This is a genomic window from Bartonella sp. AP4SXKL, from assembly GCF_042195845.1.
Lineage (GTDB): Bacteria > Pseudomonadota > Alphaproteobacteria > Rhizobiales > Rhizobiaceae > Bartonella.
Genome location: NZ_JBHIPA010000007.1, coordinates 1 through 57,671 on the forward strand (window position 1 = coordinate 1; position 57,671 = coordinate 57,671).

Consider the following 57,671-nt stretch of genomic DNA (forward strand, 5'->3'; position numbering starts at 1 on the left):
ATAATATCACCCTATCAGAAAGCTATGATACCTCTAACGCAAAAGAAAAGCATGAAAAGTCTTTTGCTGGTGTGACAGGCTCTGTCAATGTGGGCATTCTTGGTACAGTAAAAGATGTAAAGGATGCAGTCAAACGTTTTGGTCATGGGGATACAAAACACAAAATCGGCAATGGTCTTATTGCTGGTCTAAAAGGCTATGATCTCTATAGCAAAGGCAAAGGTCTTTATAATGAGATGAAGGGTGGAAACCTTAAACAGTCTATTCGTGATATTGCTGATGTTTCTGCTAGCGTAACCGTGGGCTTTAAGACAGAGAAGGCAGAAGCCTCTGTTCAGACTTCTACCGCGGTAACAGGTACAATAGAAGCAGGACGCGCTGTTAATATGCAAGCCCACAAAGGCAGCATCCATGGTGTTGGAGCCGATATTATCGCTGGTACAAACCCGATGCAAAGCAATGATGAACAGAGCGGGAATATCACCATGGGAGCAGGTAAAGATATCATCTTTGAAAGTGCGCAAAACACGCAAAGCACACAAAACCACACGCAAAGCGCTTCAATGAATGTTGGGTATAGTTATGGTACCGGTGGTACAGGGTGGATGGGGAATGCTTCTTTTGGTAAAGGCAAGGGTTCCAGTGAGGAGGTTCACCAGAAGAACAGCCATATTATTGGCACCGGCACAGTTCACACAACGAGTGGTGCAAACACCACATTGGCAGGCGCCGTGGTTTCTGGAGAGCGTGTAGAAATGGAAGTAGGGGGTGATTTTGCCATTACCAGCCGCAGTGATACGGGACACAGTTCCAGCAAGCAAAACTCTGTTTCCATTGGTTATAATAGCCGAGAAAAGGAAGGTACAGCCACAACCAATATTTCATTGAACAAGGATAAATCCTCTAGTGATTATCATAGTGTTGTGGAGCAATCAGGCATCAAAGCGGGTGATGGTGGTTTTAAGATCAACGTTAAAGATAAAACAACGCTGACCGGAGGTATTATTGAAAGCACCGCGCCGGCAGAAAAAAACAGCCTGACCACAGGAAGCATTAGTACCAATGATATCAGCAACAGTGCGCATGCGCAAGCTAGCAGCCAAGGTTTAAGCATTTCGGCGGGTGGTCCGATGTATCAGGGCAAATATGGTGTCGGGAAAAACATTGCTAAAAATGTCTTAGATCATTCAAAAGCTAAAGATTCAGAGGAAGGATATACCAAATCTGCTATCAGCAATGGCACTATCGTCATTACTGATGAAGCAGGGCAGAAGGCATTAACAGGGCAAGATGTTGAGCAAGCCATAGCCTCCCTTAATCGTGATACTGCCACCGCCCATAAAGGTGTACAACAGCTCGATGCAGGCAAGCTGGAACAAATCGTCCATGAAAACCGTGAAATGGCAACCCAACTTTTAGAAGAAGGATTTAAATACAGTGATGACTCCTATAAAACCATGTTTATCAAAGAGCACCCCATCGCCGTGGTCGACCGTGATGAAAAGGGCAATATAATCTATAAAAAAGATGAAAATGGACAGTATATCAAAGACGCTCGTGGACAACCAATACCTCACGCACATTATTTAACGGATGAAGAAAAGCAGCATTTACAAGAGGGTGCTGATGGCAAGGTGCATGTGTCCTTTAATGGCATCTTTACTCCACCAGAGGAAGCCGCTGTTTATGCGGTTCAACATGCGGAGAATAAAAATGAACCGCTTTATTTTGTTGTGTTCCCAGAAGCCGATTCTGCTATCTCAGAACTTCTAGTCGCGGGCTATCAGAAGTTTATGGAAAATAACTTTTGGGGTCTGACTAATTCCACACAAGAAGCAAAAGACTTGATGTATAGCTATGGTCTTACAGGATTAGAACTTTATGGACATAGTCGCGGGACAATGACATTGGGAAATATGCTGAATTCTTTCAAACAAGAAGGTGTTCACGGTATAGCCGACAACACGAATATCAATTTCTATGGACCAGCCTTTAATGTTTTAGTTGCATCCGGTCTGTTAGGTTATGTGAGTGATGGCAAACAAACCACTGTTGGCTTTGATGGGCATAGATATGACTTTGTAAGCAGAATTATTGGCGGCAATGGCTATACTTATGAGACAATACCTGCTGGTAGTAACGTTTTGACAGAATGGTGGAGAGTGATCATGAATCCCATAAGTCCCCATACTTGTCTTGGAGATGCGAGCGATAAGTGTACATGGCGCTATGGCACATCTCATCGTGAACAAAATAAGAAAAAAATCTTGCTATTAGTTTTCAGGAAGATATTGTTAATTGTGATGACAACGATGCTGTTAAGCAGCGTATAGGATTGATCAATGGTTATTTGAAGTCAGTAGTGAAAGAAGGTTGGGTGGATATTACTGAAGGGAAGAGCCTTTTTGATGATTGTATAATAGAAAAATCTAATAGTGGTTTTGTAGATTATTGTTTACAAATTAAAGTAAATAACCTCTTTTTTATTTACATGAGAGAAGTAAAGGGTTTCGTTGGTTTTTTTGTTTTAAAGTCCTTACAGAAGTTCGCAGGCATAGAAGCAAAAATGGAATAATTTTTTTATTGAATGAGCCAGCAAATAATTTACATATTCATCCACAGAGAAAAATATTAAGCTCCTTACAAACTTTATCGAGCATAAAGGGCAATAAAGTAATTTATTCGACGCATTCCCCTTATCTTATTAACGACGATAATTTGGATAATTTGTTTACCGTACGTAATGAAGCAAATGATTTTGAAGCGCCTCGAATTGTTTGTGAAAGATTTCTGGAATTAACTATATCTCCTGAAGAAACTGTGAGGGCTGTTGAGCCTATTGTTCAAAAAACATGGATTACACACCTTGGAACAGGAGCTGATTGGATTATAAAAAAATTTAATGGAGTTGCTGCTAATGCAAAGAAAGTAAATCACATTGCTGATTGCGTGAAACATATTATTGGTGGATAATTTTCTCAGTTTATGCCGTAAAGCTTATACCCTTACGCGTTTTATTTAAATGCTAACACCCTTTGGTAAAATTTTACGGAAACTTCGCATTGATCACTCCGAACGCCTCTTAGATATGGCTAAGAAATTAGACATATCTGTAGGATTTTTATCTTCTGTCGAGATTAGCAAAAAATCTGTTCCTGTAGGACTGGAGGAAAAGATCATAGAGCTTTATGGTTTAGATCAAGAGGCAGCAGAAATTTTGAGAAGAGAATCGGATGCTTGTTGTAAAAGTTTCACTATAAAGTCTTCTGATACATTTAGATGTGAAGCTGTTGGTATGTTTGCTAGACTGATAAACATTATTTCACAAGAAAAGATTTAGAACTATTAAAAAATTGTTAGAGAAAGCTGGCAAAAAGAATACGCTTTGTAAAGGAAATAGTGAAAACCCTATTCCCCTAACTTTATTAAGGCATCCCTCGCAGCAAAAAAGATATGAATTTCAAAAACTTAATAGGAATATAAAGCTATATGGTGGGCGATGAGAGACTCGAACTCCCGACATCCTCGGTGTAAACGAGGCGCTCTACCAGCTGAGCTAATCGCCCAATGCAATGATCAGCAATTGAATGGAGACTATTTAAGGAAGAATTTTTCTAAACGCAAGAATAAAGATGGGATTTGATAATTTTTTTTAAAAATGCATAATCCTTCTTGACATGAACGCATGAACCCCTTACACGACCGCTTGTACCAAATTAAATTGGTTCGAAAAAAATGCGCGGGTGTAGCTCAGTTGGTTAGAGTGCTGGCCTGTCACGCCGGAGGTCGCGGGTTCGAGCCCCGTCACTCGCGCCATTTCGTGATTCCTTATGAAATTTCCTTTTTAAAATATCCATATGCTATGAGTAATGTGGTGGAGTGTTTGATCGGGGAATAAATATGTTTTTTCTTTCTTTTTATATGGTTTATAAGAATAGGGCTTGCGTCTTTCTTTGCTCTGCGTTACCTATGCCGATAAGAAAAGTATCGCTCTGTATGCCTTAGAAGCAGTATGAATAGAGTTAATAGAGCGATTGTTAAATTTGTCTGTTTGGTCTCGCAATATTGAATCATTGTGTTAAACTCAGGCATTTCGTTACGATGGAAGAGGGTTATGGCTTATTTATTGAGCTCTTATTTGCCAGTCTTGATTTTCATTATTGTGTCAGCGGTTATTGCTGGAGTTTTGTTGATTACACCTTACATTGTAGCATATCGTTCCCCCGATCCTGAAAAATTATCGGCTTATGAATGTGGGTTTAATTCATTTAGTGATGCACGCATGAAGTTTGATATTCGTTTCTATTTGGTATCAATTTTATTTATTATTTTTGATCTTGAAGTTGCATTTCTTTTTCCTTGGGCTGTTTCATTCGAATCAATAGGTATGTTTGGCTTTTGGTCGATGATTGTGTTTTTAGCGATTTTGACTATTGGATTTATATATGAATGGAAAAAAGGAGCCCTTGAATGGAATTAAGATCTAATAATTCAACGATTGAGGCTCCAAAACCAAAAGGAATCATTGATCCAAATACTGGTGGGCTGATAGGATCTGACAATAAGTTTTTTCGTGATATCAATGCTGAATTATCAGATAAGGGTTTTTTAGTTACCTCGGCAGATGCTTTGATTACTTGGGCACGTACCGGTTCTTTAATGTGGATGAGTTTTGGTTTGGCTTGTTGTGCTATCGAAATGATGCAATGCTCAATGCCTCATTATGATAATGAGCGTTTTGGATATGCACCACGAGCTTCACCCCGCCAGTCAGATGTGATGGTGGTGGCAGGTACTCTGACAAATAAGATGGCTCCTGCTTTAAGAAAAGTGTACGATCAGATGCCAGAGCCACGTTATGTGATTTCTATGGGATCATGTGCAAACGGTGGGGGATATTATCATTATTCCTATTCAGTAGTGCGGGGATGTGATCGTATCGTGCCTGTCGATATATATGTCCCAGGGTGTCCACCTACAGCAGAGGCATTATTATACGGCATATTGTTGCTACAGAAAAAAATCCGTCGTACCGGATCCATAGAGCGATAGAGAGTTTTTTTGTCATGGTGGATGAAACATTGGTTGAGCTTGCTGCTTATTTGGAAAACAAATTAAAAAATAAGCTTGAAGAGACTGTTCTTGCTTTTGGTGAATTGACCATTGTGGCACGTCTTGATGCAATTATCGATGTCTTAATGTTTGTTCGTGATGATTCTCGCTGTCAATTTATTAATCTTACAGACATTAGTGGTGTGGATTATCCTTCTCGCGATAAGCGCTTTGATGTTTCTTACCAATTGTTATCTCCTCGTGAGAATTTACGCTTACGTGTAAAGGTTCGTACTGATGAAAATACTCCTGTTGCTTCAGCTTGTACGGTTTATCCTGGTGCAGAGTGGTATGAACGAGAAACGTATGATATGTATGGGATTTTATTTTCAGGACATCCGGATTTGAGACGGATTTTAACAGATTATGGGTTTGAAGGATATCCTTTACGCAAAGACTTTCCTGTGACAGGATTTGTTGAATGCCGTTATGATAATGAAGCAAAGAGGGTGATTTATGAGCCTGTTGTTTTGCGCCAAGAGATGCGTAATTTTGATTTTCTTTCTCCTTGGGAAGGAGGACAGTATACTTTGCCATGTGATGGGAAAGCAGATGAAAAAAAATAATATTGGTTTTGATAAGGCATTATATTAGGGTACTGTATTTCTTAAATAATTAAATATTTTTTAGCGTGATAGATTTTTTTGATATTTGATATGAAGTTTTTTAAAAAGCAAGGGGTTGATTGTGGCTGAGGTCAATGTTCGAAACTTTAATATCAATTTTGGTCCGCAGCATCCTGCCGCGCATGGGGTTTTGCGCATGGTTCTGGAGCTGGACGGTGAAGTTGTTGAGCGTGTAGATCCACATATTGGGTTGTTGCATCGCGGTACTGAAAAATTAATGGAAACAAAGACTTATCTCCAAGCTGGTCCTTATCTAGATCGTTTGGATTATGTTGCTCCTATGAATCAGGAACATGCTTTTGTTCTTGCTATTGAAAAGTTATTAGATATAAAAGTTCCTAAAAGAGGGCAATTAATACGTGTTTTGTTTTCTGAAATTGGGCGTATTCTTAATCATTTGCTTAATGTAACGACACAGGCAATGGATGTTGGTGCTTTAACACCACCGCTTTGGGGATTTGAGCAACGTGAAAGATTGATGATTTTTTATGAGCGTGCCTGTGGTGCTCGTCTTCATGCAAATTATTTTCGTCCTGGTGGCGTGCATCAAGATTTACCAGAATCTTTAGTTGAGGATATTGGTGATTTTATTGATCCATTTCTTGTTTCTCTCGGAAAACTTGACGCGCTTGTGACCCCAAATCGGATTTTTAAGCAGCGTAATGTGGATATTGGCGTTGTAAGTATTGATGAAGCTTGGGCACGCGGTTTTTCTGGGGTTATGATTCGTGGAGCTGGTGTTCCATGGGATTTGCGTAAAAGTCAGCCTTATGAATGTTACGATGAAATGGAATTCGATATTCCTATAGGTAAAAATAGCGATTGTTATGATCGCTATCTTATTCGTATGGAAGAAATGCGTCAATCAGCGAAAATTATGCGCCAATGTGTGGAACGTTTACTGAGTACTGAAAAAAATGGACCAGTTTCGAGCTTGGATCGCAAAATTGTACCACCGACGCGGAGTGAAATGAAAAGCTCGATGGAAGCACTGATTCATCACTTTAAACTCTATACGGAAGGTTTTCATACACCTCCTGGAGAAGTATATGTTGCTGTGGAAGCTCCGAAGGGTGAGTTTGGTGTTTATCTTGTTTCTGATGGAACCAATAAGCCTTATCGTGTCAAGTTGCGTGCTCCTGGGTTTGCTCATCTCCAAGCTATGGATTTTTTAACCAGAGGTCATATGTTAGCAGATGCTACAGCTATTTTGGGTTCGATTGATATTGTTTTTGGGGAGGTTGATCGCTAATGTCCGTACGCCGTCTTGCAGATGATGTTTATCAGCCCGCTGAGTTTTCTTTTACAAAAGAAAATCAGATATGGGTAAAAAATACCATAAAAAAATATCCTGCAGGGCGTCAGCAGTCTGCTGTAATTCCATTATTAATGCGTGCTCAAGAGCAAGATGGTTGGGTGACACGTGCTGCGATTGAGCATATTGCTCAGATTCTTTCCATGGCTTATATCCGTGTCTTAGAAGTTGCTACTTTTTATACTCAGTTTCAGCTTAAGCCTGTTGGAACAAAAGCGCATATTCAAGTTTGTGGTACAACGCCTTGTATGTTACGTGGTTCTGATGAATTGATTAAAGTTTGTCAGAAAAAAATTCATCATGAACCTTTTGCGACCAATCAGGATGGAACCTTATCATGGGAAGAGGTGGAGTGTCTTGGTGCTTGTGTGAATGCTCCGATGGTTATGATTTTTAAAGATACTTATGAAGATCTTACAGCTGAACGCCTTGAAGAAATTATTGATGCATTTGAAGCAGGTAAGGGTTCTGAGATAGAGGTTGGTCCGCAAAATAGTCGTAAATCGTCGGAACCGATTAGTGGTTTAACTTCTCTTATTGATGATGAGAAAGAAAAAAAGATCTCTCAAGTCTTCACCAAAAAAGGATAAGGAAAGAATGGGGAACATAATTAAGTATTTTTCTTGAGAAAATATTTTATTATTCTACCCATGATGGCAACATTTAACGAAAAGTAAGAAATCTTGAAAAGATATTTAAAAATTGCATTTGAGGAAAAGCGGAAAATGCTATGGGTGATAGAAAAAAAGGTGGGGTATGCTAGCTGATAAAGATCGTATCTTCACCAATATTTATGGTTTAAAAGACAAATCATTAAAGGCTGCGATGTTGCGTGGGCATTGGAATGGTCTGAAAGAAATGATTGACAAAGGTCGTGATTGGATCATTGATGAAGTGAAGGCATCGGGTTTACGCGGTCGTGGTGGTGCTGGTTTTCCTACTGGAATGAAGTGGTCCTTTATGCCAAAGCAGAATGATGGACGTCCTCATTATTTGGTTGTCAATGCCGATGAATCTGAACCTGGAACTTGTAAAGACCGTGATATTTTACGTCATGACCCCCACACTTTGATTGAAGGATGTGCAATCGCTACTTTTGCTATGGGAGCCAATGTTGCTTTTATTTATATTCGTGGTGAATATATTCGTGAACGTGAAGCGCTTCAAGCTGCCGTTGATGAATGCTATGATGCGGGTTTACTTGGCAAAAAAACGAAATATGGGCATGCTTGTGATATTGTTATTCATCATGGAGCGGGTGCTTATATTTGTGGTGAAGAAACAGCTCTTCTTGAAAGTCTTGAGGGAAAAAAGGGACAACCTCGGCTTAAACCACCATTTCCTGCCAATATGGGGATTTATGGCTGTCCAACAACAGTAAATAATGTAGAGTCTATTGCCGTTGTTCCAACGATTTTGCGGCGGGGTGCTTCGTGGTTTTCATCAATCGGACGAGCAAATAATGTTGGAACGAAATTATTTATGGTTTCAGGGCATGTTAATGCACCTTGTACATTTGAAGACGCTCTTGGTGTTTCATTCCGTGAATTAATTGAAAAACATACGGGTGGTGTTCGTGGTGGATGGAATAATCTTTTAGCAGTTATTCCAGGGGGGGCTTCTTGTCCAGTCGTTCGTGGTGAGGATATGATCGATGCGATCATGGATTTTGATGGGATGCGAGATGTCGGGTCTTCTTTTGGCACAGGGGGAATGATTGTTATGGATAAATCAACCGATATTATCAAGGCAATTTGGCGTATAGCTGCTTTTTTCAAGCACGAGAGTTGTGGTCAGTGTACACCGTGTCGTGAGGGGACGGGATGGATGATGCGTCTTTTAGGGCGTATGGTTGAGGGAAGAGCGCAAAAACGCGAGATTGATCTTTTGTTTGAAGTGTCTAAACAGGTTGAAGGACACACTATTTGTGCGCTTGGTGATGCTGCCGCATGGCCTGTACAGGGGTTGATACGTAATTTTCGTCCAGAAATCGAGCGTAGAATTGATGAATACACGCGAAATGTAGTCCAAAGCAAAAATATTGCTTTAGAAGCGGTTTAATAAAGGATTTTGTTTTAAGAGCGACCGAATGCAAATTTTAAGTGGGTTATCCGCAGGTTGGATGGGTGATGATAAATATCAAAGTTGATGGCAAAGAGATTGAAGTTCCTGATTACTACACGTTGCTTCAGGCTGCTGAGGCGGCTGGGGCAGAAATTCCACGTTTTTGTTTTCATGAATCTTTGTCAATTGCTGGAAATTGTCGTATGTGTTTAGTTGAGGTTAAGGGTGGTCCACCAAAACCTCAGGCTTCTTGTGCTATGGGGGTTCGTGATTTACGATTAGGGCCTAACGGTGAGGCACCTGAGATTTTTACCAATACACCGATGGTAAAAAAAGCACGTGAAGGTGTTATGGAATTTCTTCTCATTAATCATCCTTTGGATTGTCCAGTGTGTGATCAAGGGGGAGAGTGTGATCTTCAAGATCAAGCAATGCTTTATGGACGAGATTGTTCTCGTTATACAGAAAATAAACGTGCTGTAGAAGATAAATATATTGGACCTCTTGTCAAAACTGTTATGACACGGTGTATTCATTGTACACGGTGTGTTCGTTTTACAACGGAAGTTGCAGGTATTTCTGAGCTTGGTTTGATCGGTCGTGGTGAAGATGCTGAAATTACGACGTATCTTGAAAAAGCTATGACATCTGAATTACAGGGAAATGTTATTGATCTTTGTCCAGTGGGAGCTCTAACTTCAAAACCTTATGCGTTTCATGCCCGTCCGTGGGAATTGGTAAAAACGGAATCGATTGATGTGATGGATGCGCTTGGTAGTGCTATCCGTATTGATAGCCGCGGCCGTGAAGTTATGCGGATTATGCCGCGTACGAATGAAGATGTAAATGAGGAATGGATCTCTGATAAAACGCGTTTTATTTGGGATGGATTACGGACTCAGCGGCTTGATAAGCCATATGTACGCAAAGATGGAAAGCTTCAACCTGTCAGTTGGACAGAAGCTTTTGCAAAAATTAAAATGGTAATCTCTAAAATTTTTCCAGAAAAAATTGGAGCCATTGCGGGGGATCTTGCTTCTGTTGAAGAAATGTATGCCCTTAAAGCATTATTGAGTTCTTTGGGCTCAACGCTTTTTGATTGTCGTCAAAGAGGGGGGGCTTTATCGCCAGAGTTTGGGCGCTCGAGTTATATTTTTAATCCTACAATTGTAGGTATTGAACAGGCTGATGCACTGCTTATTGTGGGATCTAATCCACGTCATGAAGCAGCTGTTTTAAATGCGCGTATTTTAAAGCGCCAACGGATGGGCAATTTTCCTATTGCATTAATTGGAGAGAAAGTCGATTTACGTTATCCTTATTCTTACCTTGGATCTGGGAGTGATACATTAACGACACTTATTCGTGGAGAGGATGTTTTTTTTAATGTCTTAAAAGAAGCGAAGAGGCCCCTTATTCTTATCGGAGAGGGAGCGGTTTCAGGAAGTGAAGGTTTATCTGTTTTAAAAAGTCTTGCTAAATTAGCTGATAATATAGGTGCTCTTAGTGAGACATGGAATGGGTTTGGGGTTCTTCATAATGCAGCTTCGATTGTTGGAGGGTTGGACATAGGCTTTACTTCTAAGCTTGGGGTTGCAAATATACTTAAAACCTGTGAAGTTCTATTTTTGCTTGGTGCTGATGAAGTAGAATTAGCCAATACAAAAGCTTTTACAGTTTATATTGGGAGCCATGGTGATAATGGTGCACATGCTGCTGACGTTATTTTGCCTGCATCTGCTTACACTGAAAAATCAGGGCTTTATGTGAATACAGAAGGACGTGTTCAAATGACAAATCGGGCTGGTTTTGCTCCAGGTGAAGCAAAAGAAGATTGGGCTATTTTGCGTGCTTTATCGGATATTTTAGGACAAAAGCTCCCTTTTGATTCTCTTTCTCAATTAAGGCAATGCTTGTTTAATGATTATCCACACCTTTGTGCTGTTGATGATATAGTGCCTTCTGATATAAGTGGTCTTAAGGCGCTTGGTTCAAAAATGGTTTCTCTCGAGAGTCAAGCATTTACTTCTATGGTTAAAGATTTTTATTTAACAAATCCGATAGCACGTGCTTCTGCTGTTATGGCTGAATGTTCATCTCTTGCAAAAAACCGTGCTACACAAACAGTAAAGTAAGGCAAAGGAAAAGGAATAATGATGTATGATTTCTTTATGACTTGGCTGTTGCCATTACTCATTATAATCGGAAAAACACTTCTTCTTTTGGTCGTTCTTTTGGTCTTAGTTGCTTATCTTCTTTATGCAGATAGAAAAATTTGGGCAGCGGTACAATTGCGTCGTGGACCAAACGTTGTTGGACCATGGGGTTTGTTACAGTCTTTTGCAGATTTAATTAAATTTGTTGTTAAGGAGCCTATTATCCCTGCAGGTGCAAATAAGGGTGTTTTTCTTTTGGCTCCTTTTGTTTCAGCGACACTTGCTTTATCAACTTGGGCTGTTATTCCTGTCAATGAGGGTTGGGAGATTGCAAAGATTAATGTTGGCTTGCTTTATATTTTAGCCATTTCATCTCTTGAAGTTTATGGTGTTATTATGGGGGGATGGGCATCAAATTCAAAATATCCTTTCTTAGGAGCTCTTCGTTCGGCGGCACAAATGGTTTCTTATGAAGTTTCCATTGGTTTTGTGCTTGTGACTGTCATTTTAATAAGTGGTTCGTTAGATCTCACAACAATTGTTTTTAAACAAACGCACGGGCTTGGTACAACTCTTGGTCTTCCTTTTAACAGTTTTCTCGATTGGAATTGGTTGGTCCTTTTTCCAATGTTTATTATATTTTTTATTTCTGCGCTTGCAGAGACAAATCGTCCTCCATTCGATTTGGTGGAAGCAGAATCCGAACTTGTTGCTGGTCATATGGTAGAATATTCTTCAACGCCTTACATGCTCTTCTTTCTAGGTGAATATGTTGCGATTGTTTTAATGTGCGCATTAACAACCATTCTATTTTTAGGCGGTTGGCTGCCTCCCTTAGATGTTTGGTGGCTTAATTGGGTTCCTGGTATCATTTGGTTTGTTTTAAAAGTCTGTTTTGTATTTTTTTGGTTTGCTATGGTTAAAGCATTTGTTCCACGTTATCGCTATGATCAGCTCATGCGGCTTGGTTGGAAGGTTTTTCTTCCTCTCTCACTAGCAATGGTTGTGATAACTGCTGCTTTTTTAAAGTTTACGGATTTCGTTTAAGAGGAGATTTTACGATGTCAGGTTTTATTCAGGCGGCAAAGTCACTTCTTCTATTGGAATTTGTGAGTGCTTTTTTCTTAGCTATGCGTCAATTTTTTTCACCAAAACCCACGATTAATTATCCTTATGAAAAAGGTTTTGTATCTCAGCGTTTTCGTGGTGAGCATGCATTGCGTCGCTATCCAAATGGTGAAGAACGGTGTATTGCTTGTAAATTATGTGAAGCGATTTGTCCTGCTCAAGCGATTACAATTGAAGCTGGGCCACGGCGCAATGATGGTACACGTAGAACTGTCCGTTATGATATAGACATGGTTAAATGTATCTACTGTGGTTTTTGTCAAGAAGCCTGTCCGGTTGAGGCTATTGTCGAAGGTCCAAATTTTGAGTTTGCGACGGAAACACGTGAAGAACTTTATTATGATAAAGAAAAACTTTTATTGAATGGAGATCGCTGGGAGCGAGAAATTGCTCGAAATATATTGATGGATGCGCCTTATCGTTAAGTGTATCGTTAAATGAGGTGTCGGATATTTTTCCGATAAATTGTAATCTGGTATGAAGTTTATACCAATTGTTTGAATAATTAAGGAGAAGCCTATGCTAACAGATCTAGCGGCGGCATTTTTCTATTTGTTTGCTTTTATTATGCTAACAAGTGCAGTTATTGTTATTACAGCACGCAATCCAGTGCATTCTGTTTTGTTTTTAATCCTCGCATTTTTTAATGCAGCAGCTTTGTTTTTACTTGCAGGAGCAGAGTTTTTAGGGCTTATTCTGCTTGTTGTGTATGTTGGAGCTGTCGCTGTTTTATTTTTATTTGTCGTTATGATGCTTGACGTTGATTTTGCTGAGTTAAAGAGTGGAACTCTTCGGTATGCTCCTATTGGAGCTCTTATTGGTGTTATTATCGCTGTAGAATTGATTGTTGTTTTTATGAGTAGCTATTTTTCTCCAGTCTTGAGAGCGCATGTTACGCAACCAATGCCAGATTTAGCGCAGCGAACAAATACACAAGCATTAGGTGATATTCTCTATACGGATTATGTTTTCTATTTTCAAATTGCTGGAATGATTTTATTGGTTGCAATGATTGGAGCTATTGTTTTAACACTTCGTCATAAATTAGGAGTAAAGCGGCAATCTATTGCGGAGCAAGTTTCTAGAACGGTAGAAAGTGCCATTGAAATCAAACAAGTTGAATCAGGCAAAGGTATGTAAGGGGGGCTATGCAGATGTATATTGATATTACACATTATCTCACTGTTTCTGCTTTGATGTTTACAATTGGTATTGCTGGAATTTTTCTCAACAGAAAAAATGTGATTATTATCTTGATGTCCATTGAGCTTATATTGCTTTCAGTTAATCTCAATTTTGTTGCATTTTCAGCATTTCTTCATGATCTCGTTGGTCAGGTATTCGCTTTATTTGTCTTAACCGTAGCAGCTGCTGAAGCTGCCATTGGTTTAGCAATTCTGGTCGTTTTTTTCCGTAATCGTGGTTCCATTGCGGTTGAAGATGTTAATGTAATGAAAGGCTAACCAGTGATGTATTATACGATTGTCTTTCTTCCGCTTTTGGGTTTTTTAATTGCTGCACTAGGTGGAAAAACGATAGGAGATCGTGCGAGTGAATTGATAACATGTAGCTTTATGGTTGTTGTTGCCATATTATCGTGGATAGCATTTTTCAGTACTGCACTTGGTCATATTCCAGCGATTGATGTATTGGTATTACATTGGATGACTGTTGGTGACTTAAGCTTTAATTGGGCTTTACATGTTGATGCATTAACAGCTGTCATGCTTATTGTTGTGAATAGTGTTTCGGCATTAGTGCATATTTATTCAATTGGTTATATGCACCATGACCCTTCAAGGTCTCGTTTTTTTTCTTATCTTTCTTTGTTTACATTTATGATGCTTATGTTGGTCACATCCAATAATTTGATTCAGATGTTTTTTGGATGGGAAGGTGTCGGACTTGCTTCTTATTTACTCATTGGTTTTTGGTTTCAGCGCGATTCTGCTAATAAGGCCGCAATGAAAGCTTTTGTAGTTAACCGTGTTGGAGACTTTGGTTTTCTCTTAGGAATCTTTAGTATTTTTGTTTTGTTCCAATCGGTTGATTTTGCCTCTATTTTTGCAAAAGCTGCCGACAAGAGCTTTATACAAAATATGACATTTTTAGATTGGCAATTTGATGGGCAGACGGCAATTACCATTACATGTCTTTTATTATTTATTGGTGCGATGGGAAAATCCGCACAATTTCTTTTACATACTTGGCTGCCTGATGCAATGGAAGGGCCAACCCCTGTATCAGCGCTTATTCATGCCGCTACAATGGTAACGGCTGGTGTTTTTATGATTGCGCGTATGTCGCCAATTTTTGAACTTTCTTCAACTGCTTTGACCGTGATTATTATTGTTGGTGCAACAACAGCGTTTTTTGCAGCAACTGTGGGGTTGGTACAGAATGATATTAAGCGTGTTATTGCTTATTCTACATGCTCTCAACTTGGTTATATGTTTGTGGCATTAGGTGTTGGAGCTTATGGCGCTGCTGTCTTTCATCTTTTTACGCATGCTTTTTTTAAAGCCTTATTGTTTCTTGGTGCAGGTTCTGTGATTCATGCTGTATCTGATGAACAAGATATGCGAAAAATGGGTGGGTTACGCAAACATATAAAGGTCACCTATTGGATGATGATGGTCGGGACCATTGCCTTGACCGGAGTTGGAATTCCAGGAACACTTTTCGGGACTGCAGGTTTTTTCTCAAAAGATGCGATTATAGAGTCTGCTTTTGCATCTCATAATATTGCTTCAGGATATGCTTTTTATCTTCTTGTTTTTGCTGCCTTTTTAACAAGTTTCTATTCATGGCGACTTATCTTTATGACATTCCATGGTAAACCACGGGCAACAGTTGATGTGATGCATCATGTTCATGAATCGCCTCCAGTTATGTTGATTCCACTCTTTCTTTTATCTATTGGAGCAATATTTTCTGGTGTCGTTTTCCAACCTTACTTTTTTGGTGACTTGTATAATGCTTTTTGGAAGGGAGCATTGTTTACAAGCAGCCATAATCATATTCTTCATGATGCTCACCATGTTTTTAATTGGGTAAAATGGTCGCCTTTTATAGCAATGATTCTTGGGTTTATGTTGGCTTATTTATTTTATATTGTGGCTCCCTCTCTTCCCAAGAAAATGGCGCGTATTATGCCAGGAGTGTATCACTTTCTTTACCAAAAGTGGTATTTCGATCAATTATATAACTTTTTATTTGTTCGTCCTACCTTTAGAATTGGTTCTTTTCTTTGGAAAGTGGGAGACGGTAAGATTATTGATGCTCTAGGTCCCAATGGTATTGCAGCGCGTGTTGTTGATATTACAAATAGAGTTGTTCGAATGCAAACAGGCTATCTTTACCACTATGCATTTGCAATGCTTATCGGCGTTGCATTGCTCATTACATGGATGATGATCGGGGGCGTAAACTAATGACCGATTGGCCTATTCTTTCTACGGTTACATTTTTGCCGCTTGTTGGTGTTCTTCTGATTTTGTTTATCAAAGATGATAGTGAAGTAGCACGCCATAATATACGTAATGTCGCATTTTTTACGACTCTATTTGTTTTTATTATTTCTTTAATTATTTGGATAGGATTTGATTCTAGCAACCAAAATTTTCAAATGGTTGAAAAATCCAGTTGGTTAGGGGGTGGTATTAGCTATCATATGGGGGTCGATGGTATTTCTATTCTTTTTGTTGTTCTCTCGGCTTTTCTTTTGCCTTTCTGTATTTTAGCAAGTTGGGAGAATGTTAAAGAGAGATTAAAAGCCTATATGATTGCGTTTCTTCTTCTAGAAGTTGCGATTATTGGTGTTTTTTGTGCTCTTGATGCAATGCTATTCTATGTTTTTTTTGAAGGCAGCCTCATTCCAATGTTTATCATTATAGGTGTATGGGGAGGAGCACGTCGTGTTTATGCAAGTATAAAGTTTTTCTTATATACTTTACTTGGTTCAGTGCTTATGCTGGTTGCTCTTATGGTTATGTATTGGGAGGCTGGGACACTTGATATACCAACTTTACTCAATTATCAGTTTCCTGCTCATATGCAAATATGGCTATGGCTTGCATTTTTTGCTTCTTTCGCAGTTAAAATGCCAATGTGGCCAGTTCATACATGGCTCCCTGATGCTCACGTAGAAGCACCGACAGCGGGTTCTGTTATTTTAGCTGGTGTCTTACTTAAATTAGGTGGGTATGGTTTTCTTCGTTTTTCTTTACCTATGTTTCCTATCGCTTCAGCAGATTTTGCGCCTTTTGTTTTCACATTATCGCTTATCGCTATTATTTATACATCACTGGTTGCACTTGTTCAAAGTGACATCAAAAAACTTATTGCTTATTCTTCAATAGCGCATATGGGGTATGTGACAATGGGTATTTTTGCTGCGAATGAACAGGGGATACAAGGGGCTATTTATCAGATGTTATCCCATGGAATTGTTTCAGCAGCATTGTTTCTTTGTGTTGGGGTTATCTATGATCGCTTGCATACACGTGAAATTTCAGCGTTTGGTGGTTTAGTGAATAATATGCCTAAATATGCTGTTGTTTTCTTAATTTTCACTATGGCAAATGTTGGTTTGCCTGGAAGCTCAGGATTTTTGGGTGAATTTTTAACCTTAATAGGTGTTTTTCAAGTAAATAAATTGGTTGTTGTTTTAGCAACAACAGGTGTTATCTTATCGGCAGCCTATGCCCTTTATCTTTATCGGCGTGTGGTTTTTGGTTCCTTGGATAAAGAGAATTTAAAAGTATTAATAGATCTTTCTTTAAGAGAAAAATTCCTCCTTTATCCAATGGTTATTCTTACAATATTCTTTGGTATCTATCCAACGCCTATTCTTAAGGCAACGGCGTTTTCCGTAGAAACCCTCATCAATAAACTGCACTAGATAAGGGAAGAATGCACATGCAAACTGAAATAATAGCGCAATTAGTCTTAATTCTTCCAGAGCTTTTAATTGCATTAGGAGCTGTCGTGCTGCTTATGATTGGTGTTTATTCCAATACACGTGCTTCTTTAACAGTGACAGGTTTAGCTATGGCACTTCTTGTGGCAACCATTATTATTCTTATAGTTTTTCCGAAAAATGGTTCATTTCAAACCAATGCGCTCGTTATCGATTCCTTTAGTCGTTATATGAAAATTTTAATGCTTATTGGTGCACTCTTTTCTCTTATCATGTCTGTTGGTTTTGCCAATGCACAAAAGTTTAATATATTTGAGTTTCCAGTACTTGTTCTTTTAGCAACCCTTGGAATGATGTTTATGATTTCAGCGGGTAATATGCTGTCGCTTTATATGGGGTTAGAGCTGCAATCTTTAGCTTTATATGTTTTAGCAGCGATTAATCGTAATAATGTAAAATCTTCTGAAGCCGGTATAAAATACTTTGTTTTAGGAGCATTATCTTCAGGGTTGCTTCTTTATGGTATTTCTTTGCTTTATGGTTTTACCGGTCAAATTGGTTTTCACGAAATTGCTCTTGCTTTAAAGGGCAAAAATGTACAATTGGGGGTCATTTTTGGAATTGTCTTTATTTTAGCTGGTTTAGCTTTCAAAATTTCTGCTGTTCCGTTTCATATGTGGACACCTGATGTTTATGAAGGAGCGCCCACACCGATTACAGCATTTTTTGCTGGTGCCCCTAAAGTTGCTGCAATGGCTTTAATCATCCGTATTATTGTGGTGACCTTTATTCCCCTAGGGCGTGTTGATAACGTGATGCCTGCATGGCAACAAATTTTGGTGTTCATGGCGATTGCATCAATGATACTGGGTGCTTTTGCTGCAATCGGTCAGAATAATATTAAGCGCTTAATGGCTTATTCGTCGATCAGTCATATGGGTTATGCACTTGTTGGTTTATCTTCTGGAGATATGCTTGGGATAAAAAGCGTTATCCTTTATATGACTATTTATCTTGGAATGACGCTTGGTTCATTTGCCTTTATTCTTGGAATGCGCTCTCAGAATGGAAATGTTGAAAATATTTATGATCTTTCAGGGTTAGCAAAGACGAATCCGTTTATGGCTGTTGTGATGACAATACAGCTTTTTTCTTTAGCAAGCATACCTCCTATGGCTGGTTTTTTTGGAAAGTGGTATACATTTTCTGCTGCTGTCCACGCTGGACTTACGCCACTTGCTGTCGTTGGGATGATAGCGTCTGTCGTTGGGGCTTTTTACTATTTGAGAGTCATTAAAATTATGTGGTTTGATGATGCAAAAGCGCATTTTGTTGCTTTATCGAAAGAGCTTCAATTTTGTCTTGGTCTTTCTGTATTCTTTATTTTATTTTACGCGCTTTTTGGAGTTTGGTTCGCTGAGCTAGCAGAAAAAGCAGCAACAGCATTGTTTTAATGAATATGGTTTATACTTTATCAGATTTTGCACAAAAACAGGGATACACTGTTGAAGCGTACGATAGTGTTGATTCAACAAATCTTATTGCGCAACGAAAAGCGCAAACTGGTCATCAAGGTAATCTTTGGATTGTTGCACAAGAACAATCACAGGGAAGAGCAAGAAGAGGGAGGACTTGGTCTAGTCCAAAAGGGAACCTTTATTCTAGTCTTTTATTAATTGATGATATTGTTCATCAAACTGCGGCTCAACTTGGTTTTGTTGCTGGAGTAAGTGTGGCAGAGGCAATAAAACAATTGATAAAAGAGGAAAAGCAGACAAACAATATTGTGAGCTTAAAATGGCCAAACGATATTTTGCTCAGAGGAGAAAAAAGCTCTGGAGTTTTGCTTGAGATTTTAAAATTGTCATCACAACAATATGCCTTGGTTATTGGTATTGGAATAAATGTGAAATATAATTATGAAGATGCGCCCTATTCCACTTCAAGCTTAAAGAATATCGGGTTGCGTATTGATGCAGAACAATTATTTACGGTTTTGACGGAGTGTTTTTCTAAAAATTACCTTCTTTGGAAACAACCAAAAGGATGTGAAATAATCCGAAAAAAATGGCTTTTATATTCCGCTCATCTTGGGAAACATGTCAAAGTGGTGAATGATGAAAAAGTCATTGAGGGTATTTTTGATGGTCTTGATAGTGATTTTAACTGCATCATAAAGCGAAAAGACGGTCAGACAGCCATTATAACAGCTGGGGATGTTCATTTTGGTTTGGCTGATTCTGTTAATGCAGGCCGTTATTGAAAAATTATTTTATCATCAGATACCTTAATGATTTGGGAGATGTTTATGGTTGCAGCCAATAGATGTGAATTTGTTTTTTTACCTCTGGGAGGTGTAGGTGAAATAGGGATGAATTTAGCTGCTTACGGATTTGGTCCCCAATATCTTCGTGAATGGCTGCTGGTTGATATGGGGATTAGTTTTGCTGGTTCTGAATTACCAGGTGTCGATCTTGTTTTGCCTGATATTCGTTTTCTAGAAAGTGAAAAACACAATATACGGGGTCTTGTTTTAACACATGCACATGAAGATCATTATGGGGCCGTTCTTGATTTATGTCCAAAGTTACAAGTGCCGATTTACTGTACGCCTTTTACGGCAGGATTATTGGAAACTAAAAAACAATTAGATTTTGAATCTCAAAAAATTTTACTCAATATTTTTCAAGCTGGTGATTGTTTTCAGGTAGGTTCCTTTGCTGTAGAGGCTATAGCCGTTAACCATTCAATACCAGAATCTGTATCTTTAGCAATTACAACCTCTTTGGGGACTGTGATTCATACTGGTGATTGGAAAATTGATCATACCCCTTCACTCGGGGCTGTAACCGATGAAAAAAGATTTCGTGTTTTAGGCAAAAAAGGTATTTTAGCATTACTTTGTGATTCTACAAATGCATGTCGGGATGGTATATCTCCTTCAGAACAGCAAGTTCAAGCCAGTCTTTCAGAGATTATTTCTAAAGCTGAAGGGCGCGTTGCGATAGCAACTTTTTCTTCTAATATTGGTCGGATACGTTCTATTGCTCTTGCAGCTGAAGCTGCTGGACGTAAGGTGCTTGTCATTGGGCGTTCCCTTAAGCGAAGTATTATGGTTGCACAAGAGCTTGGTTATATGAATGGTTTAGCACCATTTGTAACGGAAGATGATTATGGCTACATCTCGCGAAAAGATCTTGTTTTAATTGTCACAGGGAGCCAAGGTGAGCCATGTGCTGCTTTGGCTAAACTGTCACGTGATGGAATGAAAAATATTGCACTTTCCACTGGTGATACCGTTATTTATTCATCACGAAGTATTCCAGGAAACGAAAAAGCGATTATTGAGGTACAAAATCGTTTCATTGATTTGGGTATTAAAATTATTACGAATGAAGATGCACTTGTTCATGTTTCAGGTCATCCCCGTCGTTCAGAACTTTTACAGATGTATGATTGGATAAAGCCACAAATACTTGTCCCTGTACATGGGGAAGCAATGCATCTTAAGGCTCAGGCAACTTTAGCACGTCAAGCGGGTATTAAAACTGTTATGGATATCAGAAATGGCCATATGTTACGTCTTGCACCAGAGCCTGTAGAAGTTATTGATCAAGTTCCTGTTGGCCGCATCTATAAGGATGGTTGCCTAATTGGAGATGAAGATGAATTAGGGATTCGTGAACGCCGCAAACTAAGTTATGCTGGTCATGTTACTATTTCTCTCCATATAAATAGTAAGCATGAATTATTAGGGGATATAGGTCTAACAACATTCGGGTTACCTGAAAGTAATGGAAAGGGGGAAAGTTTAAAAGATATTCTTTTAGATATCGTAGAAAATACAGTTTATAATATCCCACGCATGAAACAGAAAAATAATGAACTTATTCGAGAGGCAACACGACGTGCAGTAAGAGCGGCTGTTCATGAAATTTGGCAAAAAAAACCTATCTGTACAGTTTTTTTACATCGGTCAAAATAAAAGAACTTTCCTATTACGTTATTTAAAAAGAGAAGAGCATTTTTATTTTATTGCTAAATAAGAAAAATAGAGAATAAAGCACAATAAATTTTTAAATGATAAGATCGTTATATTTGCAAGTATTCAGAATGCGGCTATAGATGAATAGAGGGTGTGATAAATTGTTCCGATATGATAGATCTGATTAGGAGTTAATTATTTCAATGCGTCTTTCTCAATATTTCCTTCCACTTTTAAAAGAGAATCCTAAAGAAGCAGAAATTGTTTCTCATCGCTTCATGTTGCGCGCTGGAATGATTCGACAACAAACATCAGGGATTTATTCTTGGCTTCCTTTGGGAAAAAAAGTGCTTGATAAAGTTTGTAAAATTATTCGTGAAGAGCAAGAACGTGCGGGTGCAATAGAAATATTGATGCCTACGATTCAGTCTGCTGATCTTTGGCGTGAAAGCGGTCGTTATGATGATTATGGTTTGGAAATGCTCCGCATTAAAGATCGTCAAAAGCGTGATTTACTTTATGGTCCAACCAATGAAGAGATGGTAACAGATATTTTTCGCTCTTATGTTCGTTCTTATAAAGATCTTCCGCTTAATTTATATCATATTCAATGGAAATTTCGTGATGAAATTCGTCCACGTTTTGGTGTGATGCGAGCACGAGAATTTTTAATGAAAGATGCTTATTCTTTTGATCTTGATTATGAAGGCTCTGAAACATCTTATAATCGTATGTTTGTTGCTTATTTACGCACTTTTTCTCGCCTTGGCTTAAAAGCAATTCCTATGCGTGCAGATACAGGTCCAATAGGGGGGGAACTCAGTCATGAATTTATCATTTTGGCTGAAACAGGAGAGAGTGCTATCTTCTGTGATAAACAATTTCTTGAACTTACCGTTCCTGATAGTTCAATCGATTTTAGTGATAAAGCTGTTTTAGATGATATTGTTAAGCAATGGACATTTTTTTATGCAGCAACGGAAGAAATGCATAATGAAGAGGAGTGGGCTAAAGTTTCTGATCATAATCGTCTTTCAGCGCGTGGTATTGAAGTAGGGCATATTTTCCACTTTGGTACTAAATATTCTGCTCCAATGGGAGCAAAAGTTATGGGACAAGATGGAAAAGAGTATGTGGTCTCTATGGGATCTTATGGTATTGGGCCTTCGCGTCTTGTTGCGGCCGCTATTGAGGCTTCTCATGATGAAAATGGTATTATTTGGCCAAAGTCGATGGCACCGTTTGATTTTGGGATTATCAATATGAAGCCCGATGATGAAAAATGCACACAGGCATGTGAGTTTCTCTATCAGGGATTAAAGAAGGTTGGTTTTGATCCGTTATTAGATGATAGAAATGAACGCCCTGGATCAAAATTTGCAACAATGGATTTGATTGGTTTGCCAACACAAATCATTGTTGGTCCTAACAGTATTGCACAAAATGAAGTTGAAATTAAAGATCGAAAAACAGGAATAAAAAAATCTCTAAAGGTTGAAGATGTGCTCAGCCAACTTTCTATAATTTAATAGGAAATATTATGAAGAGGCTGAAAAACAAATGCTTTTCATCTTATGAGTGGATGATCGCTTTTCGTTATATGATTCCCAATAAAAAACATGTCGTTGCATCTGTTATTTCAATTATTTCTCTTATTGGGATTATGTTGGGCGTATTTGCTCTGGTTGTTGTTATGGCGGTGATGAATGGCTTTCGTACAGAACTTCTCAATCGTATTCTTGGTATGAATGGGCATCTTATTATTCAAACAGTTGATTCTGGTTTTTCTGATTATAAGACTCTTATTTCTTCTTTAGAAACTACAAATGGTGTGAAGTTTGCTTTACCTGTTATTGAAGGTCAAGCGCTTGTTCAAGGTGAAGTTCAAGGTGGCTCTGGCGCGTTAGTTCGTGGTATGCGCAAACAAGATCTAGAAAAGCTTAAAACAGTCTCTCAAAACATTAAATTAGGGTCGATTTCTCGGTTTGATCAAGAAGAAGGTGTTGCAATTGGAAGTGGCTTAGCAGAAAAATTAGGACTGACAGTTGGAAGAGATATTCGTATTATTACTCCAGATGGTGATGAGACTCCTTTTGGCGTTACCCCACGTGTGAAAGCTTATAAAGTCGTTGCTATTTTTGAAGTTGGTATGTCTGAATATGATTCAATATTTATCTTTATGCCTCTCCATGAAGCACAAATGTTTTTTAATTTGGGAGATAAGGTTCAGTCTTTGGAATTATTTCTAAATGATCCTGATGCTGTTGATCAAATAAAACCTGTTGTAGAAAAAGCAGTTGAACAACAGGTCTATTTAATTGATTGGCGTACACGCAATCAGGCTTTTTTTTCAGCCTTACAGATTGAACGAAATGTTATGTTTTTCATTCTTTCTCTGATCGTTCTTGTTGCTGCTTTAAATATTATTTCAGGGCTGATTATGCTTGTAAAAGATAAAAGTCATGATATTGCAATTTTACGCACGATGGGGGCTCAACAGAGTGCGATTTTGCGTATATTTATCATTACAGGAATGATGATTGGTTTTATTGGAACTATATTGGGTTTAGTTTTAGGTGTTATCGCGACCGCGAATATTAATCATATCCAAGATTTTATATCTTGGTTATTTAATGTCGACGTTTTTAATCCTCAACTTTATTTTTTAACAAAATTGCCTGCACAAATTGAGTGGAAACAGACCATCTTGGTTGCTATGATGGCTTTATTCTTGTCGTTTCTTGCTGCTCTCATTCCGGCATGGCGTGCTGCTAAGCTAGATCCCGTACAAGCTTTGAGGTATGAATAATGACAGCTATTTTAGAGCTTGTAGAGATTGAAAGACACTTTTTCGAGAGTCATAAGCCACTCATTGTTTTAGATAAAGCGAATTTTATTCTTAATCGTGGAGAGCTTGTCGCACTTGTTGCACCATCTGGTGCTGGAAAATCAACACTTCTTCATATTGCTGGATTATTAGAAAAACCAACAGCTGGTGATGTGATGTTACGGGGTGTTTCTTGTGCAAAGCGCTCTGATAGTGAGCGAACAGCTATAAGACGAAATGATATTGGTTTTGTTTATCAATTTCATCATTTACTTCCAGAGTTTACGGCGTTAGAAAATGTCATGATACCCCAAATGATAGCAGGATTAAAAAAATCTATAGCAGAAGATCGTGCGCGCAAATTATTGACGTATCTGCGTGTTTCTCATCGTGCGAACCATCGTCCCTCAGAGTTATCGGGAGGAGAACAACAACGTGTTGCTATTGCACGTGCAGTAGCAAATGGCCCTTCGGTTCTTTTGGCTGATGAACCTACAGGAAATCTTGATCCAGTAACTTCAGCTTATGTCTTTCAAGCTTTATCTATCCTTGTTCGTCAGTCTGGTCTTTCTGCTCTTATTGCAACACATAATTACGCTTTGGCTAAGCAAATGCATCGTCGAATTACACTTAAAGAACAAAAGATTATAGAACTTCCTTAAAGCAAGGTAAAAATTTTATACGACTAATTGAATAGTTTATATTACTTTATTCAAGGAGATTTTTTATGACAGTTTTTGTCGTTGACAAAAATCAATTAGATGCTCGTCGTCGTCGATTGATTTTTCGTGCATGGCATCGCGGTATTCGTGAAATGGATCTCATTTTTGGACATTATGTCGATGCTCATATTACTGGGATGAATGATAGAACGCTCTCTGAGCTTGAGTATATTATGTCTTTTGATGATCGTGATTTACTCACATGGATTACTGGAGAAATTTTGCCCCCCTCTGAAGTTGATAGTCCACTTTTCCGTGATATTGCCAATTATCGTACTTGCTTAAGTTATTAATCCCGATGCCTATATTTAAAAAAATTGTTATTCCCAAAAATAATTCTGTTCGTATGATTTTAGATAGCGTTACTGATGGATTTGAAGCCTTTGCGCTTGCTAAATTAAGTTCAGAAATTGCACAAGGTAAACCGCTCATCTATGTTGTCCGTGACGGAACAAAAATTGCGCATTTACAACAAGTTTTAAATTTTATTGAACCCAATTTACCCGTACTTCAATTTCCTGCATGGGATTGTTTGCCTTATGATCGCGTATCACCAGGAATTGCTGTTATGGCACGTCGACTATCAACATTGGCACACATAGCAAATTTACGGAAAGATCCATATTCTGCAATTATATTAACAACAGCAAATGCAATTATGCAAAAGTTGCCTCCTCGTGAAATGATAGAAGCTCAGCTTATTCACGCACGTGTTGGCCAGCGCAATAACATGGGAAATCTTATTCAATTTCTAGAAACCAATGGTTTTGAACGCGTTACGGTTGTCCGTGATGTTGGTGAGTTTGCTGTAAGAGGAGGAATACTTGATATCTTTTCTCCGATGGATGTTGAACCTTTACGCCTTGATTTTTTTGGAGATACCCTAGAAAGTATCCGCGTATTTGATCCAGAAAGTCAAAGGACAACAGGCCAAAAAACTGAACTTTTATTACAGGCAATGAGTGAGGTTGTTCTTACACCAGAACGCATCAGTCGTTTTAAAAGCAATTATACCCGTACATTTGGTGTGTCACAAAAAAATAACATGCTTTATGAAGCAATTTCTCAAGGTCGGCGTTTTGCCGGTATGGAACATTGGCTTCCATTTTTTTATGAAAACCTTGATAGCTTTTTTGATCATTGTGGCAACTTACCGATAGTTTTTGAGCATCTCATAGAAGAAGTCTTCATTGAGCGCTATCGTCTTATTGAAGACTATTATAATGCGCGCAAAGAGCGCGAAAGTGATGAAAAAAATTCTACTTCTTATCATCCAATAGATCCTAGTCTTTTTTATTTAACGCCAGAGCGTGTTTTGGAAGGTGCGCAACAATCTTCACAGCGTATTGATTTTTCTCCTTTTAATGTTCCACAAAGTTTGGAACAAACTGTTATTCACACCAATGTTAAACAAGGATATGATTTTGTAAAAGAGCGTAATGCGCAGGAAAAAAATGTTTTTTCAAGTGTTATTGATCATATCGCATCTTTACGCACTGCTGGTAAAAAAGTGCTTTTAGCGTGTTGGAGTGAAGGATCTCTCAATCGTTTGTTACAAGTTCTCGATGAGCATGGATTGAAAAAAATAGATGTTGCAAAATCTTTGCAAACTGTCAAAGCAACACCTCGGGATCGCATATTAGCAGCTGTTATCATGATAGAACATGGTTTTGTGGCTGAAGATTTGGCTATTATAGCAGAGCAAGATATCCTTGGCGATCGTTTTATAAGATCGCCAAAGCGGCGTAAGAATAATACAAATTTTATTTCTGAAATTTCTGCTTTAAATTCTGGTGATATTATTGTGCATATCGACCACGGTATTGGCCAATTTGTTGGTCTTAAAACCATCAGAACCACTGGAATTTTACGAGACTGCCTTGAAATTAGATATGCTGGAGGTGATTTACTCTTTTTACCTGTTGAAAATATTGAGCTTCTCTCACGTTATGGCTCAGAAGGAACAGAGGTAACTTTAGATAAATTAGGAGGTGTTGCTTGGCAAGCACGTAAAGCTCGGCTTAAAAAACATTTATTGGAAATGGCAGGGCAATTAATCCGTATAGCTGCAGAGCGTATGACTCGTGCTGCGCCTGCTTTACTTCCACCAATTGGACCATTTGATGAGTTTGTTGCTTGCTTTCCCTATGAAGAAACGGAAGATCAAATGAATGCAATTGATGCTGTTTTGGACGATCTAGCCTCAGGCAAGCCGATGGATCGCTTGATATGCGGTGATGTTGGTTTTGGAAAAACTGAAGTAGCCATTCGAAGTGCTTTTGTTGCAGCATTAAATGGATATCAGGTTGCTGTTGTTGTACCGACAACTTTGCTTTCACGTCAACATTACAAAACATTTATTTCGCGTTTTCAAGGATTACCGGTTAAAATTGGACATGCTTCGAGGCTTGTAAAAGCGAAAGAACTTGCACGAGTAAAAAAAGGTGTTTCAGATGGTACAATCGATATTGTCATTGGAACCCATGCATTATTAAGTGGTGCAGTTAATTTTTTACGGTTAGGTCTTCTTATCATTGATGAGGAACAGCATTTTGGTGTCAAACACAAAGAGCGTTTAAAAGAGCTTAAAAGTGATATTCATGTTCTCACACTTTCAGCAACTCCCATACCACGCACTTTAGGGTTAGCTTTATCGGGTGTACGTGAACTTTCATTGATAACAACCCCCCCCATTGATAGAATGGCGGTTCGTACTTTTATTTCACCCTTTGATGCACTTGTTATACGAGAGACCCTGCTTCGAGAATATTATCGTGGTGGACAAAGTTTCTATGTTTGTCCTCGTATTTCTGATCTGGCTTTTGTAGAAGAATATCTCAAAACACATGTGCCAGAACTGAAATTCGTTGTGGCTCATGGACAAATGCCGGCTGGACAACTTGATGATATCATGAATGCATTTTATGATGGACAATATGATGTGCTGCTCTCAACAACCATTATTGAATCAGGTCTTGATATTCCAACAGCCAATACCCTAATTGTGCATCGTGCTGAGATGTTTGGTCTTTCTGCCCTTTATCAGTTACGTGGTAGGGTAGGACGTTCAAAACAACGTGCGTATGCTCTCTTTACATTTCCTGCTGGTAAAGTTTTAACAACTGCTGCTGATCGCCGTCTTAAAGTGTTACAATCTCTTGACACCTTAGGGGCCGGTTTTCAATTGGCAAGCCATGACATGGATATCCGCGGTTCAGGCAATTTTTTAGGTGAAGAGCAATCGGGGCATATCAAAGAAGTTGGATTTGAACTCTATCAAAAAATGCTTGAAGAAGCTGTTGCTGAATTAAAAAATGGAGAGCTAAATGAAGATAAGCAATGGTCACCTCAAATTTCCCTTGGTACAACAGTGATGATACCAGAAAGTTTCGTGCCTGACTTATCATTACGTATGGGACTTTATCGTCGTTTAACAGAACTTGATGGTTTAGAACAAATTGATGAATTTGCAGCGGAGTTAATTGATCGCTTTGGTCCTTTACCCCTTGAGGTTCAACACCTTCTTAAAGTCTTTTATATCAAAACATTGTGTCGAAAAGCGCATGTAGAAAAATTAGATACAGGACCAAAGGGGATTGTCATACAGTTTCGTAATAACTATTTCGCAAATAGTGTTGCTCTTGTTCAGTGGGTGGGAAAACAAGGTTCAATGGCAAAAATCCGACCAGATCAAAGTATTGCTCTTATTCGTGATTGGTCCACAGCGGATGAAAGGCTTGTTGGAGCAGCGAATATTATAACACAGCTTGTCGAAATGGCAGAACAACATTCTGTTTAAAAAATATCTTTATTATTTTAGAATTATTACTCATTTTTATAAAATCATTCTATAAAAACAAACAGTTATTGATTTTGTATAAGAATAAAATTTAAGTTTATAATAAAGAGCCCTTATATATTTATTTGGTTTTTATTATATACGTATTGATATAATGAAGGAAATAGATTAGACGGTTTAACTGCAATAAATAGCACTTTCAATATAATAAGCTAATAAGCTCCTGTAAATTTTTTAGAAAGAATTTAGATAAAGATAGCATGCTTTCTTCATTACAAAAGTGTCTAACTATCGTTTTTTTGTTACTCACTTTAATATATGGCGTAAAAAACGCTTATGCTGAGTTATCTTCTGATGAACAATACCAACATTTAAAAAACAAAAGAAAGAATATTAAAGAGAGCATACAATTTATTGAAGAAAGTATATCTCATTTGGATATTTGGGAAAAAAATATTTCTAAAGCAGAATACTATGAGCGTTTACAGGAACGGAATAAGTTATATAAAAAACTGAAAACTCTGAAGGATGAATATTATAATCTTGGTTCGAAATTACAGGATCTAGCTGAAAAAAAACAAAAAATTATCTCTAGAATACATATAGCGAGAGAGTATGAAGTAGGGGAGTATGAAGAAAAGTTGATTAAAGCAAAAGATTATTTAAAAAAACTCAAACGTTTAATGAATGGGGAATGAATGAGAAAAGTGGAGGTGATGATGAGATAATGAAAAATTATCTCATATTTATTATTGCTTGCAATACGTTAGCGGATATATTGCAAAGTGATATAGGTGCTATTTTGCGCAAAGATTTTGATTGGAAAGATAAAGATTTTAGTTGGGCTAAAGGCGCAAATAATTCAATAAGTCCTAGTTTAGTCAGGGATATTAAAGAATTATTAACAGATGGCTCTTATAGTTATGAAAAACAAATATTTGACGATATAAAAAATAGTCTTACAGAAGATAATTGGTTTGTAAAAAGTGCACCTAAGCTTTGTAATACCATTAAAGAAGTACATAATATAATGCTTCCAAACAAGAAAAAGAATATTATAGATCGTATACGTTTTCATGTTGAAGAATTATTCAATTAAAAATTTACTCATATAAATACAGAGAAATTAAGATTATATACTAAATAATAGTTAAAATATATTTTAATTTTTTGTTTTTAATTATTATTTATAATAAAGTAATTTTATGCACATAAGATATTATCTATTGTTCTTATCATATAAGATTTAATATATATATTAAATAATAAAATCATATATCTTTTTTATGTTTTCTTTTTATGCATAATTTTTTGTGCTTGTAGTTTTTTATTTTTATCTGTTTAATTATTTTAATGACGATACATCTCATATCATAAATCTTGTTTCATTAATATGATAAGAGAGATATTTTATAGCTCTAAGTTGTGTTATATAGAGAAACAAAATGATATTTTTAATTCATTTTTTTCTTAAAACTTAAATCATTAACGATTTATATCTTTGATATTGTGAAAGATGAAAAGAATTTATCATTTTAGTAGATTCTTTATTTAAGAAATAACTTAAAATAAATTGATAAAAGCTACATTTTTTATTCACGTTATAAAGCTGAGAGATGATATTTGTACAGAGATGCAATAATAGATGTATAATATATGAGCATAAATTTATTATGGCTTTGGGCACGTGAGATGATTCATAGGGGGGGTCCTTTGTTCAGTAGTTTTATCTATAAAACTAACTCCGCTTGTGATGTACAAGTGGATAAATTTTATTGATTCAATATAAGAGAGGTTTGCGCTATTAGGATCTTTCATACAATATAGAAATAGAAAAAAGATAAATTATTATTATAAATTAATATGTTATTATATTTTAAGAAAGTTTATTATAAATAAAATATTTTCAGCAGTTATAGATTTTCTCCCTAAGAAAATGTGTTGTTTAATTAAGAAAAAAGCACTTCTTTAGTAGCGTATTTTTAAACTAAACTGTTTAGTTAAACGCTATGGAATATAAAATTTTTATTACAAAAGCGTATCACCATTATTTTGTAAACAAGGGCAGAAAATTGTTCATTAGCAAAAAGCTCTCTTACAATTATGCAGAAATTTTAGACAATCAGTGGTTTTAATTCATTAAATGTTTCAATAATATCGTAGATGATTTTGTTTTTGTGTATCACACGAGGCACATAAGGAAAACAGTAAAATTTATCTGATATTTTGGAGCTTCATGCATTACAACACCTGTTGCTAAGGTTCTATAAGCTTAACATGAAGAGTAATAAATGTAAAAATTTTAATTAGTAAATTTTTTAGAGTAGTATCAGAGTTTATTTTAATTAATATTGCAATATTGATTCGTTTGTGTAATCTTAGTTTAAATGCACAGAGGTGTTTTATGGATAGATTGCATCAAATACCAATGTGATGAAGAGGGGAAATGATATGAGTGTATAAAAATTAGAATGGCTCGTCGTATTTTTTCTCTAAATTTGACTTTTTTTTTTATATTGAAGTAAAAATAGTAAAATTAATTGTTATTTCATTATAATTTAATAAATTAAGTTGGAATTATATTTAATATTTTTTTGAAGTTACTTAAGAGCGCGTTGAAAGGATTAACTTAATCATGTCGCATAAAAATGTTTATTCTGCTGTTTCAGTATTAGTTGGAGCCGCTGCCCTTTTTCTTATAGCTGGTATTTCTGCAAATGCGCAAACTTTATCACAAGGTTGGTACAAAGTTTGCAGTAAGCAGCATGATGTTGATATTTGTAATACAATGAATACTGTATTATCGAATACGGGACAACCTTTAACGGCTTTTAATCTTGTTGAAATAAAAGGGAAGCAAAATGAGAAACGTATAGGTATTCAAGTACCTACAGGTCGTTTTTTGCCAGAAGGTGTTCACATTAAAATTGGTGACGAGTTTTCTAAAAAAATTCCTTATATTATTTGTAATGGACCAAGTTGTATTGCTAATGATGTCTTAGATGATAAGCTTATAGCAGCTATGAAAAGTGGTACAAAAATGGTTGTAACCACAGTTAATTTCCGTGGTTCAGCTAATCCTATTGAATTTTCTCTTAATGGGTTTACAGCAGCCTATACCGGTCCTGGTATGGAGGAAAAAGATTTCCAACAAGAACAAATAAAGCTGCAGCAAGCTATTCAATCAAAGCAAAAAGAAATTGAAGAGCGTATGCGGGCTGAGCAAGAAAAAGCGAAACAAAAGTAATAAAACCACACCATAAAAGTTGGTCAAAACGTTTTCTATAATTGTTTATTTGAACCGCCACAGTTTTCTGTGGCGGTTTTTTTAATCCTTAATTTTTCGAAAGAATTCTGCGTTTCCACCAACCAATACGTTCAGTTTTGGAAGAATCATTAGGCGCTGATGAAATAACAACGGGTTGATTAATTGTTTCTTCAATTTGGGAAGGAGAGGTTTCGATAACTTTCTCCATCTCGATTACAGTTTCTTGCTCTAATATTTTTTGTATTTGCGTTGTCTCTTTAGAAGATGATTTTTTACGTGTTCCACGTGTTGATTTTTTACTCTTTTCAAGAGCTTTATCTTCTACCTCATGAATAGCTTTGTCTGCTTTTTTTGTTTTAGTTTTACGCACCGGACTGGTTGTAGGTTTTTCTTCAAGAGATTTTTGTTCTGCAATATTTTGATCATTCTCTAAAGAAAGTTGATTTTCTACTACTTTTGAAGAACGTGTTTTACGTTTTTTAGGTTTAATACTTGTATCATTTTTTTCAGATTCACTCTGTTGTTGTATATCTAGAGCTTGTGTATTATTTTTTGTTTCTTCAAGTTCAAAAGATTTAACAGGTGAAACACGACGTTTGCGATGCGCTGCTTTAATTTCTGCTAAAGCTTGCTTAGCAAAATCTCCTACTGGTTCTGCATAAGGAACGCGAATCTGATGAAAATTATTATCTTGATTGCGTCGACCACCACGACGTCCTCGACGACGTCCTCGACGATAAGAATCATCATTTAAGGTATCTTCTTTTTTATGAACGTTGGAGAGAGAATGATCAGTAATTTCACCGTGACGATTTTTGCGCCGACGCTTTTGGTTTGTTTCAATGGGAGAAGGATTTTCAATAGATTCACTTTTTATGAAAACAGAATCTTCAATTTCTTGCTTATTGTCATCTTCCAATGAAGATTGAGAAATTCTCTCTGCTATTGAGCCTTTAGAAATAACAAGATGTTGTGTTCCAATACTATCATCTGCTTCAATACTAATATTAAGTTTAAAGCGAGCTTCTAAATTAACAAGAATATTGCGTTTATGATTTAATACATAAAGCGCTGTTGCTACGGGGGTGCGCACGATAATATTATGTTGCGAATTATGAAGAAGATATTCTTCAATTGAGCGCATGACATGTAACGCAATTGATGATTCAGAACGTATATTTCCTGTTCCTGCGCAATGTGGGCAGGGCTGTGTCGTACTTTCTAAAACCGATATGCGAATACGTTGACGACTCATTTCTAAAAGGCCGAAGTGTGAAATATGACCTACTTGAATACGAGCACGATCGTTTTTTAAACAATCTTTTAATTTTTTTTCGACCAGCTTCACATTGCGTTCTTCAAGCATATCAATAAAATCAATCACAATTAAACCAGCAAGGTCACGCAAGCGTAATTGACGCGCTACTTCTTCAGCAGCTTCAAGGTTAGTTTGTAAGGCTGTCTTTTCGACAGAGAATTCTTTCGTAGAGCGGCCAGAATTTACGTCAATAGCAACAAGTGCTTCTGTTTGATTAATAACAAGATAACCACCAGATTTTAAAGAAACCTGTGGTTGCAACATTTTATCAAGTTGAATTTCAATATTATTTCTTGCAAAAATGGGCGTAGGATCACGGTAAGGTTGCACAACTTTTGCATGACTTGGCATGAGCATACGCATAAAGTCTTTCGCTTCACGATATCCTTGGTCTCCAGAGACAAGAATTTCACTAATGTTCTTATTATAAAGATCTCGTATAGAACGCTTGATGAGATTGCTTTCTTCATGGACAAGGCATGGCGCCGTTGACTCGAGTGTCAAAGTGCGAATAGTATCCCATAACCGCATAAGATATTCATAATCACGTTTAATTTCAGCTTTTGTTCTATTGGCACCAGCGGTTCGTAAGATAACGCCCATACCTTTTGGAACGGCTAATTCTTTTACGATTTCTTTAAGACGCTTACGGTCTTGTACGTTCGTAATTTTTCGTGAAATACCACCACCACGTGCTGTGTTGGGCATTAGAACAGAGTAACGACCAGCTAGAGATAGATATGTTGTAAGGGCAGCACCTTTATTACCACGCTCTTCTTTGATAACTTGTACCAACAAAATTTGACGTCGTTTAATGACTTCTTGAATTTTATACTGGCGCCCTTGTTTTCTTTGATAAATCGGGAGCTCTTCACGGATGTCCTCAGCACCGACCATTTCAATCTCATCATAAGAGATATTGGCATTTAATGCTTCTTCTGTATTATCAATTATTATCGCTTCAGATGTGATATCATTTTCAATATCGGCTGCTATAATATTGTTTTTTTCACTTTTTTTTGTTCTTCTGGAGCGTTTTTTATTTTTAGTTGCTTCTTCCGTAAAGGTATCTACAGAATTTTCTCCTACAGCTTCTTTTTCTTCTTCTTCAAGAAGAGCAAGGCGATCAGCAATAGGAATTTGATAATAATCAGGATGAATTTCAGAAAATGTTAAAAAACCATGTCGGTTTCCACCATATTCAACAAAAGCCGCTTGGAGAGACGGTTCTACACGCGTAATACGTGCGAGATAAATATTCCCCTTGAGCTGTTTTCTATGTTCTGATTCAAAATCAAGTTCTTCAATTTTGTTGCCGTGAACAACAACAACACGTGTTTCCTCCGGATGGGAGGCATCTATAAGCATTTTGTTTGACATAAGTTAATATCCTGAAGGCGACATGCACAATTTTATTCAAACGAATGCCATAACTATTCGTAAACATAAAAGGCTGTCTGCCATAAAAGGGAGGTACCAGAAAAACAGGACGAAACACCACGTGCAAAGGCATGACTGCATTTACACCATTTCTCATCATTATTTCCATCTGTTTTTTATGACTCATATTTTCTTAAAAGTCTCCGGTAAAATAATCTTTAAAACAGTTCGGATATCCGAACCAACGAATCTTAAGTAATGCAATCCTAATGTTACAACATAGAAATTTTTCATCCATAAAAAAGTCTCAACGCATAATAGACAAAAAACTTCTAAAGACAACTTAATATGAGTTACAGATAATTTAGATGACTATTATCAGCTAGGAAGCATAAATATTCTTTTATGTTGATATCATGCGTTTGGCAAGTAACAATGTAAATCATGTATAATTATAATATCTTTATGACCTTAATTTCGTTTTGAGGTGTTTATTTAGCTTTTATTGAAAAATAGATAATAAATTGGTGTATCGTTTTATGTAACCAAGATAAATTATTACAAAGGTAATGTAGAGTATTTTGCTTATGATAAGAGTTTTTTTTACCAAAAAGCTGAAAACAGCTTATGGGGATGTTATTGTGCTCGTCACATACTTTTTATTATCTTTTTTGCTACTCCAAACTAGTGTTCAAGCCGCAGATCCTCTGAGACTTATTAATTTTCGAACCATTGGTGATAGTATTCATACGCGTATTATTGCGGTTTTTAATTCAAAACCAAATGTTCGTTTACAGATTTTTGACAGGCCCGCACGTTTGGTTATCAATTTACCTACAATTGACTTTTCGATGCAAAATACGCCTTTAAAGAAACGGAATACATTATCCGTTATGCTTTCAGATGTGCGTTATGCTTTCTCTGACATACAGACTTCACGCATTATTTTGACAAGTAAAACGGCTTTTGTGGTTGAAAAAAATGTCGTAAAAAAATTAAATAATGGTTTATGGCAGTTGCTGATTGATATTCGTAAAAGTACACAAGAAAAATTTGATGAGATATTAAAAAAACAGCAAAGAAGCAATTTTGATACAAAAACACAGTTAATGCCAGCATATAATTTCCGTGTTGTTCTTGATCCTGGTCATGGTGGTATTGATGGCGGTGCACGGGGTGTTACTGGAATTTTAGAAAAAGATGTGACTTTAGACTTTGCGCGTGCATTGCGAGACGAATTACAAAAGGATTCTCATATTACCGTTGCTTTAACACGAGATTCCAATATTTTTTTAAGACTAAGTGAAAGAGTTAAAAAAGCGCAAGAGTTTGATGCTGATCTTTTTATATCTATTCACGCAGATACGATTGATCTACATTCTCTTCGCGGTGCCACAGTGTATACCATATCAGATAAAGCCTCTGATGCCATTGCAAAATCTTTAGCTGAAAATGAAAATAAAGTTGATTTGCTTGATGGTTTGCCTGCAGATGAAACGCTCGAAGTTACAGATATTTTGATGGATCTTACACGACGTGAAACACATACATTTTCGGTTAATTTTGCAAATAGTGTTATTTCAAGTTTATCAAAGAATCATATTAACTTGATTAATAACCCACATCGGTATGCTAATTTTCAAGTTTTAAGAGCTTCAGATATACCCTCAGTCTTGATAGAGATAGGTTATTTATCCAATAAAGAGGATGAAAAGTTATTAAATGATCCTCATTGGAGAAAACAAATGGCAGCCTCTATTGCTCATTCTATTCGTCAATTTGCTGATTATAGGCAGAAAATGATACAGCCTCTTTAAATTTATGAGAAAATAGAGTATCAATATGGGCTTCTAGTGTACCCTGGTATAAATAAAAGATAGAAAACAATTTCTCTTGATCTCAATCTTGTGGTGATATCCACTTGGTGTGTTTGAAGTAACGTATTTTTTCTTTAATTAATTCTTAAGAAAGCGATAGCCGTTTTTATGATGATTTTTTTAAGATATCTTCTTCGTTTTTTTATTGCTATTGGACTTTATGGTGCAATAACGTGGGGTGTTATGACCAGTGGTCAAGCAAATGCACTCCCTGATTATGAAGTTCTTTCACTTTATGAGCCGCCGGTAATGACCCGTGTCCATGCTTCTGATGGCCGTCTTATGGCAGAGTTTGCAACAAAACATCGCCTCTATTTACCGATTCAATCAATACCAAAGCTTGTTATAAATGCTTTCATTTCAGCTGAAGACAAAAACTTTTATCATCATTTTGGTTTAGATCCTGAAGGACTTTCTCGAGCTTTGATCAATAATATTCGTAATATTGGTTCTGGAAGACGTCCAGAGGGGGCATCAACTATAACGCAACAAGTCGCTAAAAACTTCCTTTTAAGTTCAGAAACAACGTTAGAACGTAAATTTAAGGAAGCTATTTTAGCAATGCGTATTGAGAAAACTTATTCAAAAGATCATATTCTCGAACTTTATCTCAATGAAATTTATCTGGGTCGTGGCACTTATGGCATAGCTGCTGCTTCATTGACCTATTTCAATAAATCCGTCAATGACCTGACGCTAGAACAATGTGCTTATTTGGCTGCTCTTCCAAAAGGACCAGCAAATTATGATCCATTTAAGAATACACAACGTGCTATTGATCGGCGTAATTGGGTTATAGACCGGATGATTGCAAATGGATATGTAACGCGTGAACAAGGTGAAAAAGCGAAAGCTAAACCTTTAGGAGCGACAATACGTGGGAGTGATAGCTATGTTTTTGCGGCTGATTATTTTACTGAAGAAGTACGGCGTCGTTTAATACATCGCTATGGGGCTAAAACACTTTATGAAGGTGGGCTTTCCATTCGTACAACGCTTGATCCGCATTTACAACTTATTGCGCGACGTGCTTTGCACGATGGATTAATTAGATTTGATCATGCGCAAGGATGGCGTGGAGCTTATGCGCATATTGATGAGAAAGGTGATTGGGGGACAGAACTTGCAGATATCACAGGGCTAAGTGATGTTCCTGAATGGCGTTTAGCTGTTGTTCTTTCTACTAATCTCAATAAAGTAGAGATTGGTTTACAGCCACAGCGCGAAGCTTCAGGTATATTATCAAAAAAACGGGAAATTGCTGTTTTATCTGAAGCTGATTCAAAATGGGCACTCCATGTTGTAAAAGAAAATGGTTATCGAAAAACTGTTCAGAGCTTATCTCATGTTCTGCAAGTTGGGGATGTCATTTTTGTTGAAAAACTATCTAATACAAACAACACTTATCGTTTACAACAAATTCCAAAGGTTGAAGGTGCAATTGTTGCTATGGAACCTCATACAGGGCGCGTTCTTGCTATGGTGGGAGGATTTTCTTTTGCAGCATCTGAATTCAATCGTGCAACCCAAGCTTATCGCCAACCGGGGTCTGCTTTTAAGCCTTTTGTTTATGCAGCAGCTCTTGATAACGGATATACACCAGCATCCGTTGTTTTAGATGGCCCCATTGAAGTTCGTCAATATAATGGTGAAGTTTGGCAACCCAAAAATTATGGGGGTACCTTTGCAGGACCTTCAACGTTGCGTTATGGTATTGAGCGTTCTCGTAATCTTATGACAATACGGCTTGCCAATGATATGGGAATGCCTCTTGTCGCTGAATATGCAGAACGCTTTGGGATCGTAGATAAATTGCAGCCTTATCTTCCCATGGCTTTAGGGGCTGGCGAAACAACAGTATTACGAATGGTTACAGCTTATTCCGTTATTGCCAATGGCGGACGCTCTATTAAACCTTCTCTGATAGACAGAATTCAAGATCGTTATGGGAAGACAATTTATCGTCATGATGATCGTATTTGCGAAAATTGTAATACGAATTCATGGAATAATCAAAGTGAACCCACATTGATTGATGAGCGAGATCAAGTTCTTGACCCTATGACGGCTTATCAAATTACATCGATGATGGAAGGGGTTGTTCAGCGTGGTACTGCGGCACGTTTACGTTATCTTAATCGACATATTGCCGCTAAAACAGGAACAACCAATGACTCTAAGGATGTCTGGTTTATGGGATTTACTCCTGACATTGTCGTTGGTATTTTTGTCGGTTATGATCAACCAGCTCCGTTAGGATATAATGGAACAGGAAGTTCATTAGCTGCACCTATTTTTGGTGATTTTATGGCAGATGCTCTTAAAGGGAAGCCAGATGTTCCCTTTAAGATGCCAAAAGGTATGATTTTAATGCCAATTAATCGGAAAACAGGAATGCTTGCCGAAAGAGGAGATCAAGATGTCATTATAGAAGCATTTAAACCAGGGACTGGGCCTGCTGATATATATCAAGTTATTGGGAGTACAAATTCTTTTCAAGAAGGTGTTCCTGCAGTAACGACTTCTCCACAAGTCAACAAAGCACTTGAAAGTGGGACAGGTGGGCTGTATTAATCGACAAAATCTCCTTTTGCCATGAGTCATGGTTTTTATCTCTTTTTTACAATGTCGGTTCTATAAATAGAGTGATAGAACTGTACCATTTTCTGATAGCAGCTATTAAATTTGTATAAAATGCTAAGAGACACAACCAAAAAGAGTTTTTAAAAATACGGTGTTAAATTATGCGAGCAGAAATAGAAACATTAGTTGATGAAATCCAGAAAGCAATACAATTGCTAAGGGGGCATCTTTGACTGGGATCAATCACTAAAGCGTCTTGAATATCTTAATCAAAAAGCGGAAGATCCATCATTATGGGATGATGCACAACGAGCACAGGATATGATGCGTGAGCGTCAACGTCTTGATGATTCAATCAATGGTCTTTTATCATTTACAAAAACACTTGAAGAATGCATTGAGCTTATTGCGATGGGCGAAGAAGAAAGTGATGTGGAAATTATCGCTGATGCAGAAAGATCAATACGTAATCTTAAAAATGAGATAGATAAAAGGCAAATTGACGTACTTCTTTCAGGAGAGGCAGATCCGAATGATACCTATTTAGAAGTTCATGCTGGAGCAGGGGGAACAGAAAGCCAAGATTGGGCTTCTATGCTCTTACGTATGTATATGCGATGGGCTGAACAGCATGAAATGAAGGTTGAAATTTTAGAAATTCATGATGGAGAAGAAGCAGGAATAAAGTCAGCGACTATTCTTGTAAAAGGGCATAATGCTTATGGAATGTTAAAAACAGAATCAGGTGTTCATCGCTTAGTGCGGATTTCTCCATTTGATTCGAATGCAAAGCGCCATACCTCTTTTGCAAGCATTTGGGTTTATCCAGTTATTGATGACAATATTGAAGTTGATGTTTCAGAGGCAGATGTGCGTATTGATACATATCGTGCATCTGGAGCAGGAGGACAACATGTTAACACGACAGATTCTGCTGTTCGCATCACACATATAAAAACGGGTATTGTTGTTCAATGTCAAACAGAGCGTTCTCAACATAAAAATCGCGCTACGGCTTGGTCGATGTTGCGTGCACGGCTTTATGAAGAAGAGCTTAAAAAAAGAGAAGAAGAAACCAATGCTGCTGAATCTTCTAAAACAGAAATCGGATGGGGACATCAAATTAGATCTTATGTTCTTCAACCCTATCAGCTTGTCAAAGATTTGCGTACAGGAATTGAAAATACGGATCCACAATCCGTACTTAATGGTAATTTAGATGCATTTATAGAGGCAGCACTCGCACGGCGCATTTATGGAAAAGACAAAAAAATTGAGGATATTCGTTAATTACATATCCTTCCTTCAAGCCATGTAGATTTTTTCTTAAGCTGTTCGTTTTATGGATGCTGTGATGTTATATAGCCTTTGATACTTTAAAGGTTTAAAGGGGGATTTTCTTGTTTCTTTCTTCAATTTTTTCTCACACGCTAATTCTGCTTATGATATTGCAAGTGATAGGAAGAATCTGAAATAAAAAAAATTTGCGATATTCAGGGGACTAATATAAATGTAAAACAATTCATTATCCTTATAAATCAATATATTGTAAAAATTGAATCCATTGAAAAACTAAAATCAATTAGGGGAAATAACTTTTGCTTTTGAAGGTAAATCAAACACTCAATTTACAAGTTACCATTATGATATAAAAGTGTTGCAGTAGCTAAAACATTTTCAGCATGCCCAGATACGCTTACTTTGCGCCATTCTTCTACTATTATTCCATTTGCATCAATTAAAAAAGTGCTCCGTTCAACTCCCATATATTTGCGTCCATACATGCTTTTCTCAACCCAAACACCATAAGCTTCGAGGGTCGTTTTTTCTTCATCAGAAACCAAGATGACATCAAGTTCATGTTTTATTTTAAATTTATCATGTTTTTTTACATTATCTGGAGAGATTCCAATAACAGCAACACCGATTTCATCAAATTTCATCTTTAATTTTGTGAAATCAAGTGCTTCACTTGTGCAACCACTGGTGTCATCTTTTGGATAAAAATATAAAACAACAGGCTTTCCTTTAAAGTCAGAAAGACACACTGTCTCTCCTCCATCGCGCGGCAAAGTAAAATCAGGAGCAAGAGCACCTTTCATTGGTCTTGTCATTGTTTTCATCTTTCTTTTTTGTGTAACAGGTATAAAATATCAGAGTACACAGAAGAAAAGAACTATTCAACTCTCTAGAAATATTATTGTTTTGAAGAGACCTTTATTTTCCTAACAAAACTCGCCCTATCACAACGATTGAATTGAAAGAACAAGCTCGACGTGAACAACATAAACAAAACAGCAAAAGATTATACTGGTTTCATCACAACATGTTTTTTCTTACCAAAAGAAAGTTTAATGGTTCCTTCTGCACTGACATCCCTTTCAATAATAAGATGTGTTTCATCCTCAATAATTTGATCATTTACACGGACACCTCCACCTTGAACGTGTCGGCGTGCCTCACTATTCGATCTAGCGAGTCCTGCTTGTACTAAAAGAGTGAGCAATCCAACACCTTTTTTTAATTCTGAGGCATTAATTTCAACAGTTGGAAGATTTTCTCCCAGAGTTTTTTCTTCAAACGTCTTGCGAGCCGTTTCTGCTGCTGCATCAGCAAGAACACGTCCATGCAACATTGCTGTAATTTCTGTTGCAAGAATTTTTTTTGCTTCGTTAATTTCAGTTCCTTGTAATAGAGAAAGTTTAAGAATCTCATCCATCGGCAATGGAGTATAGAGCTTTAGAAATCGTGTTACATCAGCATCTTCTGTATTGCGCCAGTATTGCCAAAATTGATAAGGTGAAAGTTTATCCGCATTTAGCCATACAGCCCCATTCAATGATTTACCCATTTTGGCACCGGAAGAGGTTGTCAGCAATGGTGATGTTAACGCATATAATTGCGGTGTTCCTAAACGATGTCCTAATTCGATTCCGTTAATAATGTTGCCCCACTGATCAGAGCCCCCCATTTGCATACGCAACCCATAACGTTTATAAAGTTCAACAAAGTCATAAGCTTGCAGAATCATATAATTAAACTCTAAGAATGACAAAGAGTGCTCACGCTCAAGTCTGAGTCTGACAGAATCAAATGACAACATACGGTTGACAGAAAAATGCTTTCCTACATCACGCAAAAATTCTAAGTAGTTTAAATTGCATAACCATTCAGCATTATTCACAATACAAGCATCGGTTTCTCGGTCACCGAATGTCAAATAGTTAGCAAATACCTTTTTAATACCATCAATATTTGCAGCAATATCATCTTGTGTCAGAAGGCGTCGCGCTTCGTCTTTGAAAGAAGGATCACCAATCAATCCGGTTCCTCCACCCATTAAAGCAATGGGGCGATGACCCGTTTTTTGTAACCAATAAAGCATCATAATCTGAAGAAGACTTCCAGCATGTAAACTCGATGCTGTTGGGTCAAATCCAGTATAAGCGCTTACAGTTTCTTTTGAAAAAAGATCATCTAAGCCTTTTTCATCTGAAATTTGGTGGATAAAACCACGTTCGCTCATAATGTGTAAAAAATCAGATTTAAAGGCAAACACAGATTTAATTTCCTAATTTAAGAGTGCATTTATTGTATATAATAGGCGATTATATAACGAATTATTAATGCGTTATCTATCATAACTGACGCACACCTCACAAGAGAAAGAGACATATTGGTAGTATAAAGATAATAATACAGGTATTATTTCTTTTTTACGCTAAAAAAGAAACTTCTTAGTAATAGAAAAAAGGTGTTCTGTTATTCTCATTTCTATCCTGAAATAAAATTTAGAAAAATTTTAAATGCAGACTAAAAAAATTACTTTGTTATGATCAGAGACGATTTTTGCTAATTTTTTATAAATCTATCGTATTTTCCTAAGTTAGTGAAAGTATTTCAGGAGGAGGAGCGAGAAGTTCATTGGAGATATGGTTATCCAAATAGTGGGCACATCGTTCAATAAGTTTTTCATGACATCCACTGAAAAAGTGATTAGCCTCTTCCAATATTTCTTGTGTAATGATGATACCTTTTTGTGTTTTTAATTTATCGACAAGTATTTGAACATCTTTTGGAGGGGCAACTTTATCGATACCGCCATGAATGATAAGTCCAGAAGAGGGACAAGGTGCAAGAAATGAAAAGTCATAAACATTAGGCTGAGGGGCAACTGAGATAAATCCCTCAATTTCCGGTCGGCGCATTAAAAGCTGCATACCAATCCATGCTCCAAATGAGTATCCTGCTACCCAACAATTTTTAGAGTCTGGATGTTGTGTCTGCACCCAATCGAGAGCAGCAGCAGCATCTGAAAGTTCTCCTATTCCATAATCAAATTCACCCTGACTACGACCAATACCACGAAAGTTAAAACGTAAAGTTGTAAAGCCACGTTGTTGGAACATATAAAAGAGGTCATAGACAATTTTATGATTCATAGTTCCACCAAATTGGGGATGAGGATGCAAAATGATCGCAATGGGTGCATTTTTTTGTTGTGAAGGTTGATAACGCCCTTCGAGCCGACCCGCGGGACCGTTAAAAATAATTTCTGGCATAAAATGCTCCTTAATGCAATAAAAGGCTCTCTTTGACCCTGGTCGACTTTTACCATAGAATCTCTTAAATAATTATTAGATATTCTTTTTTTAGTGCACTTTTCAAGAAAAATGCGCTATTTTTTCAATCAATTCATAAGATTAATGATTGCGATGTAAAATGGTTATAAAACGCCGATATTTTGATCATAACGCAACAACACCGCTCAAAAAAGTGGCACGGATAGCGTTACTGGAATCTTTAGAGATATTTGGTAATCCATCATCGGTTCATAAGGAAGGGCGTGCCGCTAAAACTTTGTTGCAAAAGTCCCGTCGGCAAATCGCTGAAAATCTTAAAACAGATCCAGATCACGTGGTATTTACCTCTGGTGCGAGTGAAGCCGCAATGACTTTGTTAACACCTTTTTACAATATGGGGAAAGCAAAAGTTAAATTTTCTCATCTTTACCTTGGAGCGACTGAACATCCCTCTGTTGCAGAGGGAGGACGTTTTTCTAAAGAATTGATAAGCGTCATTGATGTTGATCAAGATGGGCTCATACAACAAGATAAATTAACATCACTCTTAACGGTTCACGATAAAACAAAAGGTTTACCTCTTGTTGCTATTCAAGCTGCAAATAGTGAAACGGGTGTTATTCAACCGTTAACAGAAATCGCCGCTATTGTTCGGGATTTAGGAGGCACTCTTATAGTTGATTTGACACAATATGTAGATAAAAATTTTGTGGATATTCATCAGTTAGGAGGAGACTTTTTTATACTGTCTGCCCATAAAATTGGCGGTCCTAAAGGAATTGGTGCTTTTGTTTCATGTGGTAATCTTCTCATGCCACACCCTCTTATTATTGGAGGAGGACAAGAAAAAGGTCTCCGTGGAGGAACAGAAGCATTGCCCCTTATTGCTGCTTTTGGGGCAGCAATGACTGATTGCTTCACACAGGAGGAAATAAAACAGTTAATATATTTACGCAATAAATTAGAAGCTGGACTACAAAAAATAAGTAAAAATGTTGAGATTTTTGGCAAAAGAGTTCAACGTTTGCCAAATACAACTTACTTTACCGTGAAAAATATAAAAGCTGAAACGATGCAAATTGCTTTTGATTTAGAAGGGTTTTCTTTATCATCCGGCTCTGCCTGTTCTTCGGGAAAAGTAAAACAAAGCAAAGTGTTGGAGGCAATGGGGTATCATGTTCCAAATGGTGCCATTCGCATTTCGCTAGGGCGTGGCACAACTTCTGAAGATATTGATGATTTTCTGTCGTTTTTTTCTCAAATTATAAGCAGGAAAAAAGGGGAAGATTTATCATCAGAAAGTTATAAAAATTAGAATTATTTTAAAAATAAAATAAGTTTGATTGAAATTTTTGCGCTTTACCTATAGCCTAGGAGATAACTTGCTTACTTTAATCTTGTAAAAAACAAGACTTTAGTTACCGGTTTTTGACGCCAAAAAATGGAGAAAATTTATGCCGGCAGTACAAGAAACGATACGCCAAGTACGTGAAATAGATGTTGACCAATATAAATATGGTTTTGAAACCAATATTGAAACCGATAAAGCTCCAAAAGGCTTAAATGAGGATATTATCAAATTTATTTCCGCTAAAAAAAATGAGCCTGAATGGATGCTAACATGGCGCTTAAAAGCTTACCGCCGTTGGCTGACAATGCAAGAGCCTCATTGGGCGCGTCTTGAATATCCTAAAATTGATTTTCAGGAGCTTTATTATTATGCTGCTCCAAAAAATCATACAGGACCAAAATCTTTGGATGAAGTGGATCCTGAGTTATTAGCAACGTACGAAAAACTTGGCATTCCCCTTAAAGAACAAGAGATTTTGGCAGGAGTAAGAAAACAGTCTGATCCCTCCACTTTTGATGACAGTATGTCTGTATCGGGGCAGGTGGCTGTTGATGCAGTCTTTGATTCTGTTTCTGTTGTAACAACATTCAAAAAAGAGCTGGCACGTGCTGGTGTGATTTTTTGTTCTATTTCAGAGGCGATTATTGAACATTCTGAGCTTATTAAAGAATATTTAGGAACAGTTGTACCTATAAGTGATAATTATTATGCGGCCTTAAATGCAGCTGTCTTTACAGATGGTTCATTTGTTTATATTCCTAAAGGGGTTCGTTGTCCTATGGAGCTTTCAACTTATTTTAGGATTAATGAACGCAACACTGGCCAATTTGAACGAACATTGATTATCGCCGCTGAAGATTCCTATGTTTCTTATCTTGAAGGGTGTACAGCACCCCAACGTGATGAAAACCAACTTCATGCTGCTGTTGTTGAGCTTATTGCCCTTGAAAATGCAGAGATTAAATATTCTACAGTACAAAACTGGTATCCTGGCGATAAAGATGGAAAGGGCGGTATTTATAATTTTGTGACGAAGCGTGGAGATTGTCGAGGTGATAGCTCTAAAATTTCATGGACACAAGTTGAGACTGGTTCTGCGATTACTTGGAAATATCCATCCTGCTTACTCCGTGGTAATAATGCGCGTGGAGAATTTTATTCTATTGCTGTTGCAAACGGTTATCAACAAATTGATTCTGGTACAAAAATGATTCATTTGGGAGAGAATACATCCAGTCGCATTATTTCCAAAGGTATTTCTGCAGGTTTTTCAAATAACACTTATCGGGGACAAGTCACAGCGCATCGAAAAGCACAAAATGCGCGTAACTTTACGCAATGTGATAGTTTGTTAATCGGAAATGATTGTGGTGCGCATACAGTTCCTTATATTGAAGCAAAAAATGCAACAGCTCAGTTTGAACATGAAGCCACAACATCAAAAATTTCTGATGACCAACTTTTTTATGTTATGCAAAGAGGAATTCCCGAAGAAGAAGCTATCGCATTAATTGTAAATGGTTTTGTAAAAGAGGTCATTCAAAAACTTCCCATGGAATTTGCTGTCGAAGCACAAAAGCTTATTAGTATTAGCCTTGAAGGTAGTGTTGGATAATTTTATTTAATTAGATAAATAGAAGACTTTATGTAAAAAGGCTGTAACGGTAGCACATAATGCTAAAAATGACCTCTATGGTAATTACAAAAGTAGATGGATGCTAAGGTAAAATAATACGCATTGATATCTGAAAAACAGCCAAAACAGGATTAAATTATGTTAGAGATCAAAAATTTGCACGCCCGTATTGCTGAAACCGATACAGAAATTATTCGTGGTTTAAACTTGACAGTTCAAGATGGAGAAGTTGCCGCTATCATGGGACAAAATGGAGCCGGAAAATCAACTTTATCTTATTTGCTTGCTGGTCGTGATGATTATGAAATAACAGAAGGAGATATTCTCTATAATGGACAATCACTTTTAGAAATGGATCCAGCAGAACGTGCTGCATATGGTGTTTTTCTTGCATTTCAATATCCAATGGAAATACCAGGGGTAGCAACAATGGAATTTTTAAAAGTTGCGATGAATTCTCAACGCAAAGCGCGAGGTGACGAAGAACTTAAAATTCCTGAATTTATAAAATGTGTTAAAGAAGTTTCAGCCAAACTTGAAATAGATATGGATATGCTAAAGCGTCCATTAAATGTAGGTTTTTCAGGTGGAGAAAAAAAACGCGCTGAAATTTTACAAATGGCACTTCTTGAACCTACACTTTGCATTTTAGATGAAACGGATTCTGGTTTAGATATTGATGCACTAAAAATTGTTGCAGATGGTGTTAATAAACTTCGGGATTCAAAACGTTCATTTTTGGTGATTACCCATTATCAACGGCTGCTTAATTATATTATTCCTGATACGGTACATGTTCTTTATAAAGGACAAATTATCAAAAGCGGTGATAAATCCTTAGCGCTTTATTTAGAGCAAAATGGGTATGCTGATCTTATTAGGGAAGCGGTTTGAGGTTATTAAATATGAATGCACAGCAAAACTTGTTAGCGGTTGAAGAAAATATACTCAGTAATTTCAATCAGTATGTAAACCACTTACCTGGTGATAAAGCTGTACAGGAAATCCGCAAGAAAACTATTGAGCAGTTTCAAATGACACGGCTTCCTTCCCGTAAAATCGAAAGTTGGCATTATACCAATCTGCGTACCTTACTGAAGTCTATTAGCAATTTTTCAAAAGTTCAAGACAATCAATTGGTTGATGCATTGCTTTCAGAAAGTGCTGTTTTCTCCATAAACAATGGAAAAACATCGATAGAGTCAAAGGTAGACAACATTGCAGTAAAACGCCTTTCAGACGCATTAGAAGATAATTCTGTACAGATAAATCAAAACATTTCTGATGAAGATTTTATTGGACAGTTAAATACAGCTTTTGTTACAGATGGTTGGCTTTTTCACATCCCTGAAAATACAAAGTTAAATATCCCCATTGAATTACAAAATATACAAATGGGGGGACAATCTCATATTTTTTCGGATATAAAAGTTGATAAAAATAGTCAAGTTATGTTTATTGAACATCAGGTTGGCAATGATAAAGATACCTTTGTCAGTTCAATATTTTCATTAAATGTTGCTGCTGATAGTGATGTTACGTGGATTCTCATTCGCAATCGTGATTTTAATTCTACACAATTTGGTCGATTTTGTGCTGTTCTTGATCAAAGAGCGAAGTTATCACTTTATGTCATTAATATAGGGAGTCAATTAAATCGCCAAGAAATCGATATTGAATTACAGGGAGAAGAATCTGATTTTCAATTACGCGTCATAAATTTATTATCAGGACAAACACATAGTGATCTTACAATGACTGTTCGTCACGTGGAAGAAAAATCAACATCAACCGAAATTATACGCAATGTGGTTACAGATAAGGCTGTTGGTGTTTTCCAAGGAATAATACGTGTTTCTCAAAAAGCGCAAAAAACAGATGCACGCATGGCTTGTAATAGCCTTATTCTTTCAGATGATGCAGAATTTAATGCAAAGCCTGAACTGGAGATTTTTGCTGATGATGTTGCATGTGGTCATGGTGCAACAGTTGCTAATATTAATCATGATTATCTTTTTTATCTTATGACACGTGGTATCCCATTTAAAACGGCGCGAGCACTTTTGATTAAAGGATTTATCTCTGAGCTCATTGATGACATCAAGCAAGATAATATTCAAATCGTTTTGGAGAATATCATTAGTAAATGGCTTGAAAAAAATGTTTAAGGTAGAAAAAATGGAAAATAACGTACAAACATTTACTTATAATGTCGAAGAAATTCGGCGTGATTTTCCTATTTTGCACCATCAAGTTTATGGAAAGCGATTAGCATATCTTGATAGTAGTGCTTCTGCCCAAAAACCAATGTCAGTACTCAATGCAATGAATAATTATTATCACTATAGTTATGCTAATGTGCATAGGGGAATGTATTTTTTAGCCAATATAGCAACACAATCCTATGAAAATTCTCGTGAAACCGTTCGTGTTTTTCTAAATGCTCAAAAAGCTGAAGAAATTGTTTTTACGAAAAATGCAACAGAAGCTATTAATACTGTTGCTTATGGTTGGGCTATACCCAAACTCAAGGAAGGTGATGAGGTTGTTCTAACGATCATGGAACATCATTCAAATATTATTCCTTGGCATTTTCTCCGTGAACAAAAAGGTGTTAAACTTATTTTTGTTCCTGTCGATGAAAATGGTGTTCTGCACATTGAAGATTTCCAAAAATCTTTAAGCGAAAAAACGCGGCTTGTTGCTATAACGCATATGTCCAATATATTAGGAACTGTGCCTCCTGTTAAAGAGATTATTAAGCTAGCACATCAAAATTCTATTCCGGTTCTTGTTGATGGTTCTCAAGGAGCAGTACATTTAACCGTTGATGTGCAAGATCTCGATTGTGATTGGTATGTCTTTACAGGTCATAAGCTTTATGGACCCACTGGTATTGGTGTTTTGTACGGTAAAGAAGATAGATTAGAAGAAATGCGTCCTTTTCAAGGGGGAGGGGAAATGATCGAGGAGGTAACAACCGATAAGGTTTTTTATAATGCTCCTCCTTACCGTTTTGAAGCAGGCACTCCTCCTATCGTTGAAGCTATTGGATTAACTGCGGCTATTGATTATATACAAGAGAAAGGTCGTAGCACGATTCATGCCCATGAGAGGTCCCTTTTAGCTTATGCGCAGGAAAAACTTAAAATGGTTGAGTCATTGCGTATTTATGGTCATTCTCCCAATAAAGGAGCTATTATATCATTTACAATTGAAGGGATTCACGCCCATGATATCGCTATGTTTATTGATAGAAAAGGGGTTGCGATACGTGCGGGAACTCATTGTGCACAGCCTTTATTACAGCGCTTTGGTCTAACATCTATTTGCCGCGCATCGTTAGCCATGTATAACACTCAAGAGGATATAGATCAATTAGTAGAAGCATTGCAAGAAACAAGGACATTTTTTAATGGCTGAATCAATTGAAGAGCGTCATTCTACAGAATCCGTTGAAACTGTAAGCGAAAATAAAAAATCTTACATATCAGCAATTCCAGCAGACGAAATTGATCGTATGACAAATGATATTATTGCTGCTCTCAAAACAGTTTATGACCCAGAGATTCCTGCTGATATTTATGAGCTAGGACTGATTTATCGTATTGATATTGAAGATGATCGTTCAGTAAAAATTGAAATGACTCTTACAGCACCGGGATGTCCTGTTGCGGGTGAAATGCCAGGGTGGGTAGAAAATGCAGTCAGTGCAGTTGAAGGGGTTTCGTATGTTGAAGTCACTATGACTTTTGATCCACCATGGACACCTGATTGTATGTCAGAAGAAGCTCAAATTGCTGTCGGATGGTACTAAAAGTATTGTTAAGAGACTCTAATTTAGCCATTCATGAATAAGCTGTTTACTTTTCACAAGCATTTGAATTTAAGGACGATCGCATGAGTTATAATAAACAAAAACTAGAACTCACTTGGATTGGAAAAGAAAAACGCCCAAAACTAGAGCCTCGTATCTTATTAGAAGATCTTGAAAAATCTTATCACGCTTCGCATCGAATATCATCCCAGGATATTTTTGATAATAAACTTATTTTTGGTGACAATTTGCTCGCACTCAAAGCGCTTGAACAAGAATATATGGGGAAGGTAAAATGTATCTATATCGATCCGCCTTATAATACAGGCAATGCCTTTGAACATTATGAAGATGGTTTAGAGCATTCCATATGGCTCAGCCTTATGAGAGATAGGCTAGAATTGTTACATCATTTACTGGCGGATGATGGAAGTATCTGGATTTCCATTGATGATGATGAACAAGCTTATCTTAAAGTGATGATGGATGAAATTTTTGGTCGCCAAAATTTCATCAACAATATTATTTGGCAAAAGAAATATGCTCCACAAAATGATACAAAATGGCTTTCTGATAATCATGATTTTATAATGGTTTATGCTAAAGATAAAACGATTTGGCGCCCTCAATTGCTTCCTCGTTCAAGCGATATGGATGCGCGCTATAAAAATCCTGATAATGATCCTCGCGGTCCTTGGAAATCAGATAATCTTTCAGTTAAGACTATGAATTTAAAAGATGTTTATGAAATTGTTACGCCTTCTGGGCGCAGTGTGATGCCTCCTGCTGGAACGAGTTGGCGCGTTAGTAAACAAAAATTTGCTAAGCTATTAGAAGATAATCGTGTTTGGTTTGGTCCAACAGGAAGTAATGTTCCTTCTATGAAACGTTTTTTATCAGAGGTAAAAAATGGTATGGTTTCAATGACCATTTGGCCTTATCAGGAAGTTGGCCATAATCAAGATGCAAAAAAAGAAGCCAAAGTCTTCAATTCTGATAGTGTCTTTACAACTCCTAAACCGGAACGTTTAATGGAACGCATTATTCAACTTGCCACTAATCCTGGTGATCTTGTTTTAGATTCTTTTGCGGGTTCCGGCACAACCGGTGCTGTTGCTCATAAAATGGGAAGAAAGTGGATTATGATTGAACTTGGTGAACATTGTCACACCCACATTATCCCTCGTTTAAAACAAGTCATTGATGGAACTGATCAAGGGGGAATTTCCAAAAGTGTCAATTGGCAAGGTGGCGGTGGATTCCGTTATTATCGCCTTGCACCTTCTCTGTTGCAAAAGGATCCATGGGGACAATGGATTATTCGTCGCGAATATAATGCTGCGATGCTTTCAGAAGCAATGTGCAAACATATGGGATTTACCTATGCACCTGATGAAAATCATTATTGGATGCAAGGGTATTCAACCGAAACAGATTATATTTATGTCACAACAAGCGCTATGACCCATGAACAACTCCGTATAATGAGTGAAGAGGTAGGCTCTCATCGCACGTTGCTGATTTGTGGTACAGCCTTTGATACAAAATCAGCATCCTTTGAAAATCTGACACTCACTAAAATCCCCCGTGCAATATTAGAAAAATGCGAATGGGGAAGGGACGATTACAGTTTAAATGTAGCCAATCTTGAACCAGTAATTGTGGTAAAAGAAAACAGCAAAAATAAAGATATTGCGCAAGCAGAATTAGATCTATTTGAATAATATATAAAAAGCGGAGTTTTTCATGAACACTGTTGAAAAAAGGATTTCTGCTCGCTTATCGTTGCGTGATCCTCAACGTGAATCTTTAAATATTTTGGTAAAAATCTTAGAAAATATAGAGCTTTCTAAAAATGCTGATTTGGTTGCAGAGTTAGAAGTGATAAAAAATCTTTATCCTTCTGTACAAGATTTTGAACGAAACTTTCCCTCTTTTTGTTTTGCCTTAGCAACGGGTGTTGGGAAAACGCGACTTATGGGGGCTTTTATCAGCTATCTTTATTTAACAGGTCGTAGTCGCCATTTTTTTGTTTTAGCGCCAAATTTGACTATTTATGAAAAGTTAAAACAGGATTTTAGTCCCCAAAGTCCGAAGTATGTTTTCAGTGGAATGAGTGAATTTATTGCCAATAGACCCGTTATTATTACAGGTGAAGATTATGAAAGTGGTAAAGGTATTCGCGTTGATGAACACCATATTCAAGGACAAAAGCGTTTGTTTGAGAATGGAGATACGGCCTTTATCAATATTTTTAATATTTCTAAAATTAATACAACGGATAATAAAAAAGGCGCACTAAAATCTAGTATTCCGCGAATTAAACGCTTACAAGAAACGATTGGTGAAAGTTATTTTGATTATCTCGCAAATCTTCCTGATTTAGTTTTGTTAATGGATGAAGCACATCGTTATCGAGCTTCTGCTGGTGCGGCAGCAATTAATGAGTTAAAACCTGTTTTAGGAATAGAGCTTACAGCGACACCAAAAACAATAGGTGCAAAACCCGTAGATTTTAAAAATGTTGTCTATAGTTATTCACTTGCAGAGGCTATGAGAGATGGTTTTGTAAAAGAGCCTGCTGTTGCTACACGTAAAGATTTTCAACCTCAAAATTATACATCTGAACAATTAGAACATATCAAATTACAAGATGCAATTCATGCCCATGAAAACGTGAAAGCAGATTTAATTGTCTATGCAAAAGATTATAACAAAAAGTTCGTTAAGCCTTTTATTTTAGTTGTCGCTCAAGATACAAATCATGCACAGAAATTGCGTGATTTATTGGAATCAGATGATTTTTTTGCAGGAGCTTATAAGGGAAAAGTTATAGAGATTCATACAAAACAGTCGAATATAGAAGAAGATCAAAATATTCAAAAGCTGATTGCAATTGAAGATTCTCATGACTCAACAGAAATTGTTATTCACGTTAATAAATTAAAGGAGGGGTGGGATGTTACGAATCTCTATACTATTGTACCGTTGCGTGCATCGGCTTCAGAAATTTTAACAGAGCAAACAATTGGGCGTGGATTGCGTTTGCCTTATGGGTATAGAACAGGCGTGGAAGCTATTGATCGTTTAACAATTATTGCGCATGATCGTTTTCAAGATATTATTGATCGTGCAAACGATCCAAACTCAATTATAAAAAAGCATATTGAGATTGGAACAGGAGGGAATATCCCCTTTGAAAAGACCGATATAGTGACAGTTCCAAGTCAAGTAGAAGCTTTATTGATGCAAACGATGGTAATACGTAATTCCGATATAAATGGAGCATTTTCTGATTTACAAGGTATCATATTACGTCATACAGATTCCCCTACATTAACACCTGAAGAGCAAGATATTGCAGCGATCGCGTGGGATCTTATCAAAGAGAATGATAAATTGCCAAGTTCTCAAATGCTTTGTTCTGCACAGATACAAGAAAAAATTGCTAATAAAGTTATGAATATTAAGCCTTCATCACAAAAGTCTCTTGTATCAAAAGTGCTGACAATTCTGACAAAACAATTAACAGAACTGATAATAGATATTCCAAATATTATACTCATTCCTTCGCGTGATGTTACTTATGGTTTTTATGATTTTGATTTGGAAAATTTAGAAAACTTAAATTTTCAACCTGTTAGTAAAGAACTTTTAATTCGAGAATTGCGTACCCATAAAAGCATTTTTCTCACATCTAAGAATGAATATGTCAAAGAGCCTTATCTTGAAAACTACATCATTCGTGGTTTGATTGATAATGACTTTGTCGATTATGATAACCATACGCTCTTATTACGAAAATTAGCTAGTCAGATAGTAGAACATTTCCGATCTTATTTACCCAATGATACAGCTGTTGAGAACGTATTAATTCACTATCAGCACAAGCTTACTAGTTTTATTGTTGCGCAATTAAGAGAACATCAATGGGAAACGCAAAAAGATTATGCGGTTAAAGTTACACGAGGTTTTACAACTTTACAACCTATCCATTATGTGTTGCCGCAAGGGACGTCTCCTCTTGACTTTCGTAATATTCCTGCCATTAAAAGCGATATTAAAAAACTTGTATTCAGCGGCTTTAGAAAATGCTGTTATCCTTTACAAAAGTTTGATTCAGTAGAAGGGGAATTACGATTTGCTCAAATATTAGAGGATGATGCACAAGTCTTGAAATGGATGAAACCCGCTCGAGGTTTTTTCAAGATAGAATATGATAAAGGATCAATCTATGAACCAGACTTTGTTGTAGAAACGAAGGATGCCAAATATCTTTGTGAGCCTAAAAAAGCCTCTGAAATGCAAAATCCTATTGTTTTAAAAAAGAGAGAAGCTGCAGTTCAATGGTGTTGTCATGCAACGCGCTATGCGGCGACTTATGGCGATAAAAAATGGTATTATGTTCTTATTCCCCATGATGCTATTAAAGCAAATAGTAGTTTTGAAGGTTTGTGTGCAGAGTTTACCATTTCAGAATCTATACTTGAGAGCTCATAACTTTTTGCTTCAAAAATAAAACACATAAGTTTTTTAATTGACGGGTGTGAGGTTTAATCAAATGTTTGAATAATTATTTTTAACTTTTTTCTAACGACGTTAAAATAAAAAGAAAAATGTATAGAAAAGTTATACAAGATTATGCTTTTGTATGGGAATTTGTAGTCCATTTACAATTTTTTATAAAAGTACAATCTTATTTTCGTTATGTGAAAAGATCTTTGAGTTATAGTCATAAATTAAAAAAATATTTTAATTTTATTGAGTAATTTGATAAATGTTCTTTTTTTTTAAAACTTAAACAGTTTATTGTTCTTTCATTTAAAACGCCTGAATATAATGAAATACCCAGAGGATAAAAGGGGGAGTTTTTCATATGACTTTAAATTTAACAAACACTGTTTTTAATTTTTTAAAGAAAAACCCGACAAAAAAGTTTACAGCTCGAGAAATTGCTCAATGGATATTTGAAAATTACCCAGAAAAATGCCGCCAAAAACAAAAGCATTCAACGGCAATAATCACTCCCCTTAATAGTGATGCAGCTCTTATTCAGCAAATTGTTGCTGAAATAGGATCGCAGCGCCCTCAATTACAAAAGCGTTATTCAGAAATTAAAACCACTGAAGGACGACCGCGACAATATTATTTTACTAAACAAACAGATAGTGCTGAAATTGACGCAATAGAGGACAATGCAAAGAGTAGAACAGAAGGTAGCTCTGTTAAAGAGCATGATCTTTATCCGTTATTATCTAAATTTTTATGGTCAGAGCTTGCAGTTTATAGCAAGCGCATTAATGAGAAATGTTCTCGTAATAAACATGGTGCAGGCGGAAATAAATGGCTTTATCCAGATCTCGTAGGGATGCAAGATTTAAGCAAGGAATGGAATCGTGAAATCAAAGACTGTGTTTTGCAATATTTTGATAAAAAGACAAAGCTTTGGTCTTTTGAAGTAAAAATTCTCATCAATCGTTCAAATTTACGAAAAGCATTTTTTCAAACAGTTAGTAATTCTTCATGGGCTAATTTGAGTTATTTAGTAGCTAGTGAAATTGAAGGAGTTGATACATTAAAAGAGCTTCGGATGCTTTCAAGTTTGCATGGAATTGGATTTATAAGACTTAATAAGGAAAACTCTTCCGAGAGTGAGATATTAATTCCTGCCAAAGAACGTAGTGATATTGACTGGGATACTGCTAATAGATTAGTGGAAGAAAACAAAGATTTTCTTGATTATATTAAGCTCATTCGTCAATTTTATCAAACTGGTGAGATGCATCCTCTAGATTGGGATCATATGTATCTATGAGGGGTATTTTTAAAAAGACTCTATTGTTTAAAAGCCTTTTTTCAGAATGATGAAAAATTACTCTAACTATTTTATTTGTCTTATTATATTGGTATAATATGTTGATTTACTAATGATAATTAGTCTTTAAACTTAAATGAGGGGAATGAATATCCTAGTATTCAATCCTTTCAAACCATCTCATATTGATATTGTATCAATTAAAATTTTTCTCACGTACCTCATGAGTAGGGTTGAGTAGGGGAAGAGTAAAAATTCTGTTTTAAGCCTGTTCTATTTTGTGCATTGAGCGTGATTCCATTAGATACTAGACTTAATGATTATAATTTATTATAAATTTGCTATTATAGAGGGTGAAATTCGACTTTTTTGCTTTGTTTACATCAAGCATGGAAAATATCACTTCCTCATATTGAAGTCTTCTTACGGAGAATTTACACTACTATTTCTTTAATTTCCATTGCTGTTCGTTTTGATGATTACTAAGCTTTTTGTTATCCGAAGTAAACATTCAAAAAAACATTAATTTTATAAAATATTCACATAGTTTACTCAATTTCTTGAAATAGATTTAAAAAATAAATTTCTCTCACACCTTATGGTAAAGGAAGTGTGTACTGTCGCAGTCTGCCACAATACTCTCTTTATTTTTCAATAATACCGCACGCTAAACGTGCACCACCTCCGCCAAGCGGTAATGGTTTATCTGATTGATTATCAGCCCCTAAATGAATGACTAAAGAGCGCCCTTTAATTTCAGAGATTTTTTTTAATCGTGGAGCAAGAACGCTCATTATGGCATATCCCTGCTTATCAACATAAAGTACTGGTAAATCACCAAGATGACCATTGACATTATAAGGTCCTAAATGTTTTCCGGTATGTTCCGGATCATAATGTCCACCTGCGCTTCCACCAATTATGCCATCTTTTGTATCACATGAAGGATTTACATGTACATGAAAACCATGCATTCCTTCTGATAAAGTAGATAAATTAGGGATGAAAATCAAACCGTATGTGGTTTCTTCAATTTTAATGCTACCAATAGCCTTTTTGGAATTGTTATATTCTAATTTATAAATATTTACTTGTTTTGATAGTGCTAATGCAGAATTTTTATGAATTAAAAATGCCATAAAAAACAATAATGATAATAATATTTTTTTCATAAAATACCTTTATACTTATATTTTAATATATTGTTGTCTATAAATAACAATCTATATTAATGATATATTATATAAATGTCTTAAATTTAACTTTAAGAAAAATAATTTACATAGAAATATTCTGTTATTAGAAAGAGCAAATAAATTAAAGTGTGTTTATATATATTTCTGAACATAACTTTTATTTTTTGATCTATAAAAAATACAGCTTTTATG

43 protein-coding genes, 2 tRNA genes and 2 pseudogenes are annotated in these 57,671 nt (G+C 36.6%); 41 read left to right on the forward strand and 6 right to left on the reverse strand.

The features are described from left to right. The 4 genes and pseudogenes from ACFIMI_RS04715 to ACFIMI_RS04730 all read left to right on the forward strand — a co-directional run. Positions 1-2,333, forward strand: a 2,333-nt coding sequence (locus ACFIMI_RS04715) for a hemagglutinin repeat-containing protein (RefSeq protein ID WP_375692284.1), incomplete at its 5' end; no start/stop codon positions are given. A gap of 44 nt (positions 2,334-2,377) precedes the next feature. Next, positions 2,378-2,575, forward strand: coding sequence for a hypothetical protein (locus ACFIMI_RS04720; protein WP_375692285.1), 198 nt, complete (start codon positions 2,378-2,380; stop codon positions 2,573-2,575). Between the two features lie 8 nt (positions 2,576-2,583). Beyond that, the gene (locus ACFIMI_RS04725) at positions 2,584-2,973 is read left to right on the forward strand and encodes a hypothetical protein (RefSeq protein WP_375692286.1); all 390 of its coding nucleotides are present in this window, start codon (positions 2,584-2,586) and stop codon (positions 2,971-2,973) included. Positions 2,974-3,022: 49 nt separating this feature from the next. Next, positions 3,023-3,374: pseudogene (locus ACFIMI_RS04730) on the forward strand (XRE family transcriptional regulator); the annotation flags it as partial. 116 nt (positions 3,375-3,490) lie between these two features. Here the strand turns inward: ACFIMI_RS04730 and ACFIMI_RS04735 are convergent. After that, a tRNA-Val gene (locus tag ACFIMI_RS04735) sits at positions 3,491-3,566 on the reverse strand. A gap of 173 nt (positions 3,567-3,739) precedes the next feature. Here ACFIMI_RS04735 and ACFIMI_RS04740 point away from each other — a divergent pair. The 25 genes and pseudogenes from ACFIMI_RS04740 (at position 3,740) to ACFIMI_RS04860 (ending at position 31,902) form a co-directional block, all read left to right on the forward strand. After that, a tRNA-Asp gene (locus tag ACFIMI_RS04740) sits at positions 3,740-3,816 on the forward strand. A gap of 298 nt (positions 3,817-4,114) precedes the next feature. Next, a complete protein-coding gene (locus ACFIMI_RS04745) occupies positions 4,115-4,480 on the forward strand; it encodes an NADH-quinone oxidoreductase subunit A (protein WP_005773599.1) in 366 nt (121 codons plus the stop codon). Then, positions 4,471-5,052, forward strand: coding sequence for a NuoB/complex I 20 kDa subunit family protein (locus ACFIMI_RS04750; RefSeq protein ID WP_375638388.1), 582 nt, complete (start codon positions 4,471-4,473; stop codon positions 5,050-5,052). Before ACFIMI_RS04745 ends, ACFIMI_RS04750 begins: the two co-directional genes overlap by 10 nt. Before the next feature lie 14 nt (positions 5,053-5,066). Further along, positions 5,067-5,678 (forward strand): NADH-quinone oxidoreductase subunit C, encoded by a 612-nt coding sequence (locus ACFIMI_RS04755; protein WP_375613458.1) that lies wholly within the window; start codon positions 5,067-5,069, stop codon positions 5,676-5,678. A 121-nt stretch (positions 5,679-5,799) separates the two neighbouring features. Then, positions 5,800-6,990 carry an NADH-quinone oxidoreductase subunit D gene (locus tag ACFIMI_RS04760; protein ID WP_375613457.1) on the forward strand — a complete coding sequence of 397 codons (1,191 nt, stop codon included), beginning with the start codon at positions 5,800-5,802 and terminating at the stop codon, positions 6,988-6,990. Continuing rightward, a pseudogene (gene nuoE, locus ACFIMI_RS04765) lies at positions 6,990-7,680 on the forward strand (NADH-quinone oxidoreductase subunit NuoE). Before ACFIMI_RS04760 ends, nuoE begins: the two are co-directional and overlap by 1 nt. 129 nt (positions 7,681-7,809) lie before the next feature. Beyond that, a complete protein-coding gene (nuoF, locus tag ACFIMI_RS04770; RefSeq protein ID WP_375613456.1) occupies positions 7,810-9,114 on the forward strand; it encodes an NADH-quinone oxidoreductase subunit NuoF in 1,305 nt (434 codons plus the stop codon). 68 nt (positions 9,115-9,182) lie between these two features. After that, positions 9,183-11,252 carry an NADH-quinone oxidoreductase subunit NuoG gene (gene nuoG / locus ACFIMI_RS04775; protein ID WP_375613455.1) on the forward strand — a complete coding sequence of 690 codons (2,070 nt, stop codon included), beginning with the start codon at positions 9,183-9,185 and terminating at the stop codon, positions 11,250-11,252. 21 nt (positions 11,253-11,273) lie between these two features. Further along, positions 11,274-12,320 carry an NADH-quinone oxidoreductase subunit NuoH gene (gene nuoH, locus ACFIMI_RS04780; RefSeq protein ID WP_375632259.1) on the forward strand — a complete coding sequence of 349 codons (1,047 nt, stop codon included), beginning with the start codon at positions 11,274-11,276 and terminating at the stop codon, positions 12,318-12,320. 14 nt (positions 12,321-12,334) lie between these two features. Next, complete coding sequence (nuoI, locus tag ACFIMI_RS04785; protein ID WP_273723184.1) at positions 12,335-12,826, forward strand: NADH-quinone oxidoreductase subunit NuoI; 492 nt, start codon at positions 12,335-12,337, stop codon at positions 12,824-12,826. Positions 12,827-12,920: 94 nt separating this feature from the next. Further along, on the forward strand, positions 12,921-13,541 hold the full coding sequence (locus ACFIMI_RS04790; protein WP_375613454.1) for an NADH-quinone oxidoreductase subunit J: 621 nt from the start codon (positions 12,921-12,923) through the stop codon (positions 13,539-13,541). Between the two features lie 14 nt (positions 13,542-13,555). After that, positions 13,556-13,864 (forward strand): NADH-quinone oxidoreductase subunit NuoK, encoded by a 309-nt coding sequence (gene nuoK, locus ACFIMI_RS04795; RefSeq protein WP_273791275.1) that lies wholly within the window; start codon positions 13,556-13,558, stop codon positions 13,862-13,864. 6 nt (positions 13,865-13,870) lie between these two features. Continuing rightward, a complete protein-coding gene (gene nuoL, locus ACFIMI_RS04800) occupies positions 13,871-15,835 on the forward strand; it encodes an NADH-quinone oxidoreductase subunit L (RefSeq protein ID WP_375685982.1) in 1,965 nt (654 codons plus the stop codon). Next, a complete protein-coding gene (locus tag ACFIMI_RS04805) occupies positions 15,835-17,304 on the forward strand; it encodes an NADH-quinone oxidoreductase subunit M (RefSeq protein WP_273791287.1) in 1,470 nt (489 codons plus the stop codon). Before nuoL ends, ACFIMI_RS04805 begins: the two co-directional genes overlap by 1 nt. Positions 17,305-17,321: 17 nt before the next feature. Next, positions 17,322-18,776 carry an NADH-quinone oxidoreductase subunit NuoN gene (nuoN, locus tag ACFIMI_RS04810; RefSeq protein ID WP_375613452.1) on the forward strand — a complete coding sequence of 485 codons (1,455 nt, stop codon included), beginning with the start codon at positions 17,322-17,324 and terminating at the stop codon, positions 18,774-18,776. Then, positions 18,776-19,585 (forward strand): biotin--[acetyl-CoA-carboxylase] ligase, encoded by an 810-nt coding sequence (locus ACFIMI_RS04815; protein ID WP_375613451.1) that lies wholly within the window; start codon positions 18,776-18,778, stop codon positions 19,583-19,585. Before nuoN ends, ACFIMI_RS04815 begins: the two co-directional genes overlap by 1 nt. A gap of 45 nt (positions 19,586-19,630) precedes the next feature. Then, positions 19,631-21,307 carry a ribonuclease J gene (locus tag ACFIMI_RS04820; protein ID WP_375613450.1) on the forward strand — a complete coding sequence of 559 codons (1,677 nt, stop codon included), beginning with the start codon at positions 19,631-19,633 and terminating at the stop codon, positions 21,305-21,307. Between the two features lie 203 nt (positions 21,308-21,510). Then, positions 21,511-22,836, forward strand: a complete 1,326-nt coding sequence (gene proS / locus ACFIMI_RS04825; RefSeq protein WP_375613449.1) for a proline--tRNA ligase — start codon at positions 21,511-21,513, stop codon at positions 22,834-22,836. An 11-nt stretch (positions 22,837-22,847) separates the two neighbouring features. After that, positions 22,848-24,116, forward strand: a complete 1,269-nt coding sequence (locus ACFIMI_RS04830; RefSeq protein ID WP_273791270.1) for a lipoprotein-releasing ABC transporter permease subunit — start codon at positions 22,848-22,850, stop codon at positions 24,114-24,116. Beyond that, positions 24,116-24,796, forward strand: a complete 681-nt coding sequence (locus tag ACFIMI_RS04835; RefSeq protein ID WP_273791269.1) for an ABC transporter ATP-binding protein — start codon at positions 24,116-24,118, stop codon at positions 24,794-24,796. Before ACFIMI_RS04830 ends, ACFIMI_RS04835 begins: the two co-directional genes overlap by 1 nt. A 65-nt stretch (positions 24,797-24,861) precedes the next feature. Further along, a complete protein-coding gene (locus ACFIMI_RS04840) occupies positions 24,862-25,149 on the forward strand; it encodes a succinate dehydrogenase assembly factor 2 (protein WP_273791268.1) in 288 nt (95 codons plus the stop codon). A gap of 5 nt (positions 25,150-25,154) precedes the next feature. Further along, a complete protein-coding gene (gene mfd / locus ACFIMI_RS04845; protein WP_375692287.1) occupies positions 25,155-28,655 on the forward strand; it encodes a transcription-repair coupling factor in 3,501 nt (1,166 codons plus the stop codon). Between the two features lie 260 nt (positions 28,656-28,915). Continuing rightward, positions 28,916-29,353: a hypothetical protein gene (locus ACFIMI_RS04850; RefSeq protein WP_375650240.1), complete on the forward strand. Its 438-nt coding sequence runs from the start codon at positions 28,916-28,918 to the stop codon at positions 29,351-29,353. Next, positions 29,350-29,754 carry a hypothetical protein gene (locus ACFIMI_RS04855; RefSeq protein ID WP_375650245.1) on the forward strand — a complete coding sequence of 135 codons (405 nt, stop codon included), beginning with the start codon at positions 29,350-29,352 and terminating at the stop codon, positions 29,752-29,754. The genes ACFIMI_RS04850 and ACFIMI_RS04855 overlap by 4 nt, the downstream gene beginning before the upstream one ends. 1,536 nt (positions 29,755-31,290) lie before the next feature. Further along, positions 31,291-31,902 (forward strand): invasion associated locus B family protein, encoded by a 612-nt coding sequence (locus tag ACFIMI_RS04860; protein WP_273791265.1) that lies wholly within the window; start codon positions 31,291-31,293, stop codon positions 31,900-31,902. A gap of 88 nt (positions 31,903-31,990) precedes the next feature. On the opposite strand, the gene ACFIMI_RS04865 is transcribed toward ACFIMI_RS04860, so the two are convergent. After that, positions 31,991-34,621, reverse strand: coding sequence for a ribonuclease E/G (locus tag ACFIMI_RS04865; protein WP_375692288.1), 2,631 nt, complete (start codon positions 34,619-34,621; stop codon positions 31,991-31,993). A gap of 587 nt (positions 34,622-35,208) precedes the next feature. Between ACFIMI_RS04865 and ACFIMI_RS04870 the strand changes: the two genes are divergently transcribed. The 3 genes from ACFIMI_RS04870 (at position 35,209) to prfB (ending at position 40,371) form a co-directional block, all read left to right on the forward strand. Next, positions 35,209-36,438, forward strand: coding sequence for an N-acetylmuramoyl-L-alanine amidase (locus tag ACFIMI_RS04870; protein ID WP_375628086.1), 1,230 nt, complete (start codon positions 35,209-35,211; stop codon positions 36,436-36,438). A 168-nt stretch (positions 36,439-36,606) separates the two neighbouring features. Continuing rightward, positions 36,607-39,072: a penicillin-binding protein 1A gene (locus ACFIMI_RS04875; RefSeq protein ID WP_375628088.1), complete on the forward strand. Its 2,466-nt coding sequence runs from the start codon at positions 36,607-36,609 to the stop codon at positions 39,070-39,072. A gap of 170 nt (positions 39,073-39,242) precedes the next feature. Then, positions 39,243-40,371 (forward strand): peptide chain release factor 2 gene (gene prfB / locus ACFIMI_RS04880; RefSeq protein WP_375613443.1). Its coding sequence is split into 2 segments (ribosomal slippage): positions 39,243-39,311 and positions 39,313-40,371, totalling 1,128 coding nucleotides; the frame shifts between segments, so codons are not numbered across the junction. A gap of 338 nt (positions 40,372-40,709) precedes the next feature. Here the strand turns inward: prfB and ACFIMI_RS04885 are convergent. From ACFIMI_RS04885 to ACFIMI_RS04895, 3 genes are all read right to left on the reverse strand, one after another. Continuing rightward, on the reverse strand, positions 40,710-41,195 hold the full coding sequence (locus tag ACFIMI_RS04885; protein ID WP_375611894.1) for a peroxiredoxin: 486 nt from the start codon (positions 41,193-41,195) through the stop codon (positions 40,710-40,712). 191 nt (positions 41,196-41,386) lie between these two features. Next, the gene (tyrS, locus tag ACFIMI_RS04890) at positions 41,387-42,640 is read right to left on the reverse strand and encodes a tyrosine--tRNA ligase (RefSeq protein WP_375638395.1); all 1,254 of its coding nucleotides are present in this window, start codon (positions 42,638-42,640) and stop codon (positions 41,387-41,389) included. 322 nt (positions 42,641-42,962) lie between these two features. Next, positions 42,963-43,643, reverse strand: coding sequence for an alpha/beta hydrolase (locus tag ACFIMI_RS04895; protein ID WP_375613441.1), 681 nt, complete (start codon positions 43,641-43,643; stop codon positions 42,963-42,965). A 160-nt stretch (positions 43,644-43,803) separates the two neighbouring features. Between ACFIMI_RS04895 and ACFIMI_RS04900 the strand changes: the two genes are divergently transcribed. The 9 genes from ACFIMI_RS04900 (at position 43,804) to ACFIMI_RS04940 (ending at position 56,283) form a co-directional block, all read left to right on the forward strand. Continuing rightward, positions 43,804-44,979 (forward strand): cysteine desulfurase family protein, encoded by a 1,176-nt coding sequence (locus ACFIMI_RS04900; protein WP_375628096.1) that lies wholly within the window; start codon positions 43,804-43,806, stop codon positions 44,977-44,979. A 139-nt stretch (positions 44,980-45,118) separates the two neighbouring features. Continuing rightward, entirely contained in the window at positions 45,119-46,630 is a 1,512-nt protein-coding gene (gene sufB / locus ACFIMI_RS04905; protein WP_375611898.1) for a Fe-S cluster assembly protein SufB, read from the forward strand. Positions 46,631-46,789: 159 nt separating this feature from the next. After that, complete coding sequence (gene sufC / locus ACFIMI_RS04910) at positions 46,790-47,545, forward strand: Fe-S cluster assembly ATPase SufC (RefSeq protein ID WP_375618156.1); 756 nt, start codon at positions 46,790-46,792, stop codon at positions 47,543-47,545. 11 nt (positions 47,546-47,556) lie between these two features. Beyond that, complete coding sequence (gene sufD, locus ACFIMI_RS04915) at positions 47,557-48,819, forward strand: Fe-S cluster assembly protein SufD (RefSeq protein WP_375621244.1); 1,263 nt, start codon at positions 47,557-47,559, stop codon at positions 48,817-48,819. Between the two features lie 10 nt (positions 48,820-48,829). Then, a complete protein-coding gene (locus ACFIMI_RS04920) occupies positions 48,830-50,074 on the forward strand; it encodes a cysteine desulfurase (protein ID WP_375692289.1) in 1,245 nt (414 codons plus the stop codon). Further along, complete coding sequence (locus tag ACFIMI_RS04925) at positions 50,067-50,468, forward strand: SUF system Fe-S cluster assembly protein (RefSeq protein WP_273787976.1); 402 nt, start codon at positions 50,067-50,069, stop codon at positions 50,466-50,468. Before ACFIMI_RS04920 ends, ACFIMI_RS04925 begins: the two co-directional genes overlap by 8 nt. An 83-nt stretch (positions 50,469-50,551) precedes the next feature. Continuing rightward, positions 50,552-52,192: a site-specific DNA-methyltransferase gene (locus ACFIMI_RS04930; RefSeq protein WP_375692290.1), complete on the forward strand. Its 1,641-nt coding sequence runs from the start codon at positions 50,552-50,554 to the stop codon at positions 52,190-52,192. A 22-nt stretch (positions 52,193-52,214) separates the two neighbouring features. Next, positions 52,215-54,968: a DEAD/DEAH box helicase gene (locus ACFIMI_RS04935; RefSeq protein ID WP_375692291.1), complete on the forward strand. Its 2,754-nt coding sequence runs from the start codon at positions 52,215-52,217 to the stop codon at positions 54,966-54,968. A 376-nt stretch (positions 54,969-55,344) separates the two neighbouring features. Then, a complete protein-coding gene (locus ACFIMI_RS04940; protein WP_375692292.1) occupies positions 55,345-56,283 on the forward strand; it encodes a COG2958 family protein in 939 nt (312 codons plus the stop codon). A 644-nt stretch (positions 56,284-56,927) separates the two neighbouring features. Here ACFIMI_RS04940 and sodC read toward each other — a convergent pair. Further along, a complete protein-coding gene (sodC, locus tag ACFIMI_RS04945; RefSeq protein WP_375613433.1) occupies positions 56,928-57,455 on the reverse strand; it encodes a superoxide dismutase [Cu-Zn] SodC in 528 nt (175 codons plus the stop codon). Between the last annotated feature and the right edge of the window lie 216 nt (positions 57,456-57,671).

What these genes read in the sequence shown, in the direction of transcription:
- nuoK (WP_273791275.1), top strand. Translation starts at nt 13,556, where the DNA reads ATGTATATTGATATTACACATTATCTCACTGTTTCTGCTTTGATGTTT.
- proS (WP_375613449.1), top strand. Translation starts at nt 21,511, where the DNA reads ATGCGTCTTTCTCAATATTTCCTTCCACTTTTAAAAGAGAATCCTAAA.
- ACFIMI_RS04935 (WP_375692291.1), top strand. Translation starts at nt 52,215, where the DNA reads ATGAACACTGTTGAAAAAAGGATTTCTGCTCGCTTATCGTTGCGTGAT.
- nuoI (WP_273723184.1), top strand. Translation starts at nt 12,335, where the DNA reads ATGTCAGGTTTTATTCAGGCGGCAAAGTCACTTCTTCTATTGGAATTT.
- ACFIMI_RS04820 (WP_375613450.1), top strand. Translation starts at nt 19,631, where the DNA reads ATGGTTGCAGCCAATAGATGTGAATTTGTTTTTTTACCTCTGGGAGGT.
- ACFIMI_RS04885 (WP_375611894.1), bottom strand. Translation starts at nt 41,195, where the DNA reads ATGACAAGACCAATGAAAGGTGCTCTTGCTCCTGATTTTACTTTGCCG.
- ACFIMI_RS04940 (WP_375692292.1), top strand. Translation starts at nt 55,345, where the DNA reads ATGACTTTAAATTTAACAAACACTGTTTTTAATTTTTTAAAGAAAAAC.
- ACFIMI_RS04815 (WP_375613451.1), top strand. Translation starts at nt 18,776, where the DNA reads ATGAATATGGTTTATACTTTATCAGATTTTGCACAAAAACAGGGATAC.
- ACFIMI_RS04855 (WP_375650245.1), top strand. Translation starts at nt 29,350, where the DNA reads ATGAATGAGAAAAGTGGAGGTGATGATGAGATAATGAAAAATTATCTC.
- ACFIMI_RS04900 (WP_375628096.1), top strand. Translation starts at nt 43,804, where the DNA reads ATGGTTATAAAACGCCGATATTTTGATCATAACGCAACAACACCGCTC.
- ACFIMI_RS04805 (WP_273791287.1), top strand. Translation starts at nt 15,835, where the DNA reads ATGACCGATTGGCCTATTCTTTCTACGGTTACATTTTTGCCGCTTGTT.
- ACFIMI_RS04840 (WP_273791268.1), top strand. Translation starts at nt 24,862, where the DNA reads ATGACAGTTTTTGTCGTTGACAAAAATCAATTAGATGCTCGTCGTCGT.
- ACFIMI_RS04850 (WP_375650240.1), top strand. Translation starts at nt 28,916, where the DNA reads ATGCTTTCTTCATTACAAAAGTGTCTAACTATCGTTTTTTTGTTACTC.
- ACFIMI_RS04755 (WP_375613458.1), top strand. Translation starts at nt 5,067, where the DNA reads ATGGTGGATGAAACATTGGTTGAGCTTGCTGCTTATTTGGAAAACAAA.
- ACFIMI_RS04835 (WP_273791269.1), top strand. Translation starts at nt 24,116, where the DNA reads ATGACAGCTATTTTAGAGCTTGTAGAGATTGAAAGACACTTTTTCGAG.
- nuoL (WP_375685982.1), top strand. Translation starts at nt 13,871, where the DNA reads ATGTATTATACGATTGTCTTTCTTCCGCTTTTGGGTTTTTTAATTGCT.
- ACFIMI_RS04790 (WP_375613454.1), top strand. Translation starts at nt 12,921, where the DNA reads ATGCTAACAGATCTAGCGGCGGCATTTTTCTATTTGTTTGCTTTTATT.
- sodC (WP_375613433.1), bottom strand. Translation starts at nt 57,455, where the DNA reads ATGAAAAAAATATTATTATCATTATTGTTTTTTATGGCATTTTTAATT.
- ACFIMI_RS04870 (WP_375628086.1), top strand. Translation starts at nt 35,209, where the DNA reads ATGATAAGAGTTTTTTTTACCAAAAAGCTGAAAACAGCTTATGGGGAT.
- ACFIMI_RS04925 (WP_273787976.1), top strand. Translation starts at nt 50,067, where the DNA reads ATGGCTGAATCAATTGAAGAGCGTCATTCTACAGAATCCGTTGAAACT.
- ACFIMI_RS04895 (WP_375613441.1), bottom strand. Translation starts at nt 43,643, where the DNA reads ATGCCAGAAATTATTTTTAACGGTCCCGCGGGTCGGCTCGAAGGGCGT.
- nuoN (WP_375613452.1), top strand. Translation starts at nt 17,322, where the DNA reads ATGCAAACTGAAATAATAGCGCAATTAGTCTTAATTCTTCCAGAGCTT.
- nuoG (WP_375613455.1), top strand. Translation starts at nt 9,183, where the DNA reads ATGATAAATATCAAAGTTGATGGCAAAGAGATTGAAGTTCCTGATTAC.
- ACFIMI_RS04920 (WP_375692289.1), top strand. Translation starts at nt 48,830, where the DNA reads ATGGAAAATAACGTACAAACATTTACTTATAATGTCGAAGAAATTCGG.
- ACFIMI_RS04875 (WP_375628088.1), top strand. Translation starts at nt 36,607, where the DNA reads ATGATGATTTTTTTAAGATATCTTCTTCGTTTTTTTATTGCTATTGGA.
- mfd (WP_375692287.1), top strand. Translation starts at nt 25,155, where the DNA reads ATGCCTATATTTAAAAAAATTGTTATTCCCAAAAATAATTCTGTTCGT.
- ACFIMI_RS04860 (WP_273791265.1), top strand. Translation starts at nt 31,291, where the DNA reads ATGTCGCATAAAAATGTTTATTCTGCTGTTTCAGTATTAGTTGGAGCC.
- sufD (WP_375621244.1), top strand. Translation starts at nt 47,557, where the DNA reads ATGAATGCACAGCAAAACTTGTTAGCGGTTGAAGAAAATATACTCAGT.
- ACFIMI_RS04750 (WP_375638388.1), top strand. Translation starts at nt 4,471, where the DNA reads ATGGAATTAAGATCTAATAATTCAACGATTGAGGCTCCAAAACCAAAA.
- ACFIMI_RS04745 (WP_005773599.1), top strand. Translation starts at nt 4,115, where the DNA reads ATGGCTTATTTATTGAGCTCTTATTTGCCAGTCTTGATTTTCATTATT.
- sufB (WP_375611898.1), top strand. Translation starts at nt 45,119, where the DNA reads ATGCCGGCAGTACAAGAAACGATACGCCAAGTACGTGAAATAGATGTT.
- nuoH (WP_375632259.1), top strand. Translation starts at nt 11,274, where the DNA reads ATGTATGATTTCTTTATGACTTGGCTGTTGCCATTACTCATTATAATC.
- nuoF (WP_375613456.1), top strand. Translation starts at nt 7,810, where the DNA reads ATGCTAGCTGATAAAGATCGTATCTTCACCAATATTTATGGTTTAAAA.
- ACFIMI_RS04930 (WP_375692290.1), top strand. Translation starts at nt 50,552, where the DNA reads ATGAGTTATAATAAACAAAAACTAGAACTCACTTGGATTGGAAAAGAA.
- sufC (WP_375618156.1), top strand. Translation starts at nt 46,790, where the DNA reads ATGTTAGAGATCAAAAATTTGCACGCCCGTATTGCTGAAACCGATACA.
- ACFIMI_RS04865 (WP_375692288.1), bottom strand. Translation starts at nt 34,621, where the DNA reads ATGTCAAACAAAATGCTTATAGATGCCTCCCATCCGGAGGAAACACGT.
- ACFIMI_RS04830 (WP_273791270.1), top strand. Translation starts at nt 22,848, where the DNA reads ATGAAGAGGCTGAAAAACAAATGCTTTTCATCTTATGAGTGGATGATC.